At 59.8% G+C, this 43,526-nt stretch carries 40 protein-coding genes and 1 pseudogene; 21 read left to right on the forward strand and 20 right to left on the reverse strand.

Translation table 11 applies throughout. From position 1 onward, the window contains the following. From ACIOVB_RS19840 to ACIOVB_RS19865, 6 genes and pseudogenes are all read left to right on the forward strand, one after another. A pseudogene (locus ACIOVB_RS19840) lies at window positions 1-525 on the forward strand (amino acid--tRNA ligase-related protein); the annotation flags it as partial. Window positions 526-630: 105 nt separating this feature from the next. Then, window positions 631-1,344 (forward strand): TetR/AcrR family transcriptional regulator, encoded by a 714-nt coding sequence (locus ACIOVB_RS19845; protein WP_187680886.1) that lies wholly within the window; start codon window positions 631-633, stop codon window positions 1,342-1,344. Window positions 1,345-1,373: 29 nt separating this feature from the next. Then, window positions 1,374-1,928 (forward strand): hypothetical protein, encoded by a 555-nt coding sequence (locus tag ACIOVB_RS19850; RefSeq protein ID WP_401270600.1) that lies wholly within the window; start codon window positions 1,374-1,376, stop codon window positions 1,926-1,928. 33 nt (window positions 1,929-1,961) lie between these two features. After that, on the forward strand, window positions 1,962-3,239 hold the full coding sequence (locus tag ACIOVB_RS19855; RefSeq protein WP_187680881.1) for a flavohemoglobin expression-modulating QEGLA motif protein: 1,278 nt from the start codon (window positions 1,962-1,964) through the stop codon (window positions 3,237-3,239). 66 nt (window positions 3,240-3,305) lie between these two features. After that, the gene (locus ACIOVB_RS19860) at window positions 3,306-4,211 is read left to right on the forward strand and encodes an alpha/beta hydrolase (RefSeq protein ID WP_401270603.1); all 906 of its coding nucleotides are present in this window, start codon (window positions 3,306-3,308) and stop codon (window positions 4,209-4,211) included. Beyond that, complete coding sequence (locus tag ACIOVB_RS19865) at window positions 4,208-4,537, forward strand: hypothetical protein (protein ID WP_401270606.1); 330 nt, start codon at window positions 4,208-4,210, stop codon at window positions 4,535-4,537. Before ACIOVB_RS19860 ends, ACIOVB_RS19865 begins: the two co-directional genes overlap by 4 nt. Window positions 4,538-4,675: 138 nt before the next feature. Here the strand turns inward: ACIOVB_RS19865 and ACIOVB_RS19870 are convergent, their stop codons facing one another. The 3 genes from ACIOVB_RS19870 to ACIOVB_RS19880 all read right to left on the reverse strand — a co-directional run bounded on the left by ACIOVB_RS19870 (window position 4,676) and on the right by ACIOVB_RS19880 (window position 6,633). Continuing rightward, complete coding sequence (locus ACIOVB_RS19870) at window positions 4,676-5,464, reverse strand: OmpA family protein (RefSeq protein ID WP_187680878.1); 789 nt, start codon at window positions 5,462-5,464, stop codon at window positions 4,676-4,678. Window positions 5,465-5,519: 55 nt separating this feature from the next. Next, window positions 5,520-5,924 carry a DUF4398 domain-containing protein gene (locus ACIOVB_RS19875; protein WP_187680877.1) on the reverse strand — a complete coding sequence of 135 codons (405 nt, stop codon included), beginning with the start codon at window positions 5,922-5,924 and terminating at the stop codon, window positions 5,520-5,522. A gap of 364 nt (window positions 5,925-6,288) precedes the next feature. Further along, window positions 6,289-6,633 carry a pilin assembly protein gene (locus ACIOVB_RS19880; protein ID WP_401270610.1) on the reverse strand — a complete coding sequence of 115 codons (345 nt, stop codon included), beginning with the start codon at window positions 6,631-6,633 and terminating at the stop codon, window positions 6,289-6,291. A gap of 213 nt (window positions 6,634-6,846) precedes the next feature. Here ACIOVB_RS19880 and ppc point away from each other — a divergent pair, with 213 nt between their 5' ends. From ppc to ACIOVB_RS19915, 7 genes are all read left to right on the forward strand, one after another. Further along, the gene (gene ppc / locus ACIOVB_RS19885; protein WP_401270612.1) at window positions 6,847-9,477 is read left to right on the forward strand and encodes a phosphoenolpyruvate carboxylase; all 2,631 of its coding nucleotides are present in this window, start codon (window positions 6,847-6,849) and stop codon (window positions 9,475-9,477) included. A 301-nt stretch (window positions 9,478-9,778) separates the two neighbouring features. Then, entirely contained in the window at window positions 9,779-10,426 is a 648-nt protein-coding gene (gene adk / locus ACIOVB_RS19890) for an adenylate kinase (protein ID WP_401270615.1), read from the forward strand. A 93-nt stretch (window positions 10,427-10,519) separates the two neighbouring features. Beyond that, a complete protein-coding gene (gene tsaB / locus ACIOVB_RS19895; protein ID WP_401270617.1) occupies window positions 10,520-11,194 on the forward strand; it encodes a tRNA (adenosine(37)-N6)-threonylcarbamoyltransferase complex dimerization subunit type 1 TsaB in 675 nt (224 codons plus the stop codon). A 307-nt stretch (window positions 11,195-11,501) separates the two neighbouring features. Next, the gene (locus ACIOVB_RS19900) at window positions 11,502-11,810 is read left to right on the forward strand and encodes a hypothetical protein (protein ID WP_007908889.1); all 309 of its coding nucleotides are present in this window, start codon (window positions 11,502-11,504) and stop codon (window positions 11,808-11,810) included. Further along, window positions 11,810-12,670: a DUF72 domain-containing protein gene (locus ACIOVB_RS19905; protein ID WP_187680872.1), complete on the forward strand. Its 861-nt coding sequence runs from the start codon at window positions 11,810-11,812 to the stop codon at window positions 12,668-12,670. Before ACIOVB_RS19900 ends, ACIOVB_RS19905 begins: the two co-directional genes overlap by 1 nt. A gap of 33 nt (window positions 12,671-12,703) precedes the next feature. Beyond that, window positions 12,704-13,540, forward strand: coding sequence for an oxaloacetate decarboxylase (locus ACIOVB_RS19910; protein WP_401270621.1), 837 nt, complete (start codon window positions 12,704-12,706; stop codon window positions 13,538-13,540). 2 nt (window positions 13,541-13,542) lie between these two features. Beyond that, window positions 13,543-14,235, forward strand: a complete 693-nt coding sequence (locus ACIOVB_RS19915) for an extensin family protein (RefSeq protein WP_401270623.1) — start codon at window positions 13,543-13,545, stop codon at window positions 14,233-14,235. Window positions 14,236-14,238: 3 nt separating this feature from the next. On the opposite strand, the gene ACIOVB_RS19920 is transcribed toward ACIOVB_RS19915, so the two are convergent. Continuing rightward, a complete protein-coding gene (locus ACIOVB_RS19920; protein ID WP_305443882.1) occupies window positions 14,239-14,859 on the reverse strand; it encodes an energy transducer TonB in 621 nt (206 codons plus the stop codon). Window positions 14,860-14,952: 93 nt separating this feature from the next. On the opposite strand from ACIOVB_RS19920, the gene ACIOVB_RS19925 reads away from it, so the two are divergent. Continuing rightward, a complete protein-coding gene (locus ACIOVB_RS19925; protein ID WP_222944280.1) occupies window positions 14,953-15,735 on the forward strand; it encodes a class I SAM-dependent methyltransferase in 783 nt (260 codons plus the stop codon). A 104-nt stretch (window positions 15,736-15,839) separates the two neighbouring features. Here the strand turns inward: ACIOVB_RS19925 and ACIOVB_RS19930 are convergent, their stop codons facing one another. Further along, entirely contained in the window at window positions 15,840-16,475 is a 636-nt protein-coding gene (locus ACIOVB_RS19930; protein ID WP_401270625.1) for a TetR/AcrR family transcriptional regulator, read from the reverse strand. A 94-nt stretch (window positions 16,476-16,569) separates the two neighbouring features. On the opposite strand from ACIOVB_RS19930, the gene ACIOVB_RS19935 reads away from it, so the two are divergent. The 3 genes from ACIOVB_RS19935 to ACIOVB_RS19945 all read left to right on the forward strand — a co-directional run bounded on the left by ACIOVB_RS19935 (window position 16,570) and on the right by ACIOVB_RS19945 (window position 21,855). Continuing rightward, on the forward strand, window positions 16,570-17,682 hold the full coding sequence (locus ACIOVB_RS19935) for an efflux RND transporter periplasmic adaptor subunit (RefSeq protein ID WP_401270628.1): 1,113 nt from the start codon (window positions 16,570-16,572) through the stop codon (window positions 17,680-17,682). A gap of 6 nt (window positions 17,683-17,688) precedes the next feature. Then, window positions 17,689-20,757 carry an efflux RND transporter permease subunit gene (locus ACIOVB_RS19940; protein WP_401270630.1) on the forward strand — a complete coding sequence of 1,023 codons (3,069 nt, stop codon included), beginning with the start codon at window positions 17,689-17,691 and terminating at the stop codon, window positions 20,755-20,757. 840 nt (window positions 20,758-21,597) lie between these two features. Further along, a complete protein-coding gene (locus ACIOVB_RS19945) occupies window positions 21,598-21,855 on the forward strand; it encodes a DUF6124 family protein (RefSeq protein WP_401270633.1) in 258 nt (85 codons plus the stop codon). Window positions 21,856-21,915: 60 nt separating this feature from the next. Here the strand turns inward: ACIOVB_RS19945 and ACIOVB_RS19950 are convergent, their stop codons facing one another. The 3 genes from ACIOVB_RS19950 to plsB are packed head-to-tail and all read right to left on the reverse strand — an operon-like array spanning window position 21,916 to window position 25,587. Beyond that, window positions 21,916-22,605 carry a DUF4197 domain-containing protein gene (locus ACIOVB_RS19950; RefSeq protein ID WP_401270635.1) on the reverse strand — a complete coding sequence of 230 codons (690 nt, stop codon included), beginning with the start codon at window positions 22,603-22,605 and terminating at the stop codon, window positions 21,916-21,918. A gap of 27 nt (window positions 22,606-22,632) precedes the next feature. Further along, window positions 22,633-23,031 (reverse strand): YbaY family lipoprotein, encoded by a 399-nt coding sequence (locus tag ACIOVB_RS19955; protein ID WP_401270638.1) that lies wholly within the window; start codon window positions 23,029-23,031, stop codon window positions 22,633-22,635. A 54-nt stretch (window positions 23,032-23,085) separates the two neighbouring features. After that, window positions 23,086-25,587: a glycerol-3-phosphate 1-O-acyltransferase PlsB gene (gene plsB / locus ACIOVB_RS19960; RefSeq protein WP_401270641.1), complete on the reverse strand. Its 2,502-nt coding sequence runs from the start codon at window positions 25,585-25,587 to the stop codon at window positions 23,086-23,088. A 238-nt stretch (window positions 25,588-25,825) separates the two neighbouring features. Between plsB and ACIOVB_RS19965 the strand changes: the two genes are divergently transcribed. Beyond that, on the forward strand, window positions 25,826-26,035 hold the full coding sequence (locus ACIOVB_RS19965) for a cold-shock protein (protein ID WP_095189383.1): 210 nt from the start codon (window positions 25,826-25,828) through the stop codon (window positions 26,033-26,035). A 44-nt stretch (window positions 26,036-26,079) separates the two neighbouring features. Here the strand turns inward: ACIOVB_RS19965 and ACIOVB_RS19970 are convergent, their stop codons facing one another. The 4 genes from ACIOVB_RS19970 to ACIOVB_RS19985 form a co-directional block, all read right to left on the reverse strand. Beyond that, complete coding sequence (locus ACIOVB_RS19970) at window positions 26,080-26,457, reverse strand: hypothetical protein (RefSeq protein ID WP_401270644.1); 378 nt, start codon at window positions 26,455-26,457, stop codon at window positions 26,080-26,082. Between the two features lie 75 nt (window positions 26,458-26,532). Then, on the reverse strand, window positions 26,533-27,342 hold the full coding sequence (locus ACIOVB_RS19975; RefSeq protein ID WP_100847319.1) for a putative RNA methyltransferase: 810 nt from the start codon (window positions 27,340-27,342) through the stop codon (window positions 26,533-26,535). Continuing rightward, the gene (gene dapE, locus ACIOVB_RS19980) at window positions 27,342-28,493 is read right to left on the reverse strand and encodes a succinyl-diaminopimelate desuccinylase (protein ID WP_401270647.1); all 1,152 of its coding nucleotides are present in this window, start codon (window positions 28,491-28,493) and stop codon (window positions 27,342-27,344) included. Before dapE ends, ACIOVB_RS19975 begins: the two co-directional genes overlap by 1 nt. Window positions 28,494-28,590: 97 nt before the next feature. Then, window positions 28,591-31,182: a glycosyltransferase gene (locus ACIOVB_RS19985; protein WP_401270650.1), complete on the reverse strand. Its 2,592-nt coding sequence runs from the start codon at window positions 31,180-31,182 to the stop codon at window positions 28,591-28,593. Window positions 31,183-31,396: 214 nt separating this feature from the next. Between ACIOVB_RS19985 and tcdA the strand changes: the two genes are divergently transcribed. Further along, the gene (gene tcdA, locus ACIOVB_RS19990; protein WP_187680857.1) at window positions 31,397-32,215 is read left to right on the forward strand and encodes a tRNA cyclic N6-threonylcarbamoyladenosine(37) synthase TcdA; all 819 of its coding nucleotides are present in this window, start codon (window positions 31,397-31,399) and stop codon (window positions 32,213-32,215) included. 115 nt (window positions 32,216-32,330) lie between these two features. On the opposite strand, the gene ACIOVB_RS19995 is transcribed toward tcdA, so the two are convergent. From ACIOVB_RS19995 to ACIOVB_RS20010, 4 genes are all read right to left on the reverse strand, one after another. Then, a complete protein-coding gene (locus tag ACIOVB_RS19995) occupies window positions 32,331-32,735 on the reverse strand; it encodes a SufE family protein (RefSeq protein WP_187680856.1) in 405 nt (134 codons plus the stop codon). Next, complete coding sequence (locus ACIOVB_RS20000; protein ID WP_401270655.1) at window positions 32,732-33,937, reverse strand: aminotransferase class V-fold PLP-dependent enzyme; 1,206 nt, start codon at window positions 33,935-33,937, stop codon at window positions 32,732-32,734. Before ACIOVB_RS20000 ends, ACIOVB_RS19995 begins: the two co-directional genes overlap by 4 nt. 85 nt (window positions 33,938-34,022) lie before the next feature. Next, a complete protein-coding gene (gene dapD, locus ACIOVB_RS20005) occupies window positions 34,023-35,057 on the reverse strand; it encodes a 2,3,4,5-tetrahydropyridine-2,6-dicarboxylate N-succinyltransferase (protein WP_187680854.1) in 1,035 nt (344 codons plus the stop codon). A 32-nt stretch (window positions 35,058-35,089) separates the two neighbouring features. Further along, entirely contained in the window at window positions 35,090-35,452 is a 363-nt protein-coding gene (locus tag ACIOVB_RS20010) for an ArsC family reductase (protein WP_401270657.1), read from the reverse strand. 185 nt (window positions 35,453-35,637) lie between these two features. Between ACIOVB_RS20010 and ACIOVB_RS20015 the strand changes: the two genes are divergently transcribed. Beyond that, entirely contained in the window at window positions 35,638-37,269 is a 1,632-nt protein-coding gene (locus tag ACIOVB_RS20015) for a Na+/H+ antiporter (protein WP_401270660.1), read from the forward strand. Between the two features lie 28 nt (window positions 37,270-37,297). Here ACIOVB_RS20015 and ACIOVB_RS20020 read toward each other — a convergent pair whose 3' ends face one another. From ACIOVB_RS20020 to map, 4 genes are all read right to left on the reverse strand, one after another. Further along, window positions 37,298-38,053 carry a M12 family metallopeptidase gene (locus ACIOVB_RS20020; RefSeq protein WP_401270662.1) on the reverse strand — a complete coding sequence of 252 codons (756 nt, stop codon included), beginning with the start codon at window positions 38,051-38,053 and terminating at the stop codon, window positions 37,298-37,300. Window positions 38,054-38,277: 224 nt separating this feature from the next. Further along, the gene (dapC, locus tag ACIOVB_RS20025; protein WP_401270664.1) at window positions 38,278-39,474 is read right to left on the reverse strand and encodes a succinyldiaminopimelate transaminase; all 1,197 of its coding nucleotides are present in this window, start codon (window positions 39,472-39,474) and stop codon (window positions 38,278-38,280) included. 44 nt (window positions 39,475-39,518) lie between these two features. Then, on the reverse strand, window positions 39,519-42,221 hold the full coding sequence (locus ACIOVB_RS20030) for a [protein-PII] uridylyltransferase (RefSeq protein ID WP_401270666.1): 2,703 nt from the start codon (window positions 42,219-42,221) through the stop codon (window positions 39,519-39,521). A 40-nt stretch (window positions 42,222-42,261) separates the two neighbouring features. Next, window positions 42,262-43,044 carry a type I methionyl aminopeptidase gene (gene map / locus ACIOVB_RS20035; protein ID WP_187679158.1) on the reverse strand — a complete coding sequence of 261 codons (783 nt, stop codon included), beginning with the start codon at window positions 43,042-43,044 and terminating at the stop codon, window positions 42,262-42,264. 373 nt (window positions 43,045-43,417) lie between these two features. On the opposite strand from map, the gene ACIOVB_RS20040 reads away from it, so the two are divergent. Beyond that, window positions 43,418-43,526 (forward strand): 30S ribosomal protein S2 (locus tag ACIOVB_RS20040; protein WP_401270670.1); only part of this gene is annotated, 109 nt, incomplete at its 3' end.

Here is a 43,526-nt window from a genome sequence, read left to right on the forward strand (position 1 = left end):
TCGATCCTCAAGTACAACCCTGAGCTGTCGGCCGATGACCTGAACGACATCGACAAGGCGCGCGCCATCGACAAGAAGGCTGGGGCCTAGGTGCTGGGATTCGAAGGTCTGGGCAAGCTGCAGGTGATGATTTTCGAAGAACTGGTCGAGCACAAGCTGGAACAGCCGCACTTCATTACCCAGTACCCGTTCGAAGTGTCGCCATTGGCCCGTCGTAACGATGACAACCCGAACGTCACCGACCGTTTCGAGCTGTTCATCGGCGGCCGCGAAATCGCCAACGCCTACTCCGAGTTGAACGACGCGGAAGACCAGGCCGAGCGCTTCATGGCGCAGGTGGCCGACAAGGACGCCGGCGACGATGAAGCCATGCACTACGACGCCGACTTCGTTCGCGCGCTGGAGTACGGCATGCCGCCAACGGCCGGTGAAGGGATCGGCATCGACCGCCTGGTGATGTTGCTGACCAACTCGCCGTCGATCCGCGATGTGATCCTGTTCCCGCACATGCGACCGCAAGCGTAATCGTTTCAGTTAAAAAGCCGCCTAAAACAGGCGGCTTTTTATTGCCCGTCTGGTACAAATGTATCAATTGGTTAATTTTGAAATAGCAGAGGAAGTCCTGTCGTGATGGTTGCAATCGCTCAAGAAGGTGCAGCGGGTATCGCCACTGCGGTCGCTGAAAGTGTTCAGTACCAGGGCCGCAAGGCCAGCCGACAGGGAAGCGAACAGCGTCGCCAGGACATTCTCGACGCCGCGATGCGTATTGTCGTGCGTGACGGCGTGCGCGCTGTACGTCACCGTGCAGTAGCTGCGGAGGCCGGTGTGCCGCTGTCGGCCACCACGTATTACTTCAAGGACATCGATGACCTGCTCACCGATACCTTCGCCCAACATGTTGAACGCAGCGCCGCGTACATGGCCAAGCTGTGGATCAACAATGAAGGCCTGTTGCGCGAGATGGTGGTCAGTGGCGACGGCAGCCCGGAATCGCGCTCGCAACTGGCCGACGATATAGCCCGGCTGATGGCTGACTACGTGCATCGGCAACTGGTCAACCGTCGCGAGCACTTGATGGCAGAGCAGGCCTTCCGTCAGGAAGCGCTGCTCAACCCGCGACTGGCGATTCTGGTGCGCTCCCATCAGCAGATTTTGCTGCAGGGCACCTGCCAGTTGTTTCAGGTCCTGGGCTCGCGTGAACCGCAGCAGGATGCCAAGGTGTTGACGGCGATTATCGGACGGATGGAATATCAGGGCCTGCTCAACGACGCCGAGCCTTTGGCCGAAGAGGAGATGCTCGGCATTCTGACGCGGTATATGCATTTGGTGCTGGCGTCGGTGTAACGCAATGGTGGGTTCATAGGGAGTATTGAATGAAAGCCTGGCGTGGCGTGCTGATCGCCCTGTCGTTCCTGCTGCTCAGTGGCTGTCTGGTGACTTTCAAGGAGCCGCCTCCTGCCAGTGACCCTGCGCCCAAAGGCCTGCTCGGCAAATGGTCGGGCATCAATGCCTGGGGCGAGCCGATGAGCCTTGAGCTGACTCGCGTCGGCAACGACCGCTATCAGGCTGTCACCTACTTCAAGGCCAAACCCCGCGAGCGTGAGGCTTACCCCTTTACCGTCTCGCACCATGGCAGTCGCTGGTATCTGTCGGCGAAAGTGCCGGGGCGGTTCGGCGGCCACTACACCATTGCCGGGTTCGAACTCACCGACAAACGCGAACTGGTGGTGTACAACCTCGATCTCGAACAGATCAATCAAGCGATCCAGCATAAAGCCCTCGACGGTCAGGCCTTCCAGACCGACGATGGCGACGGCGTGCAGGTCGACAGCAACCTCGACAAGGTCTTTGCTTACCTCGACGATCCGGCCAATTCCGATGTCTTCGTCGAAGCGGTGCGCTATCAGCGCCAGAACAGCGCCAAATAATTCAGTACGTCAGATTTTCTACAGGAGTTTCGGGTGGACGATTACCAGCAGTCGATACGCATATTGTCCGATCGCATTGTGCTGGCGCAGACGCCGATCCGCGTGCTTGATGCGGTCAAGTGGGACGAGAACGTGCGCAAGGGCTTCCTCAAGGCCAAGGGCAAGGAAATGCCGGCGGTAGACCGCGACTACTACCTCAACCGGCCGCTGTCATTCGATTCGAGCAAGGTCAAACTGGAGTTTCAGAACATCGAGCGCGACATCACTCGTCAGCTCGGCCAGTTCAACCCGGTCGGCCAGATCATGCGGCGCATGTGCAAGGAATACCGCATGGTGGTGCGCATGCTTGAAGCGCGCGGCACCGAGGATTTCGGCCTGATTTCCCAAGAGCTTTACGGCGCCGCTTCCGATGCTTTTCACGCGGGTGACCCGACCCTGGCTGACCTCGGCCTGATGATGTCCGACTATCTGAACAACATCGATGGCCGTGGCGACCTGAAGGACGAGCCGAAAATCCTCACCGCCAAGGACGCCGTGCACCTGCTGCAAACGCGGCTGAACAAGGTGTTTGGCGAGGCCGAGGAAACCATCCGCGTCTTCGAGTCCGACGGCATCGTCGCCGACGCGGCGGCGGGCGCCGATTACATCAAGATCCGCACCGATGCGATGTTCAACGACCGCGACGTGCGTGCTCTGGAAGTCCATGAAGGTTTGGTACACGTAGGCACCACGCTGAACGGTTTGAACCAGCCAATCTGCACCTTCCTGTCCAAGGGCCCGCCCTCGTCGACGGTGACCCAGGAAGGTCTGGCGATCCTCATGGAAATCATCACGTTTGCCTCCTATCCGAGTCGTCTGCGCAAACTGACCAACCGCACCCGCGCCATTCACATGGTCGAGGAGGGCGCGGACTTCCTGCAGGTGTTCGAGTTTTTCCGCGAGCAGGGCTTTGAAATGGCGGAAAGCTATGGCAACGCCAGTCGGGTTTTCCGTGGATCGACGCCGACTGGTCTGCCATTCACCAAAGACTTGTCCTACCTCAAGGGCTTCATCATGGTTTACAACTACATTCAGTTGGCCGTGCGTAAAGGCAAGCTTGAGCAGATCCCGCTGTTGTTCTGTGGCAAGACCACGCTGGAGGACATGAGAACGCTGCGCCAGTTGGTGGATGAAGGATTGGTGGTGCCGCCCAAATATCTGCCAGACCAGTTTCGCGACTTGAACGCGTTGTCGGCGTGGATGTGCTTCTCCAACTTCCTCAACCATTTGAGCCTGGATCGGATCGAAGCGGATTATTCCAACATCCTCTAGGCGAGCGAAAATCTCCTACAGGTTTGATCTGTGTTCCAACCCGAATCTTTTGCGAGGTTTCACCGGATGAGAATCCTCGGCATCTTCTGCCTGCTTCTGAGCCTCGGTGGTTGCAGTTCGCTGTTGTTCTACCCCGAGCCGGGCCAGGTCTTCACCCCGGAAAAAGCCAAGCTCGAATACCGCACCGTCACGCTGATAACGGCGGACGGATTGAAGCTCAACGCCTGGTGGCTCCCGGCCAAACCGGGTGTGGAGGTCAAAGGCACGGTTCTGCACCTGCACGGCAACGGTGGCAACCTGCCGATGCACCTGGGCGGGAGTTGGTGGCTGCCGAAAAACGGCTATCAAGTGTTGCTGGTGGACTATCGCGGTTATGGCCTGTCCGAGGGCGAACCGAGCCTGCCGGCGATCTATCAGGACATCGACGCCGCATTCGCCTGGCTGGACAAGGCGCCCGAAGTCAAAGGCAAGCCGCTGATCGTGCTCGGTCAGAGCCTCGGTGGTTCGATGGCCGTGCATTGGCTGGCGCAGCATCCGCAGCGGCAGAAACAACTCAAAGCCTTGGTGCTCGACGGTGTGCCCGCCAGTTACCGCAGCGTCGGCCAATATGCCCTCAGCACGTCGTGGCTGACCTGGCCCTTCCAGGTGCCGCTGTCGTGGCTGGTGCCGGATGGCGACAGCGCGATCAATTCGATGCCGCAGCTCAAAGGCGTGCCGAAACTGATTTTCCACAGCATCGACGACCCGCTGGTACCCATGTCCAACGGCATCCGTCTGTATCAAGCTGCGCCACCGCCGCGCGTCTTGCAACTGACCCGAGGCGGCCATGTGCAGACCTTCGGCGATCCGGTGTGGCGTCAGGTCATGCTGCGCTATCTCGACGATCCCGAGCATTTCAACGGCCTGCGCCGCCTCGGCGAAATCCCGAATTACCCGCAACCCCCGAATTCTGAAGATGAGAGTCCGCAATGAGTGAAGAACGTAACGCCATCCCGCTGATCATCACCGGTATCTGCAGCATCCTCGGCACCGTCGGGGCGCTGTGGTACTACGGCTACCTGCACTTCGCCAAACCCGAGGATGCGTTGCTGCTCAACGAATTCACCATGCTCAAGACCGTGCCGGGTGAGGATTACAAGATCTCGCTGAATCCGGCCCCGCAAGTGGCGCAGTGCATTGATGGGGTGCTGGTGTTGTTTGATACCGAGCAGAAGGGATTGACCGGTGTGTTGATCAACGCACAGAAGAAGGCTGTGCGGTGCATGGGCGAAGAGACGCCGCAGAAACTGGAACCTTAAAAGCAAAAAGATCGCAGCCTTCGGCAGCTCCCACAGGGAACGTATTCCAATGCAGGAACTGCTGAAGGCTGCGATCTTTTGATCTTAAAAAGCCCCGCCTGATCACTCAGGCGGGGCTTTTGCGTTACTGCCTACAGCTTAGTTCGAGCTGACAGCCGAACGTGGCATCACAGGCTGGTTGTCGTTGGAAATGGTCACTTCCACACGACGGTTCATCGCACGGCCCGAGACGCTGCCGTTATCGGCAACCGGGTATTCCTTGCCGTAACCCTGAACCACGATGCGCGAAGGATCTACGCCCATTTTGATCAGTGCTACCTGTACCGACGTCGCACGACGCTCGGACAGCGACTGGTTGTAGTTCGTTGCGCCAGTGCTGTCGGTATAGCCTTCGACGATCACTTTGCGATCAGGGTTTTCCTGAAGGAATTGCGCCAGTTTGTTGATGTTTACCAGACCGCTGGATTTCAGGTCAGCCTTATTGGTAGCGAACAACACGTCACCGAAAGTCACCAGCGTACCGCGATCGGTTTGCTTGGCATTCAGGCTGTCTTGCAGCTGTTTGATCTGCTGGTCGCGAGCATCCAGACGCGCCTGGGCACGTTGGGCGGCGGCGTTCTTCAGGTTGTTTTCAGCGGTACGCAAGGCGATGGTCTGCTTGGCCACTTCCACACGCTGGTTGGTCAGGTAAGCCAGTTGGTCAACCTTGGCTGCGTCTTGCTTGTCCAGGTAAGCCTTGTCGGCCTTGTCCAGGTAATCGCTGGCGTCTTTGGTTTCCAGCGCTGCTACTTTGCTCGCCTGCGGGTTGGCTTGCAGGCCGGCGTAGTTGGTACGCGCCTGTTCCAGGTTCGGGTTAGGCGGGGTGGAGCAGGCAGCCAGGGCAACGCTTGCGGCCAGAAGAGCGGGGATCATCAGTTGCTTACGCATAATTTGTCGTCCTTTCAATCGATAAGAGTTTCAGCTTTGCGGTCGGGATGCGCGCTTATTGCACTGGGCGCTGACTTTCCTGACGCAGTTCCTGAACACCTTTCTGGGAATCCTTCACAGCCAGTTCGGCCTTGGCGGCTTGAGCCTTGCGTTCCGCTACACGAGCGTCCCATTCGGCTTGCTCGGACAGGCGACGGGCATCGTCATACTTCTTGTCGTGCATGGCGATTTCGGCTTCTTTCAGCTTGTCCTGCGCTTGCTTCATCTCAACGGCAGCGAACTCGGTACCGCCGGCGCTGACCGCGCTGTTGACCGCAGACTGGGTCACGGCGTACTGCTCGGTCGGTGGATTACCAGCGCAACCGGCCAGTACGAAGCTGGTGCCGATTGCCAGGGCGGCCAGTTTCAGACCGCGCAGGTGGGTAAACGAGGTTTGGTTTTTCATGGTCTTCAACTCCATTAGGCATCTCCTGAAAACAACTAAATCCATCCTGGTCGAGGAGCCGTAAGCGTCGTATGAAAGCGCGTTTTTGAAACGCTCGTTCCAGGCGTGGTTACAGGTTCCGACCGGCGGCGTTTTTCAAAAGTTCAGAAAAGATGGCCTATCGCCAAAAAAAACTTTGACCGAATGGACAAGGCTCTGGGACGGGAACTTTGGCGGATTGGAGTGGTACGCGCGGGGGAATACGACGTAGTTCTGGAGGAAAAGTACAGTCCCCGTGGGAGCGGGCTTACCCGCGATGAGGCCGTCAAATTCAACACATCTGTGACTGAACTGGCGCCATCGCGGGCAAGCCCGCTCCCACAGGTTTTTCCGTACTCATTCAGTGTTTCTGCTTGCCTTCAGCAGACGACAAATCATGCAAATGCCGCCGCGACAGCGCAAGAAAACGCGGTGTCGGCCCGACGTCTTCATACAACGGATCACCTTCCTCATCCGTGGCCACCACGGTCGAGCCTTTCACATACGGCAGGCTCGCTTCGAACTCTTCAAGCGCGGCACCGATCAGTTCGCCGAGCAGTTCTTCGGTTTGCCGCTTGGGGTACATCTCGGCAATCGCCGCCAGGCGCGCGGCGGCCTCGACGTCCAGATGAATCGTGTAGCCGGTGTCGGTCAGGCGACCTTTGGCGTTTTCTTCCCAATGCTGGGCGAGTTCACGGATTTTCATGATGACCTCATTTCGCGCCTGCGGGTGGCAGGCCTGGGTGAGTGTCCGGCGTAGCCGGCGGCAAGCCGTTGTACGGCTTACTGTTGAGACTAGCTTTCGCCCACAAGGTTTAAAGTCCCTTCGTCGCCTGCTTGTAAGAAGCGCCGTAGAGCGGCACTCTCTAGGTCATGCACTCGTTTCTAAGCCGCCCGGATGAACGCTGGAGAACCGCTGATGACCGATATTGATGCACGCTTGCGCGAGGATGTTCACCTGCTCGGAGAGCTGTTGGGCAACACCATTCGAGACCAGTACGGCGAAGGGTTTCTCGACAAGATCGAGCAAATCCGCAAGGGCGCCAAGGCCGACCGCCGTGGCTCGATGGACGCCGAACTGAGCGCCAGCCTCAATCAATTGAGTGAAGACGAATTGCTTCCGGTGGCGCGGGCGTTCAACCAGTTTCTCAACCTGGCGAACATCGCCGAGCAGTATCAGTTGATCCATCGTCGCGAGGCGTCGCAGCCCGCGCCGTTCGAATCCCGCGTGTTGCCGGAACTGCTGGCGCGCCTGCGCAACGAGGGCCACAGCGCCGAGTCGCTGGCGCGGCAACTGGCGCGGCTGGAAATCGAACTGGTACTGACCGCGCATCCGACCGAAGTGGCACGCCGCACGCTGATCCAGAAGTACGACGCCATCGCTGCGCAACTCGCGGCGCAAGATCATCGCGACCTGACCAGCGCCGAGCGCGAACAGATCCAGAGCACCCTGCAACGCCTGATCGCCGAAGCCTGGCACACCGAAGAAATCCGCCGCACCCGGCCAACTCCGGTCGATGAAGCCAAGTGGGGTTTCGCGGTGATCGAACATTCGCTTTGGCAGGCAATTCCCAATCACATGCGCAAGGCCGATCAGGCGCTACACGCCGCGACTGGTCTGCGTCTGCCGCTGGAAGCCGCGCCGATTCGCTTCGCCTCATGGATGGGCGGCGACCGTGACGGCAACCCCAACGTGACTGCGGCAGTGACTCGCGAAGTCCTGCTGCTGGCGCGCTGGATGGCTGCCGATTTGTACCTGCGCGATGTTGATCATCTGGCTGCTGAATTGTCGATGCAACAGGCCAGCGACGCGCTCAAAGCCAAGGCCGGCGACAGCGCCGAACCTTATCGTGCGGTGCTCAAGCAATTGCGCGAACGCCTGCGCGCTACGCGCAATTGGGCGCATGCCTCCCTCACGGCCAGCACGCCAGCCCCTGCCGATGTACTCATCAACAATCGCGATCTGCTCGATCCGTTGGAGCTGTGCTTCAACTCGCTGCACGAATGCGGCATGGGCGTGATCGCTGATGGTCCGTTGCTCGATTGCTTGCGTCGGGCAGTGACATTCGGCCTGTTCCTGGTGCGCCTTGATGTGCGCCAGGATTCTTCGCGGCACAGCGCGGCGATGACGGAAATCACCGATTACCTGGGCCTCGGTCGCTATGAAGACTGGGATGAGGATGCGCGAATCGCTTTCCTGACCCGCGAACTGGCTAATCGTCGCCCGTTGTTGCCGGCGCATTTCAAGCCATCCGCCGACACCGCCGAAGTGCTCAACACCTGCAAGGAAATCGCCGCAGCCCCAGGCGCATCGCTGGGGTCCTACGTGATCTCCATGGCGGGCGCCGCTTCCGACGTGCTCGCGGTGCAACTGCTGCTTAAAGAGTGCGGTGTGTTGCGACCGATGCGCGTGGTGCCGCTGTTCGAAACCCTCGCCGACCTCGACAACGCCGGGCCGGTGATCGAGCGACTGTTGCTGTTGCCGGGTTACCGCGCGCGGCTGCAAGGCCCGCAGGAAGTGATGATTGGCTACTCCGACTCGGCCAAGGACGCTGGCACCACGGCGGCAGCCTGGGCGCAATACCGCGCGCAGGAACGGCTGGTGGAAATCTGTCGCGAGCAGCAAGTCGAACTGCTGTTGTTCCATGGTCGCGGTGGCACCGTGGGCCGTGGCGGCGGCCCGGCTCACGCGGCGATTCTGTCGCAACCACCGGGCTCGGTGGCGGGACGCTTCCGTACTACCGAGCAAGGGGAAATGATTCGTTTCAAATTCGGCCTGCCGGACATCGCCGAGCAAAACCTCAATCTGTACCTCGCCGCTGTGCTTGAGGCGACGTTATTGCCACCACCGCCACCGACGCCGGAGTGGCGTCATCTGATGGACGAATTGGCCGCTGACGGTGTCAGCGCTTACCGCCAAGTGGTGCGAGAAAACCCGCAATTCGTCGAGTATTTCCGCCAATCAACGCCGGAGCAGGAGTTGGGCCGTTTGCCATTGGGCAGCCGCCCGGCCAAGCGCCGTGCCGGCGGCATCGAAAGCCTGCGGGCGATCCCGTGGATTTTCGGCTGGACGCAAACCCGGTTGATGCTGCCGGCCTGGCTTGGTTGGGAATCGGCGTTGAGCAAGGCGCTGGAGCGTGGCGAAGGCGAGTTGCTGGGGCAGATGCGCGAGCAATGGCCGTTCTTCCGCACGCGCATCGACATGCTGGAAATGGTCCTGGCCAAAGCTGACGCTGACATCGCTTTGTCTTACGACGAGCGTTTGGTCGAACCAGACCTGCTGCCGTTGGGCGCGCACTTACGCGACCTATTGTCGCAGGCGTGCTCGGTGGTACTCGGCTTGACCGGTCAGTCGCAACTGCTGGCACATAGTCCGGACACCCTGGAATTCATTCGCCTGCGCAATACCTACCTCGACCCGCTTCATCTATTGCAGGCGGAACTGTTGGCCCGCTCGCGGCAGCAGAATGTCGAGCAGGGCAGCCCGGTGGAGCAGGCGCTGCTGGTGTCTGTGGCGGGGATTGCCGCCGGTTTGCGCAATACCGGCTAAAGTTTTCTGCGCGGTGTGTGGCATCCGGCGTGAGTGTCGGGTGCTGCTCGGCCAGACGGGGAAAAGTGTGGGCAGGCGACAGTTAATGATGGGGTTGCGACTTGGTGCACCGCGTCGCAAGGTCGCCGCTAGCGCGGGTTTCTCCGACTTTGGGCGTCTTGTGTGGGCGCAGCCTGCTGTGTATCTTGATCAGCCTTTGGCCGTTTCTGCGGCCACGACCCGTATTTTTCAGGATTCGTCCAAAGTGGCGAATCCTTTGTTTTGTAAAAGCTTTTTATAAAAAAATTGAGGAGCACATCTAATGCGCGTCATTCTGCTGGGAGCTCCCGGGGCCGGTAAAGGTACTCAGGCTAAGTTCATCACCGAAAAATTCGGCATTCCACAAATCTCCACCGGCGACATGCTGCGTGCAGCGGTCAAGGCCGGCACTCCGCTGGGCGTTCAAGCCAAGAGCATCATGGATGCCGGCGGCCTGGTGTCGGATGACCTGATCATCGCGCTGGTCAAGGATCGTATCGCGCAATCTGACTGCGCCAACGGCTTCCTGTTCGACGGCTTCCCGCGCACCATTCCGCAGGCTGAAGCGCTGGTTACTGCCGGTGTCGAACTGGACGCTGTAGTCGAGATCGCCGTTGACGACGAAGAAATCGTTCAGCGTATCGCCGGTCGCCGTGTTCACGAAGCCAGCGGCCGCGTTTACCACGTCGTCTACAACCCGCCGAAACTGGCCGGTAAAGATGACATCACCGGTGAAGAACTGGTACAGCGCAAAGACGACACTGAAGAAACCGTGCGTCATCGCCTGTCGGTCTACCATTCGCAGACCAAGCCGCTGGTGGCTTTCTACGAGAAGCTCTCGGCTGCCAACGGCAAGCCGAAGTGCAGCCATATCCAAGGCGTTGGTTCGGTAGAAGCAATCACCGCCAAGGTGCTTGAAGCGCTGAGCTGAAAAGTCTGATCCGCTGCATCATCCTCGGCCCGCTTGCGGGCCGTAGTTGTTTATACTGACGCACTTTTTCCCCCACCTGTTTTGGAAACATCGATGAGCACCTTGCTGGCCCTGGACACCGCGACTGAAGCTTGCTCCGTTGCCTTGCTGCATGACGGCAAGGTCACGAGCCATTACGAGGTGATCCCGCGCCTGCACGCGCAAAAGCTGCTGCCGATGATCCAGCAACTGCTGGCTGACGCCGGCACCACGTTGCAAGCGGTGGATGCCATCGCGTTCGGTCGCGGGCCGGGGGCGTTTACCGGCGTGCGGATCGCCATCGGCGTGGTGCAGGGGTTGGCGTTCGCGCTGGATCGGCCGGTGTTGCCGGTGTCCAACCTGGCCGTGTTGGCGCAGCGTGCGTTTCGTGAGCATGGCGTGAGCCAGGTGGCAGCCGCCATCGATGCGCGGATGGATGAAGTGTATTGGGGCTGCTACCGCGAGGCAGCGGGGGAGATGCGTCTTGCCGGTGTCGAGGCGGTGCTGCCACCGGAAGTCGCGGCGCTGCCGGCCGATGCCAGCGGCGACTGGTTCGGTGCAGGCACCGGTTGGGGGTACGGCGAGCGCATCGCGGTCAATCTGACGGGTTCCGACGCCGGCATGCTGCCACATGCCGAAGACCTGCTGACCTTGGCGCGCTTCGCCTGGGAACGCGGTGAGTCGATCCCGGCCGATGATGCTCAGCCGGTTTACCTGCGTGACAAAGTGGCCACCCCCAAAGCCCGCTGACTTTTTATCAGGAGGGTTTTTTGTGGTGAGGGGATTTATCCCCGACCGGTTGCGCAGCAGCCGTAAATCCTGATCGTGCGGTTTCACTGGAAAAATGCAGAGGAGCGCTGCGCAATCAATCGGGGATAAATCCCCTCGCTACAAAGGCCTCTCCTGCTCAGCGGCTTATTCCAGACTCTGCCAATCGTCAGTTTCCAGCCCCCCGCTTTAAACCTTTTGCGCTTTATGTGTTCTAGTTATCACTCGGCAGTTTGCTAAGTCGGTCAAGTGCCGCTAAATTGCCATCATCGATACCGAGCATGAATTTATGCGTATAGACGGCCTTTCCTCTCAGTCCTACCCCATCAAGCGCAAGCCTCGCAAAGGCAATGTCGCGCTGGATGAATCCGTCGACGATATCGACGGCGAGCTGGAATTCCCGACCGAAGAGCAACTGGCTGCCCGCGCAGCCAAAGCCTCTGCACAACGCCTGAGCAACCTGCCTGCCCGTCAGCAAGACATGATCTACCACCGTGCGATGAAGAAGAGTGTGGCGATGGCGCTGGCCAGCTACCTCAGCACTGCCGGTTTTGTTGATTGGGATGCGGACGTGCTGGGCCTCGATCTGTATATCTGATGGCTCTGCCTTACTACCTCGGTTGCCCGTCCTGGAGCGAAAACGCCTGGCGCGAGTATCTGTACCCGGTAGACGCCAAAACTTCTGACTTCCTCGGCCTCTACTGCCAGGTGTTCAACGCCGTGGAAGGCAACACGACCTTCTATGCCAGCCCTTCGCCTGCCACCGTGCAGCGTTGGGCCGAGATCATGCCTGCGCATTTTCGCTTCACTGCCAAGTTCCCCGGTGACATCAGCCATAGCGGTGACTTGCGCGAGCAACTGACCGCCGCCGAAACTTTCCTTCAGTTACTCAAACCCCTCGGCGAGCGTGTCGCGCCGCTGTGGCTGCAACTGTCGAAAAGCTTCACGCCGCATCGGTTGCCGGAACTGGCGGCGTTCATCGATGCGCTGGACTGCCCCTTGGCGGTGGAAGTGCGCCACGAACAGTTCTTTGCCAAGGGTGAGAGCGAGCGGCTGCTCAACCGGTTGTTGCTGGATCGAGGTGTCGAGCGCATCTGTCTCGACCCGCGTGCGCTGTTCAGCTGTCTGTCGACCGAGTCTTCGGTGATTCACGCGCAATCGAAAAAGCCTCGGGTGCCGACGCGTCCGGCGGCGTTCACGCAGTTCCCGCAAGTGCGCTTCATTGGCCATCCCGAGCTTGAGGCCAACGATTCGTTCCTCGTGCCATGGGTAGCGAAAATCGCCGAGTGGATCGAAGAGGGCCGCACCCCGTATATCTTCCTGCATACCGCTGACAACCTGTTGGCGGCGAAGCTGGCGCAACGTTTTCATGCACAACTGATGCAACGTTTGCCTGGCCTGCCATCTCTGCCTGAGCTATACAGAGAACCCGCCGCGGAGCAGCTTGGCTTGCTCTGAGGCGCACTCGTTTTCCTGCACCGGAGCCTGTCAATGGATGCCCAAGCCCGCACAGAACAAGTCCGTAAAGCCCACGCCTTCAAAGCCCTGCATGAGCGTCCGGGAATCTTCGTTATCCCCAATCCGTGGGATGCAGGTTCCGCGAAGATGCTCGCCAGTCTGGGCTATCAGGCATTGGCGACCACCAGCGCCGGTTATGCGTTCTCCCAAGGCAAAGCCGACGGAGCCTTGAGCCTGGACGACACCCTGGCCAATGTCCGGTCGATTGTCGCGGCGACGGATCTGCCGGTGGCGGTGGATCTGGAAAATGGTTTTGCCGATGATCCGGCCGAATGCGCGAACAGTTTGCTGCGAGCGGCCGAGGCGGGCGCAGTGGGCGGTTCAATCGAGGACGCCACGGGCCGTGCAGACGCGCCGATCTATTGCTTCGAACACGCCGTGGCGCGGATCGAAGCCGCCGTCGCCGCTGTGCGTACCCTGCCATTTCCCTTCACCCTGACTGCCCGTGCGGAAAACTATCTGCACGGTAAGCCCGACATCGACGACACCATCCGCCGTTTGCAGGCCTTCGCCGAGGCCGGCGCCGACGTGTTGTATGCGCCGGGTTTACGCAGTGCTGAAGAAGTCCTGGCGGTGGTGCGCGCGGTAGCGCCGAAACCGGTGAATGTGTTGATGTCCGGGGGACTGAAACTGACTGCGCAGCAACTCGAAGAGCTGGGCGTGCGCCGGATCAGTACCGGGTCTGCTTTGGCATTGGCGGCTTACGGCGAGTTCTTCCGCGCCGCTGAAGAGATCCAGCAGTCGGGCACCTTCGGCTTCACTTCGAAGTCGATGCCGTACGCCAAGGCCAACCAGTTTTTCAAAGGTTGAGCATGGGGCGTTCGTTTGCGTTGCTCGTATTGCTGATCATCGGCGGGGCTTTGATCAGTGTCTGGCGCGGTTGGCTGGACGTACCTTCCGAATGGAATCCGTGGGCGCCGCTGGATGTGAAAGCGACGCCCAACTGGCTGACCGGTTACAAGCTGATGCGCCTGCGCGGCGATCCTGAACTTTGCGCTCAGGCTCTGCGCAGCTCCGCTTTGCGCGTCACGCCGCAATCCGACAGCCCTGACGCCAAGTGCCCGTTGATTGGCGCCTTGCGCGTACAGGGCGGTGAGGTGGCGCTAAGCAGCAGCTTCCTCGCCAGTTGCCCGTTGGCGGTCGCCTACGCGATGTTCGAACGCCACACTCTGCAACCCGCCGCGCAGTCCGTTTACGGTCAGCAGGTCGCGCGTCTTGATCACCTTGGCAGCTTTGCTTGCCGCAATGTCTACAACCGCGAAAGCGGCGCGCTCAGCCGTCATGCCAGTGCCGATGCGCTGGACATCGCCGGGTTTCGTCTGGCGGACGGTCGCAGCATCAGCGTGCTCAAGGATTGGCCCAAGCAAAATCAGGACGCGCAGTTTTTACGCAGGGTGCGCGATAGCGCCTGCGAGGCGTTCAGTGTGGTGTTGAGTCCGGATTACAACGCCGCCCATCGCAATCACTTTCATGTCGATGTCGGGCGCTGGAGCGTGTGTCGCTGAGGATCAGGCGGCGATGCGCAGGTTCTGCAGAACGATAGGACGTGCCCAACCGTTATCGAAGTCCAGCGCTTTCTGCTGCTCGACGATTTCTTCCGGCGGGAATGGCGGGTAAGGCTTTTGCAGCAGATCCAGGTCGAATTCGGCAATCGGCAGGTAGAGCGGACGTTTCTGCGGCGCGGCGCCCGGCTCAGGAATCGGCTGACCGTTGTTGATCACGATCGGGCGAACCCAGCTGCTGTCGAAGTCTTGCTGCGATTGCTGAGCCTTGAGTTCTTCCGGCGGGAACGGTGGGAACGGCTTGTCCAGCAGCTCCGTTTCGAACTCGGCGATCGGCAGAAACAGTGGCTCTGGTGGGCGCACTTCGGTTTCCACGACATTGCATTCACGCTGCTCGATGATGTGTGCGTGCAACTCGCTGCCGATAGTCGGTTCTTCAGTGCTGCTGAGGTCAACCGGGGGAAACGTGCCACACGCCGGCACCACTTCACTCGTCTGTTCGGCCATCGCCTGGGCAAAGAAATCCTGCCACAGGTGACTGACGCCGCTCAGTGCTTGAGTGTTTTGACGGCTGAAGTCGCCATGGGGCGAGATGTAGCCAATCGATGTGGGAAGAATGCCTGACATTTTTTTCGGTTGCCGCTCAGCTCTGGCAAAATGCGCGTTGATTGGTTTATCGGCCACTTTTTGCCGATCCTTAACTTTTTTGAGCGTGTTTTCATGATTGAGCAACCCGCGGCCTGCCGCATCCATGTCCAGGCCCTCGGCCCGACGTTTGAAGCGCAAGCCGAGCAGTGGGCCGAACGCCTGGGCCTGCCACTGCAGGTGGCCGACGGCGAGTTCGCCTTGCAGGTCGGCGAGCAGGGTTTGCAGCTGCAACAGCTAGGGCCAGACGCTCCGGGGCCGGTGCGGGTGGACTTCGTCGAGGGTGGCGCGGCGCATCGTCGTTTATACGGCGGTGGCAGCGGGCAGATGATCGCCAAGGCTGTCGGCATCGCTCAAGGCGTGCGCCCGCGAGTGCTGGATGCCACGGCGGGGTTGGGCAAGGATGCATTCGTGCTGGCGAGTCTGGGCTGCGAGATGAGCCTGATCGAGCGTCAGCCACTGATCGGCGCATTGTTGGAGGATGGTCTGGCGCGGGCGGGGGAAGATTTCGACGTGGCGCCGATCGTGGCGCGGATGAAATTGCTCAAAGGCAACTCCATCGAAGTCATGCGTAACTGGGAAGGTGAGCCGCCGCAGGTGATCTACCTCGACCCGATGTTTCCCCATCGTGAGAAAACCGCGTTGGTGAAGAAGGAAATGCGCCTGTTTCGGCCGCTGGTGGGCGATGATCCGGATGCGCCGGCCTTGCTTGAGGCGGCGTTGGCGCTGGCGACACACCGTGTGGTGGTCAAGCGGCCGCGCAAGGCGCCGTGCATTGAGGGGCCGAAGCCGAGTCATGCGCTGGATGGCAAGTCCAGCCGATACGATATTTACCCGAAGAAAGCGCTCAAGCCGTAAGACCGAGTTGCCTCATTCGCGAGCAGGCTCGCTCCCACATTGAAATCCATTTCAAATGTGGGAGCGAGCCTGCTCGCGATGATGTCAGCCCAAACACTACAGAATCAGGGCCGATACGCCCGCATAAACAACCCCACCACTTCCTGCACATGGCTCTGCGCCGCTTCTTCAGTCAGCGGCTCGCCACAGCCATACAACAAGCGAAAATTCCCCGCGCCCTTGATCAGGCAGAAGAAATGCTCGGCCGCATTGCGTGGTTGGTCGATGCTCAGCACCCCGTTCTCGTGGATGCGCGTCAGCAGCCGCTCCATCCCCTGCACCATGCGCTGCGGACCTGCCTCGAAGAAGATCAGCGACAGCTTCGGGTCCTGGCTGCCCAACGCCATGATCAGGCGGTGCAGATTCACCGATTCATCGCTGTTGATCAGGTGATGAAAGCCCCGGGCAATGTTCAGCAACACATTTTCCACGGCAATCCCTTCGGTCAATTCGAAGAACAGCGGCGGTAATTGTTCCTCGCATTTGGCCACCACGGCGGCGGAGAACAGTGTCTCCTTGTCGTTGAAATGGCTGTAGACCGTCAGCTTTGACACGCCAGCCTCAGCGGCCACCGCGTCCATGCTGGTGTTGGCATAGCCATGACTCAGAAACAGAATTTTCGCCGCATCGAGGATCGCTTGGCGCTTGGCCAGATCCTTGGGGCGGCCCGGGCCGTTTGGAGCTGAAAGATTGTTCGACATTCTTCGCTTTTATTACTGGACTGGTGAGTTTGCTATTAATAACATACCGGCCAGTATAATTATTCCAAGCACCATTAGCGAAAGGTCCGTCATCATGTTCCGCCATGCACTGCACCTCACGTGGCCATTTGCATTGCCAGTCACTCTGGCTTTTTTATTGTCTGCGTGTGGCCAGGAAACGGCGGTGCAAGTCACCGTACGACCGGCCATGGTGGTGCAGCCAGAGCCTTCGGCACAGGCAATGGAAAGTTATCCGGGTGAAGTTCGCGCGCGTTATGAGCCTGATCTGGCGTTCCGCATCGGCGGCAAAGTCAGCCGACGACTGGTCGATGAAGGCCAGCGGGTGAAGGCTGATCAGCCACTCGCCGAACTCGATCCGCAAGACGTGCGCCTGCAACTGGAAGCCACTCGCGCGCAAGTCGCCGCTGCCGAAGCCAATCTCAATCTGGTGCGTGCCGAGCGCGACCGCTACAAGACCCTCATGGATCGTCAGATGGTCAGTCGCTCGGCCTATGACAATGCCGAAAACCTCTTTCGCTCCGGCGAAGCACGCCTCAAGCAGATCAAAGCCGAATTCAACGTCTCGACCAACCAGGCCAGTTACGCCGTGTTGCGTGCGCCCCAGGACGGTGTGGTAGCCAAGCGTTCGGTGGAAGTCGGGCAAGTGGTGGCCGCCGGACAAACCGTGTTCACCCTCGCCACCGATGGCGAACGCGAAGTGCTGATCAGCCTGCCGGAGCAGAGCTTCGGCCGCTTCAAGGTGGGTCAGCCGGTGACCGTCGAACTCTGGACTCAGCAGAACCAGCGCTTCGCCGGACAGATTCGCGAGCTGTCGCCGGCGGCCGATCCGAAATCCCGTACCTTCGCTGCAAGGATTTCCTTCGCCAGCGGCAAAGTCCCGGCCGAGCTCGGCCAGAGCGCCCGGGTGTTCGTGCAGTCCGCCGATGTCGTGTCGCTGTCGGTGCCGCTTTCGGCGCTGACCGCGGAAAATGGCGCTACTTACGTCTGGGTCGTCAACGCCAACAACACTCTGAAAAAGACCCCCGTGCGCGTCGGCCCGTTTGGCGAGAAAACCGTACCGGTGCTTGAAGGCTTGAACGCCAGTGATTGGGTCGTCGCCGCTGGCGTGCATGTGCTGCTCGAAGGTCAGCAAGTGCGTCCGGTGGATCGCTCCAATCGTGTAGTCAATCTGGCGGACAAGGAGTAAGTCCCGATGCGCTTCAACCTTTCCGAATGGGCGCTGCGTAATCGCCAGATCGTATTGTTCCTGATGCTTTTGCTGGCCATCGTCGGTGCGCTGTCCTACACCAAACTCGGCCAGAGCGAAGACCCGCCGTTTACCTTCAAGGCCATGGTGATCCAGACCCGCTGGCCGGGCGCGACGGCGGAGGAAGTTTCGCGTCAGGTCACCGAGCGCATCGAAAAGAAACTGATGGAAACCGGCGAGTACGAACGCATCGTTTCGTTCTCTCGTCCCGGCGAATCCCAGGTCACGTTTATCGCCCGCGATTCGATGCACTCCAACCAGATCCCCGATCTCTGGTATCAGGTGCGCAAGAAGGTCAGCGACATCCGCCAGACCCTGCCGCCGGGGATTCAGGGGCCGTTTTTCAACGATGAATTCGGCACTACTTTCGGCAATATCTACGCGCTGACCGGCGACGGTTTTGACTACGCCGTGCTCAAGGATTATGCCGACCGCATCCAGATCCAGCTGCAACGGGTCAAGGATGTCGGCAAGGTCGATCTGCTTGGGTTGCAGGACGAGAAGATCTGGGTCGAGCTGTCCAACGTTAAACTCGCCACCCTCGGCTTGCCGCTGGCGGCAGTGCAGCAGGCGTTGGAAGAACAGAATGCGGTGTCTACAGCAGGGTTCTTTGAGACCGGCAGTGAGCGTTTGCAGTTACGGGTCTCGGGGAATTTTCAGACGGTCGACGAGATAAAGAACTTCCCGATCCGGGTCGGCGATCGTACGTTCCGCATCTCCGATGTTGCCGATGTGCGGCGCGGTTTCAACGATCCGCCGGCGCCGCGCATGCGCTTCATGGGCGAGGATGCGATCGGTCTGGCAGTAGCCATGAAGGACGGCGGCGACATTCTCGTGCTCGGCAAGGCATTGGAAGGCGAATTCTCGCGCCTCCAGAAAAACCTCCCGGCCGGCATGCAGTTACGCAAGGTTTCTGACCAACCGGCAGCGGTGAAAACCGGCGTGGGCGAGTTCGTCCAGGTATTGGTCGAAGCGTTGGCGATTGTGTTGCTGGTGAGCTTCTTTTCTCTCGGCGTGCGCACCGGCATGGTGGTGGCGCTGAGCATTCCGCTGGTGCTGGCGATGACCTTCGCCTGCATGTATTACTTCGGCATCGGTCTGCACAAAATTTCCCTCGGCGCGCTGGTGCTTGCGTTGGGGTTGCTGGTGGACGACGCGATCATCGCCGTGGAAATGATGGCGATCAAAATGGAGCAGGGCTTCGACCGCATCAAGGCCGCGAGCTACGCCTGGACCAGTACCGCGTTCCCGATGCTCACCGGTACGCTGATCACTGCCGCCGGTTTCCTGCCGATTGCCACGGCACAATCAGGCACGGGCGAATACACCCGCTCGATCTTTCAGGTGGTGACCATCGCGCTGCTCGCCTCATGGGTGGCGGCGGTGATGTTCGTGCCGTATCTGGGGGAAAAACTGCTGCCGGATCTGGCGAAAATTCACGCGGCCAAACACGGCACGGGTGATGGTCAGCCGGACCCGTATGCCACACCGTTCTATCAGCGGGTACGTCGTTTGGTGGAGTGGTGTGTGGTTCACCGCAAAACCGTAATCGTGCTGACCGTGGGGCTGTTTATCGCGTCGGTGATGCTGTTCCGCTTCGTGCCACAGCAGTTTTTCCCGGCCTCCAATCGGCTGGAGCTGATGGTCGATCTGAAACTGGCTGAAGGCGCTTCGCTGGCGAACACCACCGGTGAGGTCAAACGCCTGGAAGCGATGCTCAAGGATCACGCCGGCATTGATAACTACGTGGCGTATGTCGGCACCGGTTCGCCGCGTTTCTACCTGCCGCTGGATCAGCAGTTACCAGCGGCGAGCTTTGCCCAGTTTGTGGTGTTGGCGAAGAACATCGAGGAGCGTGAAACGCTGCGCACCTGGTTGATCTCCACGCTGAACGAGCAGTTCCCGGCGCTGCGTTCGCGGGTGACGCGTTTGGAAAACGGCCCGCCGGTTGGCTATCCGGTGCAGTTCCGCGTTACCGGTGAGCACATTGAAGAAGTCCGCGCTCTGGCGCGCAAGGTCGCGGCCAAGGTTCGCGAGAATCCGCATGTGGTCAATGTGCATCTGGACTGGGAAGAGCCGAGCAAGGTTGTGTACTTGAACATCGATCAGGATCGCGCCCGGGCACTGGGGGTGAGCACTGCCAATCTGGCGAAATTCCTGCAGAGTTCGTTGACCGGGTCGAGTGTCAGTCAGTATCGCGAAGATAACGAGTTGATCGAGATCCTGCTTCGCGGCACGGTGCATGAACGTACTGAATTGTCTTTGTTGCCGAGTCTGGCGGTGCCGACGGATAACGGTCGCAGTGTGGCGCTGTCGCAGGTCGCCACGTTGGAATATGGCTTTGAGGAAGGCGTCATCTGGCATCGTAATCGGCTGCCGAACGTGACGGTGCGTGCCGACATTTATGGCAAGGAGCAGCCGGCGACGCTGGTGAAGCAGATCATGCCGACGCTGGATTCGATTCGCGCTGAATTGCCGGACGGGTATCTGCTGGATGTTGGTGGGACGGTGGAGGATTCGGAGCGAGGGCAGAAGTCGGTGAATGCCGGGGTGCCGATGTTCATTGTTGTGGTGCTGACGTTGCTGATGGTGCAGTTGCGCAGTTTTTCGCGGACGGCGATGGTGTTTTTGACGGCGCCGTTGGGGTTGATCGGGGTGGTGCTGTTTCTGATGGTGTTCCGGCAGCCGTTCGGGTTTGTGGCGATGTTGGGGACGATCGCGCTGTCCGGGATGATCATGCGTAATTCGGTGATTCTGGTGGATCAGATTGAGCAGGATATTGCCTCTGGGCTCAGGCCTTGGCAGGCGATTATCGAGGCGACGGTGCGGCGCTTTCGGCCGATTGTGTTGACGGCTTTGGCGGCGGTTCTGGCGATGATTCCTTTGTCGCGCAGTGTGTTTTTTGGGCCGATGGCGGTGGCGATAATGGGGGGGTTGATTGTGGCTACGGCGTTGACGCTTTTGTTTTTGCCGGCGTTGTATGCGGCCTGGTTCCGGGTGCGTCGGGAGGGTTGAGCCTTGGCGGCCTTTGGGCCGACCATGCTCTTGGGTTTTGGGTGTATATCCGTTTCTTTGGGCGCTGCGGCTGGTGGTTTCGCTCTTACAGCGAGTCACCTTTTCCAAACGCCGAAAAGGTAACCCAAAAGGCTTTGCCCTGACGTTCGGCCCTCGCTGTGGCTCGGGTCCCTTCGTTACGGGATTGATCCGGGCGCATCGCCTCCGGTTTGCTGCGCTGCACCTCCTCTCGATGTGTTTGGCTTCGCCAAACGGTCGCTGCGCTCCCACCCCCCGGATCAATCCCTCCACTCAGCCTGCCGACGGGCTTCCAGATCAAGATCAAGAGCTGCAGCCGAGCTAACGCTCATCCTGTTGAGTGGTGAAGGGCGACGCGGGGCGCGGGCTGTTTTTGCTTTTGCTTTTCTGTGGGAGCGAGCCTGCTCGCGATGGCGGCCTGACAGCCGACCAAGCCCTGAACTGGAGATACTCGATCCAAATGTGGGAGCCAGCCTGCTGGCAATGACGATCTGAAAAGCTTAGTTGTTTAACGGTGTGACGAAAATTCAGAACCTTCCCACATGTTTTTCAGATTGTCCGTCGGACGTGCGATCTCTAGCCTAAGGCTGTCGCTGCAAAAATCAGCGACCGGGTTTCGCAGCCCGGTTAAACTTCAGACGCACAGCGTCCACCATCCGAAAACGGGCGTTTTTTTATGTCTGTGTCATGGCGGCTGTGCGCGGGATACCTTCGGGTATGCCGGGTGCCTGAAGTCCCGGTCTGCGAACCTGCGTACAGCTGCCACCTAACATTCGTTTCGCAGCGAACGGTGGCGGCTCCACTACTTCAGGAGATTTCGCCATGTTCAAACCCACGCCAAACCCGCCCAAACTCGTCAATCATCCCAGCACAATCTTCACCGTCCTCCCCGAAGTCGACTCCGAAACATTACTCGCTAACGCCTGTGAAACGCTGGCCTCAGCCAACATCATGGCCACGGAGCTGGCGTTCACCCTGAGTGGCCCGACGTGTAATCATCTTCTGGGTATTCAGCAGATGATTTCCCTCGCAGAACTGTCGGTGAACCGCGTCCTTGATCAAGTCGATCCGCAAACCTGACGCCTACAAAAAAGCCCGCTGAACGTATGAAGTTCAGCGGGCTTTTTGTTGTTCAGAACATTACAAGGTCCCGAACACCTTCTTCGCCAGACTCGTCGCCGCAGCGGCCGGGTTCTGGCGGATGGTTTCTTCCTGTTTGCCGATCATTTCGAACAGGCCATTGAGCGCTTGCTCGGTGACGTAGTTCTCGACGTTCGCGCTCTTCGCGTCTACTACGCCGAAGGTCGCGGCCTGGCCGGCGAAGGCGTTGTACTTTTGCGCTACGCCGACCTTGTCGGTGGCTTGTTTGACGATCGGCAGGAACTTGGCGCGGATCTGTTCGCGGCTGGATTTGTCCAGGTATTGGGTGGCCGAGTCGTTTCCGCCGCTGAGGATGCCTTTGGCGTCGGCCACGCTCATTTTCTTCACCGCGTCGACGAGGATTGGCTGGGCCTGGGTCACGGCGCTTTCCGCAGCCTTGTTCATGGCGGTTTCCAGTTCTTCGACCTGGGCGCCCATGCCGAAGGCTTTCATCTTGCTGGCGGCTTTGCCGAGTTTGCCCGGCAGTTCGATTTTTACCTCCGGGTTATTGCTGAAACCGCCAGGCGTGCCGAGTTGTTTGACGGCGATTTGCGCGCCTTGGGTCAGGGCGTCCTTGAGGCCGCCGGTGGCGTCCTGTTGCGACAGGTCGCTGAGCGACAGGGCCATGGCGCTGGCGGAGATCATCAGGCCCGCGCACAGGCCGGCGAAGCGAAGGGTAGGGCGGAGCATGGCAGCTTCCTTGTTCCAGAAAATGAATTAACGAGCGGCGTCGACGCGGATCTTCAGCGGCTGCGGGTCGTTGCCGTCGAGTTGCACGGCGTGGTTTTCGGTGGTGATGAACATCAACTCACCGTTGACTTCGATGCGTGCGCTGACCGAGTAGCGGTGGCCGGGTTTGACCTGGGCCGGATCGTAGCTCAAGTGAAACGGCAGCGGCACCTGGCCTTTGACCGGGCCTTTCTGTTGGTCGAGTACGACGGCTGGCGCGTCGGCCAGTGAAACGTCTTGCAGGCTCACGCTCAAGGTGGCGCTCGGTGGCAGGGCAATGCGTTGCAGGTAGAACACTTCGCCGTCGAGGCTGGCCTTGCCGGCGGGTGTGGTCGACTGGCAGGCGCTGAGCAGTGTGGCGGCAGCGAGAATGGTCAGTTTTTTCATGGGAAATCTCCTTTCAATGTGGGAGTGAGCAGGCTCACTCCCACAGGTTGTTCATCAAGCTTCGGGCGGTGTGGCGACCTGATCGGCCGCATCTTCACTGCGGTGCAGCGCCACCTGACGGATCGACAAACGAATCTCCGCCGGCAACACGCGTTTCGCCGCGCCTTCGGCCAGTTCGCCGAGCAGTTCGTGGTAGCTCAGCTTGCCGGCTTCGTCGCGGCGCAGCACGTCGAGGTCGAGCAGGGTCTGGATAAAGTGGCGGAACAGGCTCTTGTCGAAAAACTCCGGGGCGTTGAGGCCATGCAGGATCGACAAGCGCTGGGCCATGACCGTGCAGAGGTCTTCCAGTTCTTCGGCGCTGACGGTGTTCTGGCCGGCGTTGAGCAGCAGCGACACGGTCATGTAGAAGCGTTGCAGGGTCTGCGCAATGCTTTTCGACAGCAGGGTCAGCAACACGAAATGCCGCGAACTCGGCGCAGGGCGCAGGTACACCTCTTTTTCGAAACGCAGCAGGCCTTGTTCGACGAAGGCTTCCAGCCATTGATCGACCACGGCATCGAGTTCGTCCAGGCTCCAGCGGATGAACAGCTCCGACTGCAAGTACGGGTACAACGCGCGGGTGTAGCGCAGGATCTGTTCGCGGCTCATGCGCGAGGTGCTCTGGAAGAAACTCGCCAACAGCGCCGGCAGGGCGAAGATGTGCAGGACGTTGTTACGGTAGTAGGTCATCAGGACGGCATTTTGCTCGTCCAGATAAAGAATCTTGCCCAGCGCATCGTTCTGCTCGGCCAGTAGATCCATGTCCTTCACATGCTCGATCAGCGCGCGGCCATCGCCTTCCGGCAATGTCGTGTGTGGCGAGTACGGCACCTTGCGCAGCAGCGCCAGATACAGGTCCAGCACCCGCGCCATGGCACGATCGTCCAGCGCCAGGCGAGTGGTCGACAGCAACGCCAGCGCCACCAGATTGACCGGGTTGATCGCCGCCGCTTCGTTCAGATGCTGCGCGACTTTCTCGCCGAGGCGATTGGTGGTTTCGTTGAGCCACGCCGGTTTGTACTGCGGGCCGAGTTCCTGCTGGCGCCAGTCCGGTTGCTCGGCGTCGAGGAATTCCGCCAGTTTGATCGGCTCGCCGAAGTTGACGGCGACCTGCCCGAAGCGCTGCTTCAGCGCACCGATGACTTTGAAAATGTCGAAGATCGACTCTTTCTTCTTGCTGGCGCCACGCAGTTCGCCGAGGTAGGTACGGCCCTCCAGCACGCGCTCGTAACCGATGTACACCGGCACGAACACGATGGGCATGCGCGACGAACGCAGGAAGCTGCGCATCGTGATCGCGAGCATCCCGGTTTTCGGTTGCAGCATGCGCCCGGTACGCGAGCGGCCGCCCTCGACGAAGTACTCGACCGGGAAGCCTTTGGTGAACAGGGTGTGCAGGTATTCGTTGAACACCGAGGTGTACAGCGGATTGCCCTTGAACGTGCGGCGCATGAAGAACGCACCGCCACGGCGCAGCAGGCTGCCGATTACCGGCATGTTGAGGTTGATCCCGGCGGCGATGTGCGGCGGGGTCAGGCCGTTGCGGAACAGCAAGTATGAGAGCAGCAGGTAGTCGATGTGGCTGCGGTGGCACGGCACGTAGATCACTTCGTGACCCTGGGCGACCTTTTGCACACCTTCGATGTGGTTGACCTTGATGCCGTCGTAGATCTTGTTCCAGAACCAGCTCAGCACCACTTCAAGGAAGCGGATCGCGGTGTAGGTGTAGTCCGAGGCGATCTCGTTGCCGTAGCGCAGGGCCTGGGCCTTGGCTTTTTCCGGGGAGATGTTTTCGCGCTCGGCTTCGTCGAGGATCGCTTGCTTGACCAGTGGCTGGTTGAGCAGGCCTTTAACCAGGTTGCGGCGGTGGGAAATGTCCGGGCCGATCACCGCCGCTTTGAGGTTGCGGAAGTGTACGCGCAGGATCCGCTGGGCCATGCGCACGGTGCGCTCGTGGCCCTTGTTGTGTTCGATCAACTCGCGCAGGTGGATCGGTGCGGAGAACTGCACACGAGTCTTGCGCCCGAGAATCATGATGCTCAGCAGCCGGCGCAAACGCCCGGTGACCGCCCAGCTGTCGGCGAACAGCAGCTTCCACGGACTGTTTTCGCTGTCCGGTGACTGACCCCAGAACACACTGACTGGAATGATCTGCGCGTCTTCGGCGGCGTTTTGCGTGAGGGCGCTGACCAAACGGGTCAGGGTTGGCGGGGCACCGCGCTTATCCTGACGGCCGAGCCAGTCCGGGTCCGGTGTCAGATAGAAGAACGCGGCAGGCTCAATCAGCGAACCCACCGACACCGGCAGCACCGGGCGCGGCAGACCGGCCTTGGTGCACTCGGTATCGAGCACGGCCAGATCGGTCAGCGATGGGTTTTGCAGGACGTAGAACACCGGACGACTGCGGTCGAGGTTGAGGGTAAACGACGACTGGTTGATCGTCTCCGAGCGAACCCAGAGGTACAACAGTCGGCGCAAGGTGCCAAACACAAGACGGCGAAACGGGGAGCGGGTCATACGGCTTCTGCGTGAGTTGATAAAACCGAGCGTTTGCTCGGGTGGGCGCTAGTGTGACGGATTCATCGAAAATCGGCAAAAAAGCGGCGAAGTAAACTCCGGTTGAGAGTTTTCGTGCCTGTCATATACTCGGCGCTCTGTCGCCGGGGCCCGTTTATGGACGTCGGACGCAGGCTGACGTTCCTCAAAGGCTTTCCTGCGAAAAGCCTGTTCAATAATAAAAAAGGAGTATGAACAGATGGCAACACGTGAAACCGGCAACGTGAAGTGGTTCAACGACGCCAAGGGCTACGGCTTCATTCAGCGCGAAGACGGGGTGGACGTGTTCGTGCACTACCGCGCGATTCGCGGCGAAGGGCATCGGTCGCTGACCGAAGGCCAGCAGGTCGAGTATGCGGTGGTGACAGGTGACAAGGGTTTGCAGGCTGAGGATGTTGTAGGCCTGTAATCACCCGAAGATCGTTCCCACGCAGAGCGTGGGAACGATCAGCGTCAGGCGGTCTTCCAGGTGATCTCTTCTTCACCATCGGCGCTGATGCGCATCCAGCGATCCGCCGTTTCCTCGCCTTCTTCCTCGACCCACGTCCCTGGCGCACAACGCACTTCGACGTTTAGCGCAGCAAACGCGGCGCGGGCGCAGGCGATGTCGTCATCCCATGGGGTCGCATCGCTTTCCAGGTACAGGCTGTTCCACTTGCCCACGGCTTTCGGCAGCCAGGTCACCGGGACTTTGCCTGCCTTGCACTTGTAGGTTTGGCCTTTCTGCACCCAGTCGCTGCAGGGGCCCAGCGCTTCGCCCAGCCAGGCCGAAATGGCCTTGTGGTCGACGTCGGCGTCTTTCAGGTAAATCTCGATATCCGGTTGGCGCATGGATGTCCTCACTGCGGGTCTGAAAAATCCATTCGCGGATTTAGCCGGCCCCGGGCATTTGCCCGAGACCAAAAGTTATTGAAGAACGAAATAATCGTAGCGCATCGACACGGTGGTCTCGAACGGCTCGGCCTGTTCGATCACCGCCGCGCGACGCTCGGCACTGGCACGCCAGCCGTGGGGCGTCATCGCCAACAGGTTGGCGCGATCCTCGGGCTTGTCCAGCGTCAGTTTGAACTCAAGCGTCTCACTGTGCGCCAGCGCCATGCCTTCCGGCACCAGGGCCAGGTGCTTGTCGTCGGTGTACTCACGGACTTCGTCGTATAGACGTTCGCGCAACTCCATCAGATGGCCACTGGTCGGGCCGACTTTCATCAGCCCGCCGCCTACGCTGAGCAGACGCTTGGCTTCTTCCCAATCCAATGGACTGAAAACACTGGCCAGGAACTGGCAACTGCCCGACGCCAACGGCACGCGGGCCATGCTGGCGATCAACCAGGTCAGTTGCGGATTGCGTTTGCAGGCGCGTTTGACCGCTTCGCGCGAGATGTCCAGCGCGTAGCCATCGGCATCCGGCAGGGCCTCGGCGATCTGCGCGGTGTAGTAACCCTCGCCACAGCCGATATCGACCCAGCGCGCCGGCGCGTAACTCGCTGCCAGCTCCGCCAGACGCTTGGCCACCGGCGCGTAATGCCCAGCGTTCAGGAAGTCGCGGCGGGCCTCGACCATTGCCTGATTGTCGCCAGGATCGCGGCTGTTCTTGTGCTGCACCGGCAACAGATTCAAGTAACCCTGACGCGCACGGTCGAAACGATGCCCGGCGGGGCAGACCACGCCGTTATCCACCGCATTCAGCGGCTCACTGCAGATCGGGCACGCAAGCATCAGGCAAGCAACTTGATCAGGGTCTGGTAGTAGATCTCGGTCAGTACGTCGATATCGGCCGCCAGTACGCGCTCGTTGACCTGGTGAATGGTCGCATTGACCGGGCCCAGTTCAACCACCTGAGTGCCCATGGTCGCGATGAAGCGGCCATCGGAAGTGCCACCGCTGGTAGACGCCTTGGTCTCGCGGCCGGTGATGTCCTTGATGCTCGCCGACACCGCGTCGAGCAGAGCGCCTGGCTCGGTGAGGAACGGCAGGCCGGACAGCGCCCAGTCGATGTGCCAGTCCAGGTCATGTTTGTCGAGGATGTCGGCAACGCGTTTCTGCAGGCCTTCAACGGTGGATTCGGTGGAGAAACGGAAGTTGAACACGGCCACCAGGTCGCCCGGAATCACGTTGGTCGCGCCGGTGCCGGAGTTGACGTTGGAAATCTGGAAACTGGTCGGCGGGAAAAAGTCGTTGCCGTGATCCCAGTGCTCGGCGGCCAATTCGGCCAGTGCCGGAGCGGCCAGGTGGATCGGGTTCTTCGCCAGATGCGGGTAGGCGACGTGGCCCTGAATACCCTTGATGGTTAGCTTGGCACCAAGCGAGCCGCGACGGCCGTTTTTGACCACGTCACCCACCAGCGTGGTGCTCGACGGTTCGCCGACGATGCACCAGTCCAGACGCTCGTTACGCGCGACCAGACGTTCAACCACTGCCTTGGTGCCGTGGTGCGCCGGGCCTTCTTCGTCACTGGTGATCAGAAACGCGACTTTGCCTTTGTGGTTCGGGTAGTCGGCGACGAAGCGCTCGGCGGCGACAGTCATCGACGCCAGGCTGCCTTTCATGTCTGCCGCGCCACGGCCGCAGAGCATGCCGTGTTCATCGATGATGGCGTTGAACGGGTCGATCTGCCATGCAGTCACCGGGCCGGTCGGCACTACGTCGGTGTGACCGGCGAAGCACAGCACCGGGCCGTCGTTGTTGCCATGGATGGCCCAGAAGTTATCCACATCCTCGATGCGCATCGGCTCCAGGGTGAAACCGGCATCACCCAGGCGCTGCATCATCTGCTTCTGGCAATCGGCGTCGACCGGCGTCACGGACGGACGGCGGATCAGGTCGATGGCGAGTTGGAGGGTCGGCGAAAGGTCGGCGTGGGCCGTCATGGAGAACTCCGGAATCTGGGGGCAAGGCGCGTAAAATGGCGGTTATCTTAAAGCAAAACGGCGACCATTGGCCGCCGTTTAGTGCATCGATGAGGATTTAGACGGCCGGTGCTGGCTCAGGTGCCGCCGAAGGTTTTGGCAGCGACGACAGGAACGCCATGATCAATGCCGCCAGGTACGGCAATGATTGCACCAGCAACATGACCACCCAGAAGCGCATGTCGTTGCTTGGAATACCCTGCACCAGGTAGATCCCCAGCGCCGCGCCCCACAACAGCAGCATGATGAACAGTTCTTCCCGCGCTTCGGAAATCGCCACCCAGAAGCCATGGTTGTCGGCGTTTTTCGGCGTGCGGAAGAACGGAATGCTGCTGGTGAAGAAGCCGTACAACACCGCTTTGGCGATGGTGTGCGACAACGCCAGACCCGCCAGTGCCGCGCAGAATGCATCTTTCAGGTTCACGCCCACCGCGCGGCGATACAGGAAGATGATCTTGCCGACCTTGAACACGAACAGCGCCAATGGCGGGATCGCGAAGATCAACAGTGGCGGATCGACCCGTTGCGGCACGATGATCATCGCCGCCGACCACAACAGTGCGCCGACGGTGAAGAAGATGTTCATGCCGTCCGCCACCCACGGCAACCAGCCCGCGAGGAAGTGGTAACGCTGGCCACGGGTCAGTTCGGTGTCCTTGCCGCGCAGCAGGCTGCCGGTGTGACGCTTGATGATCTGAATTGCGCCGTAAGCCCAGCGGAAACGCTGCTTCTTGAAGTCGATGAACGTATCCGGCATCAGACCCTTGCCGTAACTGTCGTGGTAATACGCCGCCGACAGGCCTTTTTCGAACACGCGCAGACCCAGTTCGGCGTCTTCACAGATGCACCAGTCGGCCCAGCCCAATTCTTCCAGAACCGAACGACGGGTCATGGTCATGGTGCCGTGCTGGATGATCGCGTCGCGGTCGTTACGGGTGACCATGCCGATATGGAAGAAGCCTTTGTACTCGGCGTAACAGAGCTTCTTGAAGGTGCTTTCGTTCTGGTCGCGGTAATCCTGCGGCGACTGCACCACGGCAATTTTCGGGTCGGCGAAGTGCGGCACCATGTGCTTGAGCCAGTTCGGATGCACGCAGTAATCGGAGTCGATCACCGCGATCACTTCGGCATCCTTGGCAGTGTGCGGAAGCAGATAATTCAACGCGCCGCCCTTGAAACCTGCCAATGGCGCGACGTGGAAGAACTTGAAGCGCGGGCCGAGGATTTCGCAGTAGTCTCGCACCGGTTCCCACACCGCCGGGTCCTTGGTGTTGTTGTCGATGATCAGGACTTCGTAGTCCGGGTAATCGAGGGCGGCCAGGGCGTCGAGGGTCTGTTTGACCATTTCCGGCGGCTCGTTGTAGCAAGGCACGTGGATCGACACTTTTGGCCGGTAGCTGGAGTCGCCCTCCACGGGCAGGAATTCCCGTCGGCGTTTGTGAATCCACACCGCTTCGGCCAGTTCATGGGCCTCGGTGAGCAACACGATAAATACCCCGAGCGCACCCAGCGCCAGGAGGAAGCCCACTGTCAGGCTGAACCACGTGCTGTATTGCAGGCTGTAGTCGTAACCGATCCATACCAGCACCGACCCGCAAAGGAAGGCGATAAAGGTCAGGAAGATCCGGCCACGCTGGCGCAGGGCCGAACCGTCGATCATCAGCAAGGTCAGCGACAACAGCGCCAGTACCACCGAGCCGACCGCCAGCACACGCCATTGCGGGATCGCCACCACCGGGCCTTCGAAGTTGAATTTCTGCTGACGCGCGGCGTTGAACACGCCCCAATACGCGCCAACCGAACCTTCGTCACTGGCTTTCCACGGCTGGTCGAACGCTTCGATCACGAAGTAGTTGAAGCCCTGGCGGTTGAGCTTGTTGACCAAAGTTCGCAGGTAGATCGCCTGATCCGCCGGCGACGCATCGGCGCCGCCGCGCATTCGACCGTTGCTCGGCCAGCCCACCTCGGACAGCAGCAGCGGTTTTTTCGGGAACATCTTTTTCAGGTCGCGGGCGCGGTCGAAAACGAACTGGCCGGCCTTGTCGACCGGGACGAATTCCCAGTACGGCAGAACGTGGGCGGCGATCAGATCGACGTGCTTGGCCAGCTCCGGGTGTTCTTCCCAGACGTGCCATTGCTCGGAGGTGGTCACCGGTACTTTGACGGCTGCGCGTACGCGATCAAGCAGCACGCTCAGTTGCTCGGCAGTGATTTCCTTACGGAAGATCGCTTCGTTGCCGACTACCACGCGAACCACGCTGCGCGAGGTGTTCGCCAGTTCGATGGCGCGAGTGATTTCCCGCTCGTTGCGCTCCTGATCGGGGCTGATCCAGATCCCCAAGGTCACGCGCAAACCAAATTCTTCCGCCAGTTTCGGGATGTCTTGCAGCGAGCCATCGACCGAGTAGATGCGGATGTTGTCCGTCAGCTTGCTCATGATCTCCAGGTCACGGCGCATTTCTTCGTCGGAAGGGTACTGATCCTTCTGCGGGAATTGGCCCTGCTGGAACGGCGAGTAGGAGAAACCGGAGATCTGCTCCGGCCAGTTGGGCGCGGAGACCGGGCGATTGATCAGCGCCCAGAAGCCGGTGAACAGGGCGGCGATTGCCAGAACCACCACCAGGTTGAGACCAAATTTACGCGATGACATAGCTGTTTCGGGTTCCAAAGGCTGTGGAACGGATGATCGGTAGGCTATACGCCAATGGGGCGCGCATCCTACACCGGTAGTTCGCAAGTCGTACAACAGACAGGGAATTGCCTGACATTGGGCAATCCGCTTTGACTTAAGTTCTTACACTTGTAGATCGAAGGTTAAAACTTGTCGCTGCGTAGCCCTATAATGCGCGCCGGTTTTTGGGGTAATGGTCATGAGTACAGAAGATCCGCGGTTTGCAGGCATCGCCCGTTTGTATGGCATCGAAGGCATGGAGCGCTTGCGCGCGGCCCATGTGGCGATCGTCGGCGTCGGTGGCGTCGGTTCCTGGGCGGCGGAAGCCATCGCCCGTTGCGGCGTCGGCGAAATATCCCTGTTCGATCTGGATGACGTCTGCGTGAGCAACGCCAACCGCCAGTTGCACGCGCTGGACAGCACCGTCGGCAAACCCAAGGTCGAGGTGATGGCCGAGCGTCTGCGCGGGATCAACCCGGACTGCACCGTCCATGCGGTGGCGGATTTCGTCACTCGCGACACCATGGCCGAATACATCACGCCGAACATCGACTGTGTGATTGACTGCATCGACGCCGTCAACGCCAAGGCTGCGCTGATCGCGTGGTGTAAACGCCGCAAGATCCAGATCATCACGACTGGCGGTGCGGGCGGGCAGATTGATCCGACGCTGATTCAGGTCTGCGATCTGAACCGCACGTTCAACGACCCGTTGGCTTCGAAAGTGCGATCCACGCTGCGTCGTGACTACGGTTTCTCGCGCACCGTGACCCGCCATTACAGCGTGCCCTGTGTGTTTTCCACGGAACAACTTCGCTACCCGAAACCGGATGGCAGCATCTGTTTGCAGAAGAGTTTTGTCGGTGATGGCGTGAAACTGGACTGCGCGGGCGGGTTTGGTGCGGTGATGATGGTGACGGCGACGTTCGGCATGGTCGCGGCGACCAAGGCTGTGGATAAGATTGTGGCTGGGGTTCGGCGGCCGGCGGATCGAGTCAAACCTCAGGTTTGATGCCGGGGCTGATGGCCTCATCGCTGGCAAGCCAGCGCCCACAGGTATTTGGTAGGTTCACTGCATTTGTGAACACCATAGAACCTTGTGCGAGCTGGCTTGCCAGCGATGGCGATTAACTCGCCAACTCATTCATCCGCTGGAGCACCGCATTGAGGCCATTGCTGCGCGACGGCGACAACTGCCGCGAAAGCCCCAGCTGGCTGAACCAGTCTGGCAAATCCACCTGCTGCAATTCAGTCGCCGACAACCCGTTGACCCGCAACAACAGCAATGCCACCAACCCGCGAATCATCCGCGCATCACTGCTGGCGCTGAATTGCCAGTGGCCGTCCTGCAACTCGCCCAGCAACCACACTTGGCTTTCACAGCCATGCACCCGGTTGGCATCGCATTTATCCGCGTCGCTCAGCGGCGGCAGACGGTCACCGAACTGCATCAGCAATCGCGCCCGCTGTTCCCAACCGGCAGCATTCTGAAAGGTTTGCAGCGCCTCGGCGGCATCAGTCGGCAGGCTCATCGCAACAACTCCAGCGCCTGATCCAGCGCTTCGAAAAAACGCTCCAGATCTTCGGAATCGTTGTACAACGCCAGCGACACCCGAATCGCCCCGGCCAGCTCGAAGCTTTTCAGCAACGGCATGGCGCAGTGGTGCCCGGCGCGCACGGCAATGCCTTGCTCGGTCAGCAGATGCGCCAGATCGGCGTTGTGCACGCCCTCGACGACAAAACTGGCCAGGGCCAGTTGCGGCTTGCCCAGTAGACGAATGCCATTGCGGGCAGCGAGGCCGCGCAGCAGATAGTCGTGCAGCGCCGCTTCATGAGCGGACACGGCTTCCTGATCCAGCCCGGCAAGATAATCGAGGGTCGCACCGAGGCCGATCACGCTGGCAATCGGCGGCGTGCCGGCTTCAAAACCCAGCGGGGCAGGGCGGAAGCGCGAATCGTGATAGTTGGCTTCCAGCACCATTTCACCGCCGAACTGCCACGGCTTCAGCTGTTCCAGCGCCTTATTGCGCCCGAACAGAACACCGAGGCCATCGGGGCCGTACAGCTTGTGGCTGGAAAACACATAAAAGTCGCAACCCAACGCCTGCACGTCATGACGACCGTGCACCACACCTTGGGCGCCGTCGACCACAGTCAGCGCGTTCTGCGCCTTGGCCATGCCCAGCAGCGCCGGCAACGGTTGCCACGCCCCCAGCACGTTGGACAACTGACTGACCGCCAGCAAGCGGGTGCGCGGGCCGATCAGATGTACGGCGGCAGCAAGGTCGATCACACCGTCGTCATCCAGCGGCAGGATAACCAGTTTCAGATCGCGACGTTGTGCCAGTTGCTGCCACGGCAGCAGGTTGGCGTGATGCTCCAGGGCGCTGATGACAATTTCATCGCCCGGATGGAAGAGGTGCTCCAGGCCATACGCCAGGAGATTCAGCGCACTGGTGGCGCCGTGGGTAAAGATGATTTGCCCGCTGTCACCGGCATTCAGCCATTGCGCCACCTTGAGCCGACTGTCTTCGAACGCCTGTGTCGCGTGGGCACCGGGAAGGTGCTGCGCGCGATGCACATTGGCCGCGCCGTTGGCGTAGTAATGCGCCAGCGCGTCGAGCAAGGCCTGAGGTTTTTGCGTGGTGGCGGCGTTGTCCAGATAGGTCTGGTCTTGCCGTTGCAGGGCGGCGATGGCCGGGAAATCGGCACGCCAGGGGGAGGGAATCATCACGGTTCATAGCCCTGGTGAAGAGGGGCGGAATTACGCCAAACCTTGTGGGAGCGAGCAGGCTCGCTCCCCCAGGTGCTTACAGCACTTAGTTGTGAGCGTGCAGCGCTTCGTTGAGTTCGATCGCCGATTTGTGGGTTTTGCACTCCACGGCACCGGTTTCCGAATTGCGACGGAACAGCAGGTCGGTCTGACCGGCCAGTTCACGCGCCTTCACGACTTTGACCAGATTATTGTTCTCGTCCAGCAGCGCTACTTTGGTGCCGGCGGTCACGTACAGGCCCGACTCGACAGTGTTGCGGTCGCCCAACGGGATGCCGATACCGGCGTTGGCGCCGATCAGGCAGCCTTCGCCGACCTTGATCACGATGTTGCCGCCGCCCGACAGGGTGCCCATGGTCGAGCAACCGCCGCCCAGATCCGAACCCTTGCCGACGAAGACGCCTGCGGAGACGCGGCCTTCGATCATGCCCGGGCCTTCGGTGCCGGCGTTGAAGTTGATGAAACCTTCGTGCATCACGGTGGTGCCTTCGCCCACGTAGGCGCCCAAACGCAGACGCGCAGCATCAGCGATACGCACGCCGGCCGGTACCACGTAGTCGGTCATTTTCGGGAACTTGTCTACCGAGAACACTTCCAGCAGCTCGCCGCGCAGACGGGCTTCCAGTTGCAGTTCGGCCAGTTCGCTCAGGTCGATTGCGCCCTGGCTGGTCCACGCTACGTTCGGCAGCAGCGGGAAGATACCGGCAAGGCTCAGACCGTGCGGCTTGACCAAACGATGGGACAGCAGGTGCAGCTTGAGGTAGGCCTCAGGTGTCGAGGTCAGCTGCGCATCTTCAGCCAGCAGCGTGGCAACCAGCGGCTTGTGGCTCTCGGCCAGACGGGTCAGCAGCTTGCCTTGAACGGCGTCGATGCCTTTGACGGCTTCAGCCAGTTGCGCAGCCTGTGCGGTGGTGAAAGTGATGGCCTGGTTGCCTTCGGTGTAACCGAGGATCGGTGCAACGGCAGCGACCAGTTCGGCCGAAGGATTGAGCAGTGGCTGTGCGTAGAACACTTCCAGCCACGCGCCTTGGCGGTTCTGGGTGCCGACACCGAAAGCGATGCTGAACAGGGAATTGGACATGTGAATACCTCTACAAAAAAGTGACGGGCTGCTTATTTGATCGCGGCCGCGTAGATGTCTGGCTTAAAGCCAATCAGGGTTCGGTCACCGAGATCGAGCACCGGGCGCTTGATCATCGAGGGTTGAGCGAGCATCAGTTCGATGGCTTTCGACTGGTCGAGATCGGCTTTACGTTCGTCGTCGAGTTTGCGAAAGGTCGTGCCTGCACGGTTCAACACCGTTTGCCAGCCGTGCTCGTCACACCATTGAGTCAGGTGCTCACGGTCGATGCCGGCAGTCTTGTAATCATGGAAGTCGTAGCTGACAGCGTGTTCATCGAGCCAGGTGCGCGCCTTCTTCATGGTGTCGCAGGCTTTGATGCCGAAAAGGTGCAACGTTTTACTTGAATCGGTCAAGGAATCGCCCCCTTTACAGGTGCTGGAAAAAAATGGTGTCGGATTATGCCATGACCCTTCAGCTAATACGCAAAACCTGTGGGAGCCGAGTTTCAGAGGGCTGCGACATAGGTGCAAAGGCCAGGCACAGCCTAAGCGGCTAATATGGCAGTTCAACGCTGTCGATCGTCTGAGATTTTCGCTTTATGCAAACTGCTTACACCGTCCTGATCCTGCTGATGCTGGTCAGCGTCTCGCGTCTGGTCGGACGGGTAATTCCGCTGCCGCTTCCTCTGGTACAAATCGCCGCCGGCGCCCTGTTGGCCTGGCCAACGCTTGGTCTGCACGTGGCGCTGGACCCGGAGCTTTTCCTGTTTCTGTTCCTGCCACCGCTGTTGTTCTCCGACGGATGGCGCATGCCCAAGCGTGAGCTCTGGCACCTGCGTGGGCCGATTCTGACACTGGCAGTCGGGCTGGTGCTGTTTACCGTGGTGGGCGCCGGGTATTTCATTCACTGGTTACTGCCAACGATTCCGCTGCCCGTGGCTTTCGCATTGGCGGCGGTGTTGTCGCCAACGGACGCCGTAGCGGTCTCGGCCATTTCGCAAAACCGCTTGCCCACGCCGCTGATGCACATGCTGCAAGGTGAAGCGCTGATGAACGACGCTTCGGGTCTGGTGACGTTCAAGTTCGCCTTGGTCGCAGCGGTGACCGGGGTGTTCTCGCTGGCTAATGCGAGCCTGACGTTTGTGCTGGTGGCGGTTGGAGGGTTGGCCGTCGGGGTGGCGTTGAGTTGGCTGGTGGGGCGCCTGCGCGCGTGGATGATTGCCCGCGGCTGGGACGATCCGGCTACGCATGTGGTGTTTATGTTGCTGCTACCGTTCGCCGCTTATGTGCTGGCCGAACGATTGGGGGCTTCGGGCATTCTCTCTGCCGTGGCGGCGGGGATGATGCAGAGCTGGCTCGATCTGCTGCCGCGTCAGACCAGCACTCGCTTGCTCAATCGCAGTGTCTGGGCATTGCTGGAGTTCGCCTTCAATGGTCTGATCTTCCTGCTGCTGGGTCTGCAATTGCCGGACATCATCAAGGCCGTTGTCAGTCATGAGCCGACACTCTGGCCGACACTGCTGTATCGCTGCCTCGACGTGGTGGCAATTTTTCTAGCGCTGGTGGTGCTGCGATTTGTCTGGGTACAAAGTATCTGGCGTTTGTCAGTGCTCCTGCGACGTTTGCGCGGCAAGGGTGATTTGACGCAGGTGCCGACCGCCCGTTCATGCTGGCTGCTGACCGTCGGCGGCGTGCGCGGCGCCGTGACGCTGGCGGGTGTGATGTCGGTGCCGATGCTGATGGGAAGCGAAGCGTTTCCCGAACGGGATCTGCTGATTTTTATCGCCGCCGGGGTGATTCTGCTGTCGCTGATTTCGGCGTGTATCGCGTTGCCATTGCTCCTGCGAGGCATTCAGAAGAGCCCCGACGAAAAGCGCCGTCAGGAAGTGCGCGATGCCTGGCGCAAAACTGCCGAGGCCGCGATTCATTCGTTGGAGACCGAAGAACTCGCACCGCAAGACGCCGCACAAGCGGCACTGGCAGCGGAACTGAAAGCACGGATCATGTCCGAGTATCGCCATCAACTCGACGTGTTCAACGATTCCGCCGAAGCCCAGGCGCTGGCGTTCCAGATGGATCTGCTGGAACGCCGTTTGCGCCTGAAGGCACTACGTGCACAGCGTCTGGAACTCTACAGCCTCAGCCGCCATCACCAGATCGGCGATGACGTACTCAGAGAGGTGCTTGGCGAGTTGGACCTGAGCGAAGCCAATCTGGGGCAGGTCAAGTAATCGTGAACGACTGTTCCTGACGGTTGATTCATGGGGTCTCGCAGGAGCCGCCGTCGGGGATATCGATTGGGTAGTAATACGCGACGATTTTTTTGTCTTTGCTGCTGATTTCTGTATTCATCGCCACTTCGAATTTTCCATCGGTGAGTTCCTTTTCGACCGGGTAATGCATGATGGAAGTTGTATCGTAGTCGGTGATGGCGACTTGCTCGGTAATCGGCGTAAAGATGTTCAGGTCCACGCTTTTTTTATTCATGCCCCATTTCTCTGCGTATTCTTTATAGACTTTGGGTTTGTCCCAGGGGATGTTTGCGTCGGGGTGTAAGTGTTCATGATGTAAGCCCAGGGCATGGCCGAACTCGTGCAATACAACTGTGCGAAAATCCAAGTCTCCGGGCCGCGCGGCGATGAACATGGTCGGTTTGTTTGCGTCTATGGTAAGTGCGTCGGTACCGATTTGAGAGGCATTTTCAGCAGTATCGGTTTTTATCCTGATTATTCCATCTTTACTGTCGATGAAACTAAAGGTAAGGCTGACATAGTCAGCCCACTCCCAAATATGTCTTTTTATCGCCTCTTTCAGCGCGGCGGGAGGCTGGTCCATGAATGAAATGGTCAGGTGGCGATCAGGCTTCCAGCACTTTGCCAGGATTGCAGTTGCGCGCGGAGACAGGCCGGAGTTGGAGGCGTGTGAAGTATTCTTGGGGTTTTCATTGATGGCTGCTCGGAAACTGGCAACTGGATCAGTTATTTCAAGTTTCAGGCAGGGTTTCGAGTTGAGCATGTTCAATTCCTTTTGATGTATGTAGTTGTCCCGTGTCCGGGCATGGATTTTAGTTGTTTGGGTTTTAAGTTTGCTGGTCAGGCAACTGGTTTTTATTTAGTTGTTGTTTTTGCGCTGATCAAGTTATTTTCTTGGCAGCGGAAGGTAAAGTGTGGTGTTGTAAGTTGGCGTTTCTTTATTGTCTGATTACCGTGCCAGATTGCCTGGCACGGTATGTGTGAGTATTACTTCCGGGTAACGAACGCGCGAATTCGTTCTGCGGCTTCTACGCATTCGGCCAGCGGCGCGACCAGCGCCATGCGCACGCGCCCGGCACCCGGATTGACGCCATCAACGTCGCGGGACAAGTACGAGCCCGGCACCACGGTGACGTGTTCTTCGGCGAACAGGTCGCGGCAGAAAGCTGCGTCGTCGCCTTCAACATTCGGCCACAAGTAGAAGCTGCCGTCGGGGCGCTGCACGTCCATCACCGGGCTGAGGATTTCCAGCACTGCATCGAACTTCTCGCGATACAGCGCGCGGTTGGCACGCACGTGTACTTCGTCGTTCCACGCGGCGACGCTGGCCAACTGGGTTTGTACCGGCATCGCGCAGCCGTGGTAGGTGCGATACAGCAGGAAGCCCTTGAGAATGTCTGCATCACCGGCAACGAAACCCGAACGCAATCCCGGCAGGTTGGAGCGCTTGGACAGACTGTGGAAAACCACGCAGCGTTTGAAGTCCTTGCGGCCCAGTTCAACGCAGGCCGTGAGCAGACCCGGCGGCGGGGTCTGTTCGTCGAAGTACAACTCGCTGTAGCACTCGTCGGCGGCAATGACGAAGTCGTATTCGTCGGCCAGGGCGATGAGTTTTTTCAGGGTGTCGACCGGGATCAGCGCGCCGGTCGGGTTACCCGGCGAGCACAGAAACAGGATCTGGCAGCGCTTCCAGATATCTGGCGAAACTGCATCGAAGTCAGGGTTGAAGCCGTTTTCATCCAGGCACGGCAGGTAATGCGGCTTGGCCCCCGCGAGGAACGCGGCCCCTTCGTAGATCTGATAGAACGGGTTCGGGCTGACCACCAGCGCATCGTCCCCACGGTTGACCACGGTCTGGGTGAACGCGAATAACGCTTCGCGCGTACCGTTGACCGGCAGCACGTTGCGGGCCGGGTCGATCCAGCCGCTCGGGACGCCGAAGCGGCGTTCACACCAGCCAGCAATGGCTTCACGCAGGGCTGGAATACCGAGGGTCGTCGGGTACACCGCCATCTGATCCAGATTGTTTGCCAGCGCCTCGGCGACAAAACCTGGCGAACGGTGTTTCGGCTCACCGATCGACAGGGCGATCGGGCGCTTGTCAGGGTTCGGTGTGACCGTGCCAAGCAGGGCGCGGAGCTTTTCGAACGGGTAGGGCTGGAGCTGGTTCAGAGCGTTGTTCATTTGTACGGGGTCTCATTGCAAAGCAGGTTAATCCGGGCGCGCAGTCAGATACTGATGCGCGAAAGCTTGATATCGGGTTCCTGATTGACGCTCAGTTGCTCGACGATCGCATCCTGCAAACGGCTGCACAGCAGGGGATCGGACAGCGGCTGGTTGTGCGCGTCGGTGATGAAGAACACGTCCTCCACCCGTTCGCCCAGGGTCGCAATCTTGGCGTTCTGCAGCGACAGGTCGAACTCCAGGAAAATTCCGCCGATCCGCGCCAACAGGCCTGGACGGTCGGGTGCGGTCAGTTCCAGAACCGTCACCGGACGCTGGGCGTCGTTATGAATCGTCACTTGTGGCGCAAAGGCAAAATGCTTGAGCTGGCGCGGCACCCGGCGCTGAATGATCGTCGGGTAGTCGTCGGGGTTGCGCAGGGCTTCGGTCAGGCCCTCGCGGATCTGCTTGATCCGTGCCGGGTTGTCGCCGATGGATTCACCGTCGTTGTCGAGCACGATGTAGGTATCGAGGGTGAACTGGCTGCTGGACGTGATGACCCGAGCATCGTGAATGTTCAAGTTGAGCTGATCCATTGCCGCCACAGTCACAGCGAAGAAGTCGTGCTGATCCGGTGCATAAATGAAGATCTGCGTACCGCCCTCGAATTCACGCTGGGTGGTTTCCTTGATCAACACCAACGGCCCGCCATCGGCTGGCTGCTGGAGTATGGCGTCGCTGTGCCAGGCTACATCGCCGGCTGTGTGACGCAGGAAGTAGTCATCGCCCAACTGCCCCCACAACTGCTCGACGTCGTCTGGATCGGTGCCGCCGCGCACAAGAATGTCCAGCGCTGCACTTTGGGTCTGGCGGATCTGCTCTTCGCGATCCACCGGGTTTTCCAGGCCGCGGCGCAAGGCGCGTTTGGTCTCGGTGTAGAGCTGGCGCAAGAGGCTGGCGCGCCAGGAATTCCACAGCGTCGGGTTCGTCGCGTTGATGTCGGCCACAGTCAGCACGTACAGGTAGTCGAGGCGGGTTTCATCGCCGACCGCCTGGGCAAAATCGTGGATTACCTGCGGGTCGGACAAGTCCTTGCGCTGGGCGGTGGTCGACATCACCAGATGGTTTTGCACCAGCCAGACGATCAGGCGGCTGTCCCACACCGGCAACTGATGGCGCTGGCAGAACGCCTCGGCATCGACCGCGCCGATCTCCGAGTGATCGCCATGCCGGCCCTTGCCAATGTCGTGGTACAGGCCGGCGAGGTAGATCAGCTCGGGTTTGGGCAACTTGCCCATAAGCTTGCTGGCCAGCGGGAATTTTTCCGACACCTGGGTGTACTGCAACTTACGCAGGTGCTTGATCAGGTTCAGGGTGTGCGCGTCGACCGTATAGATGTGGAACAGGTCGTGTTGCATCTGCCCGACGATAAAGCCGAACTCCGGCAGATAGCGCCCGAGAATGCCGTAACGGTTCATTCGGCGCAGGTTGCGGTGGATGCCGATCTTGCACTTGAACAGCTCGATAAACAGGCTGGTATTGCGGATGTCGTTGCGGAAGTTGTCGTCGATCAGGTGCCGGTGCTCGCGCAGCAGACGAATGGTATCGGCGCGTACGCCTTTGATTTCCGGTTGCTGAGCCATCAGCACGAAAATCTCGAGCATGGCAAACGGCGTGCGGCGGAACACGTTGTCGTTGCGTGCTTCGATATAGCCGTCGTGCAACTGGAAGCGCGAGTTGATCGGATGGGGCGGCGCTTCGTCTTCCGGGGCGAGGATGACTTCCTCGAAATGCTGGATGATCAGGTCGCTGAGCTGGGCGATGCTCATCACCACGCGAAAGTACTGCTGCATGAAGTTTTCGACAGCCTGCTTGGCGTCGTCGCCTTCAAAACCGAGTAGCCCGGCAATGGTGCGTTGATGATCGAACAACAAGCGGTCTTCGGAGCGGCCGGCGAGCATGTGCAGGGCGTAGCGCACTTTCCAGAGGAATTCCTGGGAGGAAGCGAGCAGGGCGTTTTCGCTCTCGACCAAAAAGCCTTCGCCGGCAAGGGCGCGCAGGTTCAGGGTGCCGTATTGACGACGGGCAACCCACAGAATCGTCTGAATATCCCGTAGCCCGCCGGGCGAGCCTTTGACGTTGGGCTCCAGGTTGTATTCGGTGTCGTTGTACTTGTGGTGGCGAGCCTTCTGCTCGGCGCGTTTGGCCAGGAAGAACTCCTTGGCCGGCCACATGTGGGCAGTGCTGGTGACTTCGAGCATGCGTTGGCGCAAACGCTCGGGGCCGCAGATGGTGCGGCTTTCCATGAGATTGGTGACGACGGTCAGATCGGCGCGCGCCTCTTGGGCGCACTCATCCACCGAACGAACGCTCTGACCGACTTCCAGGCCTATATCCCACAGCAAGGTGAGAAAACGCTCGATGGAATCGCGGAAAACTTCGTGATCGGCACTGTCCAGCAGGATCAGCAAATCGATGTCGGAGTAGGGGTGCAATTCACCACGGCCATAACCGCCGACCGCGACCAGCGCGATGTCGGCGTCTTCGCTCCAGTTGAACTGCTCCCAGGCCTTTTGCAGGATGTTGTCGACGAACCAGGCGCGGTCTTCGATCAGCCGGCGTATATCGCGGCCGCTGCGAAAGCGCGCATCGAGCACTTCGCGGGCCTGGCGGATCGCCTTCTTGAACGCCGCGATGGGGCTCGCTTTCAGGGCCAGTTCAGCCTGGAACTGGCCGCGGTCGAAGAGTTCGGGATCCACCTGCGGCATCGATTGGCTTTCCTTCTATAGGCTGGGAGCGTTTTTGGGATCAGGCCGAGACGCGGGGAATGGTGTCGTCGGCGCGCAAGGTGAAGATCTCGTAGCCGGTATCGGTGACCAGCAAAGTGTGTTCCCACTGGGCCGAGAGCTTGCGGTCCTTGGTGATCGCGGTCCAGCCGTCGCCCAGTACTTTGGTGTCGGCCTTGCCCTGGTTGATCATCGGCTCGATGGTGAAGGTCATGCCGGCCTTCAGTTCCATGCCGGTGCCAGCGCGGCCGTAGTGCAGGATCTGCGGCTCTTCGTGGAACACCTTGCCGATGCCGTGGCCGCAGAACTCGCGAACCACCGAGAAGCCGTTCTTTTCTGCGTGCTTCTGGATGACTTCACCGATGTCGCCCAGACGGCAGCCAGGTTTGACGATCTCGATCGCCTTGTACATGCATTCCTGAGTGATCTGCGACAGGCGCTCGGCCCAGACCGGCACTTCGCCGACATGGAACATGCGGCTGGTATCGCCGTGGTAACCGTCCTTGATAACGGTGACGTCAATGTTCAGGGTGTCGCCGTTTTTCAGCGGTTTGTCGTTCGGGATGCCGTGGCAGACCACGTGGTTGATCGAGGTGCAGATCGACTTCGGGTAGCCCTTGTAGTTGAGCGGGGCAGGGATGGCCTGCTGCTCGTTGACGATATAGTCGTGGCAGATCTGGTTCAGTTGATCGGTGGTGACGCCTGGTTTTACATGTTCGGCAATCATTTCCAGCACATCGGCGGCCAGTTTGCCGGCGACACGCATGCCAGCGATGTCCTCGGGGGTTTTGAGGTTGACGGTCATACAGGCTCTCTCTGCGCTCGGCGGCGCTTGCTGATACGGATAGGGCGGCAGGTGTTCGTTTTGCGACCCTGAAAAACGCGATTCTAACAGACGAAAGGAGCAAATCCGCGCCTGCCTGCATCGCTTCTCTCTATACAATGGTGCGCGCCGAGTCGATTCCAAGGGGGCTGCGCCCATGTCCTTGGTGTGATTAAAGATTTCGGGTTCCGTTTCTGCGCACCCTGTGGTATAAAATGCGCCGCTTTCCGGGGATACCCCGAAAAGCTTAAATCCACACACGTGTCGACACGATGACCTGGGTGCTTTTGGCTTTAAGCCACTGGTTGGTCATTGGGATACGTGGAGGCCAAACCCGACTTATTAAGGAACTATCATGTCCCAAGTCAATATGCGCGATATGCTGAAGGCCGGTGTGCACTTCGGTCACCAAACCCGTTACTGGAACCCGAAAATGGGTAAGTACATTTTCGGCGCGCGTAACA

This window comes from Pseudomonas sp. NPDC087639 (assembly GCF_044743385.1).
Taxonomy (GTDB): domain Bacteria; phylum Pseudomonadota; class Gammaproteobacteria; order Pseudomonadales; family Pseudomonadaceae; genus Aquipseudomonas.

Coding starts and splice junctions, on each gene's coding strand:
- ACIOVB_RS19900 (WP_007908889.1), top strand. CDS start 11,502: ATGCGTATAGACGGCCTTTCCTCTCAGTCCTACCCCATCAAGCGCAAG.
- dapC (WP_401270664.1), bottom strand. CDS start 39,474: ATGAACAACGCTCTGAACCAGCTCCAGCCCTACCCGTTCGAAAAGCTC.
- ACIOVB_RS19970 (WP_401270644.1), bottom strand. CDS start 26,457: ATGCGCCAACCGGATATCGAGATTTACCTGAAAGACGCCGACGTCGAC.
- tcdA (WP_187680857.1), top strand. CDS start 31,397: ATGGTCATGAGTACAGAAGATCCGCGGTTTGCAGGCATCGCCCGTTTG.
- ACIOVB_RS19870 (WP_187680878.1), bottom strand. CDS start 5,464: ATGCGTAAGCAACTGATGATCCCCGCTCTTCTGGCCGCAAGCGTTGCC.
- ACIOVB_RS19930 (WP_401270625.1), bottom strand. CDS start 16,475: ATGTCGAACAATCTTTCAGCTCCAAACGGCCCGGGCCGCCCCAAGGAT.
- ACIOVB_RS19845 (WP_187680886.1), top strand. CDS start 631: ATGGTTGCAATCGCTCAAGAAGGTGCAGCGGGTATCGCCACTGCGGTC.
- ACIOVB_RS19940 (WP_401270630.1), top strand. CDS start 17,689: ATGCGCTTCAACCTTTCCGAATGGGCGCTGCGTAATCGCCAGATCGTA.
- ACIOVB_RS19995 (WP_187680856.1), bottom strand. CDS start 32,735: ATGAGCCTGCCGACTGATGCCGCCGAGGCGCTGCAAACCTTTCAGAAT.
- ACIOVB_RS19920 (WP_305443882.1), bottom strand. CDS start 14,859: ATGTCAGGCATTCTTCCCACATCGATTGGCTACATCTCGCCCCATGGC.
- ACIOVB_RS20015 (WP_401270660.1), top strand. CDS start 35,638: ATGCAAACTGCTTACACCGTCCTGATCCTGCTGATGCTGGTCAGCGTC.
- ACIOVB_RS19880 (WP_401270610.1), bottom strand. CDS start 6,633: ATGAAAATCCGTGAACTCGCCCAGCATTGGGAAGAAAACGCCAAAGGT.
- ACIOVB_RS19865 (WP_401270606.1), top strand. CDS start 4,208: ATGAGTGAAGAACGTAACGCCATCCCGCTGATCATCACCGGTATCTGC.
- ACIOVB_RS19955 (WP_401270638.1), bottom strand. CDS start 23,031: ATGAAAAAACTGACCATTCTCGCTGCCGCCACACTGCTCAGCGCCTGC.
- map (WP_187679158.1), bottom strand. CDS start 43,044: ATGACCGTCAACCTCAAAACCCCCGAGGACATCGCTGGCATGCGTGTC.
- ACIOVB_RS19905 (WP_187680872.1), top strand. CDS start 11,810: ATGGCTCTGCCTTACTACCTCGGTTGCCCGTCCTGGAGCGAAAACGCC.
- ACIOVB_RS19850 (WP_401270600.1), top strand. CDS start 1,374: ATGAAAGCCTGGCGTGGCGTGCTGATCGCCCTGTCGTTCCTGCTGCTC.
- ppc (WP_401270612.1), top strand. CDS start 6,847: ATGACCGATATTGATGCACGCTTGCGCGAGGATGTTCACCTGCTCGGA.
- ACIOVB_RS19910 (WP_401270621.1), top strand. CDS start 12,704: ATGGATGCCCAAGCCCGCACAGAACAAGTCCGTAAAGCCCACGCCTTC.
- ACIOVB_RS20020 (WP_401270662.1), bottom strand. CDS start 38,053: ATGCTCAACTCGAAACCCTGCCTGAAACTTGAAATAACTGATCCAGTT.
- ACIOVB_RS20030 (WP_401270666.1), bottom strand. CDS start 42,221: ATGCCGCAGGTGGATCCCGAACTCTTCGACCGCGGCCAGTTCCAGGCT.
- ACIOVB_RS19915 (WP_401270623.1), top strand. CDS start 13,543: ATGGGGCGTTCGTTTGCGTTGCTCGTATTGCTGATCATCGGCGGGGCT.
- ACIOVB_RS19925 (WP_222944280.1), top strand. CDS start 14,953: ATGATTGAGCAACCCGCGGCCTGCCGCATCCATGTCCAGGCCCTCGGC.
- ACIOVB_RS19945 (WP_401270633.1), top strand. CDS start 21,598: ATGTTCAAACCCACGCCAAACCCGCCCAAACTCGTCAATCATCCCAGC.
- ACIOVB_RS19935 (WP_401270628.1), top strand. CDS start 16,570: ATGTTCCGCCATGCACTGCACCTCACGTGGCCATTTGCATTGCCAGTC.
- ACIOVB_RS19975 (WP_100847319.1), bottom strand. CDS start 27,342: ATGCTTGCGTGCCCGATCTGCAGTGAGCCGCTGAATGCGGTGGATAAC.
- ACIOVB_RS19965 (WP_095189383.1), top strand. CDS start 25,826: ATGGCAACACGTGAAACCGGCAACGTGAAGTGGTTCAACGACGCCAAG.
- ACIOVB_RS19875 (WP_187680877.1), bottom strand. CDS start 5,924: ATGGAGTTGAAGACCATGAAAAACCAAACCTCGTTTACCCACCTGCGC.
- dapD (WP_187680854.1), bottom strand. CDS start 35,057: ATGTCCAATTCCCTGTTCAGCATCGCTTTCGGTGTCGGCACCCAGAAC.
- tsaB (WP_401270617.1), top strand. CDS start 10,520: ATGAGCACCTTGCTGGCCCTGGACACCGCGACTGAAGCTTGCTCCGTT.
- dapE (WP_401270647.1), bottom strand. CDS start 28,493: ATGACGGCCCACGCCGACCTTTCGCCGACCCTCCAACTCGCCATCGAC.
- ACIOVB_RS19985 (WP_401270650.1), bottom strand. CDS start 31,182: ATGTCATCGCGTAAATTTGGTCTCAACCTGGTGGTGGTTCTGGCAATC.
- ACIOVB_RS19860 (WP_401270603.1), top strand. CDS start 3,306: ATGAGAATCCTCGGCATCTTCTGCCTGCTTCTGAGCCTCGGTGGTTGC.
- ACIOVB_RS19950 (WP_401270635.1), bottom strand. CDS start 22,605: ATGCTCCGCCCTACCCTTCGCTTCGCCGGCCTGTGCGCGGGCCTGATG.
- plsB (WP_401270641.1), bottom strand. CDS start 25,587: ATGACCCGCTCCCCGTTTCGCCGTCTTGTGTTTGGCACCTTGCGCCGA.
- adk (WP_401270615.1), top strand. CDS start 9,779: ATGCGCGTCATTCTGCTGGGAGCTCCCGGGGCCGGTAAAGGTACTCAG.